The sequence below is a fragment of the Nocardiopsis terrae genome (genome assembly GCF_014651695.1).
Lineage (GTDB): Bacteria > Actinomycetota > Actinomycetes > Streptosporangiales > Streptosporangiaceae > Nocardiopsis > Nocardiopsis terrae.
Window position 1 is genome coordinate 607419 of record NZ_BMXJ01000004.1, and the last position, 57413, is coordinate 664831.

Here is a 57413-nt window from a genome sequence, read left to right on the forward strand (position 1 = left end):
TGCGGTTCCCGACAGCTCAGAACTCCCCCGGGCAGGAGGAGCCCGCCGGGGGCACCTCGCCGTACAGGAGGTAGGCGTCCACCACCCGGTCGACGCAGGACCGTCCGCCCGCGTAGGCCGTGTGGCCCCCGCCCTCGTAGGTGAACAGGGTCGCGGAGGCCAACTGGTCGGCCAGCTCGCGCGCCCACGCGTACGGGGTGGCGGGGTCGCCCCGGGTGCCCACCACCAGGATCGGCGGCGCCATCGGGGCGCTCACCCCGGTGGGGACGACCTCGGTGACGGGCCAGTGGGCGCAGGGCAGCAACGACCACACCTGATCGCCCCCGAAGAGCGGGGAGAGGTCCGCGGCGCGCCGGGCGCCCTCCCGGTACTCGCGGGGGTCGGTGGGGTTGGTGTGGTCGGCGCAGCGCACCGCCGTGAACGCGGACTCCTCCGACCCCGATTCCCCGCCCCGGGGTGCGAGGGCGCCCTCGAGGTAGCCCCGGACGAAGTCGTCCCCGGTGTCGCCCGCCGCGAGCCGGGCGAGGAGCCGGGCCGCGTTCTCCCACCTGTGTTCGGTGTACAGGGACTCGCGGAGCAGCACGAGCAGTTCGTGGCGGCCGACGCCGCCCTCCTCGAGGACGACCGGGTCGGCGGCGACCCCGGACAGGATCGCCTCCGTCTCGGCGGTGGCCTGCGCCGCGTCGGTGAACGGGCACTCCGGCGCCCGCTCCAGGCAGTAGTCGACGAAGGTCTCCCAAGCGGCCCGGACACCACCGCTCTGCTCCACCCCGTCCGCGATGACGTCACGCTCGATCTGCATCGCCCCGTCGAGGACCAGGGCCCGGGTGTTCTCGGCGAACATCTCGGCGTACAGGGCCCCGATGCGGGTGCCGTAGGAGAAACCCACGTAGTTCAGTCGGCGGTCGCCGAGGGCGTCGCGGAGGATGTCGAGGTCGCGGACCACGTTGACGGTTCCCGTGTTGGCGAGGAACTCCTCACCGACCTCCTCGACGCAGCTTCGGGCGTAGGCCTCGGCGGCCTTGTCCAGCTCGCGGAGACGCGCGTCGGTGACCTCCTGCGCTCCGAGGTTCCGGAGCGCCTCCAGGGGCGCCCGCATGGCCCGCCACCGCGGGCAGGTGAACCCCGCGCTCTCCCCCACCCCGCGCGGGTCGAAGGAGACCAGGTCGAAGGAGGCGCGTGTCTGCCTGCTCAGGGGCAGGGGGCCGCTCCTCATCCGTTCGACCCCGGGGACGCCGGGGCCGCCGAAGTCGAACACGAGGGAGCCGCGCCGCTGTTCGGCGGGCCCCTGGGCGGGGTGCCTGACCACCGCCATGTCGATGGTCCCGCCCTCGGGGTCGCCGTGGTTGACGGGGACGGTGACGGTGCCGCACTCCAGGCGCGAGGTCCAGTCGGGGTCGCCCTCGGTGTCCTCGGCGGCGGCGAGTTCCTCCGGGGTGAAGCACGGCTGCCAGTCGACGGCCTGGCCGTAGAAGGGGAGTTCGCCGTCCCACCGGTCGGCCGGGGCGAAACCCGCCGCCGCGACCAGCACGGTCGTCAGACCCACGGCCCCCAGGGCCCTTCCGCCAGCGCAGCGCACCCGCACGCCCACCTCCGCCCCGAACTGCGAACCATCGAAGCCTCCATACTCCGGGTCATCGTTCGTGCCTGCGCGGTGAACATCCCGGCGGAGGGGTAAACACTCCGTACGGGTGGCTTTCCGGTGCCTTTTACCGGTGGCCCCGTACCGGTGGTCCAGGCCCGGCCCTGCCCGCGGGGCCGCCGGTCCCGCCCGGGCGGACGGGCGGGACCGGGGCGGTCAGTACTCCTCGGGAGCGCAGAAGTGTCCGCTGCCGGGCACCACGCCCTCCAGGAGGTAGGTGTCGACCACGTCGTCCACGCAGTCGTTGTAGCCGAAACCGTAGGCCCCGTGGCCCGAGCCCTCGTAGGTGACCAGAGTGGCGCTCTCCAGCCGCTCGGCCAGGTCCTGGGACCAGGAGTAGGGGGTGGCGGGGTCGCCGACCGTGCCGACCACCACGATCGGCGGGGCGTCCGGGGCGGTGAACCCGTCCGGCGACGCCTCGGCCTCGACCCAGTGCGCGCACACCATCAGGGGCCACACCGCCACCCCGCCGAACAGCGGGGAGGCGTCGTGGGCGCGGACCATGAGGTCGCGGTGGTCGGCGGTGTCGACGGCGCCGGCGTCCACGGGGTTGTCGGCGCACTCGATCGCGGTCCGCGCGGTGTCCGCCCTGGCGTGCTCCTCCTCGAACTCGTCCGGGTGTCCGTAGGCGAACGTGTACAGGTAGGAGAGGAAGTAGGCGGCCCGCGGGTGGTCGCTCGCGGCCAGGTCGGCCAGGGCGTCACTGAGGTCGGGCCACAGGTGCTCGTGGTGGAGGGTCCGGGAGGTGACCTCCAGCATGACGTCACCGTCGATCACGACCTCCTCCGCCCCCTCCGGTTCGTACAGGACGAGGGGTTCCTCGTCCAGGTCCCCGAGGATCCGGGACATCTCCCCGGTCGCCCGGTCCGGACCGCTGAACGCGCAGTTGTTGCGGTTGTCGGCGCAGTTCTCGACGAACAGCTCCCAGGCCGTCTGGACGCTCCCGGCCCGGTCGACCAGCGCGTCCTCCGGGGCGATGTCCAGGTCCACCCCGCCGTCCAGCACCATCGCCCCGACCCGGTCCGGGTACAGCTCGGCGTACACCGAGCCGAGGTGGGTCCCGTGGGAGTAGCCCACGTAGGTGAGCTCGTCGTCGCCGAGGACCTGGCGCAGCAGGTCCATGTCACGTGCGACGTCGACGCTGCCCATGTGCGCGAGGAGGTCCGCTCCCGCCTCCTCCGCGCACGCCTCGGCGTACTCCCGTGCCGCCTCGTCCAGGTCCCGCAGGTCAGTGTCGGTGAGGTCGTCCGGTTCGAGGTCCCAGGACAACAGGTCCTCCCACCGGTCGCTCCCCCACACCTGCGCCCAGTTCTCCCTCTCAGCACCTTGGCAGGAGGCGGAGTCCCTACCGCCGACCCCGCGCGGGTCGAAGGAGACGAGGTCGTGGGCCGCACGGACCTCGGGGCTGAGGATCTCCTGGGAGAGCATCTCCATGCCTCCGGCCCCGGGGCCGGAGGGGCTGAACACCAGCGAACCCCGTCTCTGCTCGGCGGGCCCGGTGGCGGGCTGGCGGAACAGGGCGATCTGCACCCGTTCCCGCCCGGGGTCGTCGTAGTCGAGGGGAACCACCATGGCGCCGCACTCCAGGCCCTGCAGCCAGTCCGCGTCCACCTCCCAGTACTCAACGATCTCGTCGATCTCCGACTGGGCGTAGCAGGCCTGCCAGTTCACCTGCTGACCACGGAAGCGTTCGAGTTCGAGGGCCCCGCCGAACTGCTCGGTGACGCCCTCCCCGATCACCGGGATCAGGGAACAGCCGGTGGTCAGGGCCATGACGAGCGCACCGGCGGCCAGGGCCGGGGTAGATCCGTACCGCACGTGGGCGGCTCCGTTCTGGGAGGGGGACGTGTCTCTGGGTGGACGGTTGCGCGCCTCGGACGGTTTGCGACCCACCAGTAACAAATAGGACAAATAGCCCATAAGTAGTTCAGGGCGGGGATACGGCGGGTCAGATCCTGCTCACGTCCGTCGTGAGCAGGGCCGGCGGGGCCTGCGGGTCCACCTCGACGACCAGCGGCCGCAGCGGGTCCCCGAAGCGGATCGCCGGGGCCGGCCGGTCGCCTCCGCCCCCTTCACCGGGGTCGGCCTGGGAGATCCAGGCCACCAGCTCGCCCGCCCGGGCCACGTCGCGGCCCGGGCGGGTCAGGGCCAGGACCGTCCCGGCCACGTCGCAGCGCACGTTCAGGTGCAGGGTCGCCGCGAACACGCTCTGCGCCCAGGCCCCCGGGCTCACCCCGCGCAGCGGTCCGCCGGGGGTGCGCCGCCGCAGGCGCGCGGGTGCGGCCAGTCCCACGGCCCGGTCTCCGAAGGTCAGCACCAGGCCGGGCCGTTCCTGCGCGGTCAGGAACCCCTCCGGGTCGGCCAGGGTGACGTCCCACCACACCTGGCACTCCCCCGACGCGGCCGCACCGAGGGCCGCCCCCGCCGACTCCAGGAGCGCCACGTCCACCTGGTCCCCGGCCGGTCCGGTGACCAGGCCGCCCAGGGGCGCGGTCAGGGGCCGGTAGCCGGACAGCACCAGTGACCAGTCGATCCCGGCCCGCCCCTCCAGCGGTCTGCGGCCGTGGGTCAGGCAGACCAGGGCCCGTTCCCGGGCCAACTGGTAGGTGGCGCAGGCCCCGTGGAACCGGGCGGCCCCGGCCAGCCCCAGACTCATGGCCTTGGTCCCGGTGGTGATGTCCACGACCACCGGGCGGCCCTCCTCCCGTTCGCGTCCGATCCATCCCCGCGCGGCCCGGTCGACCGCCTCGGAGTCGTAGCCGTCCACCGGCTCAGCCGACAGCCGCACCCGGTCCCGGTAACCCTCGGCGCGCAGGGCGGCGGCGTCGGCCGGGGGCGCGCCCGGGCGCTCGGCGGAGCGCAGCGTGCCCGCCGCCGCCTCCCGGACCCCGGCCCGCAGGCTCTGTTTGGAGGACAGGACCAGGGTCCGGGCCGGGCGGTGGGCGTGTACGGCGGCCAGGGTGCCCAACCTGCTTCCGCCCAACGGGGTGACCAGGAGCGGGGCGTCCCGGGGGCCGGGATGGCGGGAGGGCGGCCGGAGCGGGCCGGAAGCGGGGGCGGCCGGAGCGGTCCCGGCGGTCCCCGGCGGGTGCGGGGTCGTCGCCCCCGGGGCGGATCTGCTCGGCGGCGTCCAGGCCAGGCTCGGGAAGAAGGCGTCGCGCAGCGCCGTGAAGGAGGTAAGGCGTTCCAGCAGGGCGTCCAGGTGCCACACGTGGACCTGGCGCGCGGACAGGGCCGGGTTGTACTCGGTGACCTGGTCGCGCAGGTCGGCCGCGGGCGGCCCCGAGTGGACGAAGAGGACGTGGGTGGCGCCGCCGAAGACCCTGCGCGCCTTGGCGACGGTCCAGCCCGCACGGGCGACCACGTCCTCGGCCCGGGTCTTGGCCTCCACGCACAGCACCCGGTGGCGGTGGCGGACCAGGACGTCGAAGTCGGCGACGGAACCGCCGGGGCGGAAGGGGTCGGCCACCTGTCGGGCGCCGAGGACCTCGGTCTCGGGCCGTCCGCGCAGCAGGCGGCGCAGGTGACGGAGCAGTCGGCCCTCGGCCGCGATCCCGTTGCGCTCGCCCTCGGGCAGGTGCGGGAAGGCTTCTGCCAGGGCGCTCTCCCCGCCCCGCACGAACAGGCGCACGGGTTCGGGGTCGCGGTCCGCCAGCCAGCGGGCGCCGTGGATCCCGGCCAGGGTGCGCAGGTCGACTCCGCGGCCGGTCACCGCACGGCCGGGGCGCGCGGTGTCGGCGGTGCGGAGCAGGTCGCTGTGGGAGTCCAGGTAGTAGCGCCAGGCACGGGCCCGGGGCGGCAGTGCGCGTTCGTGGTGCAGGGCGGCGACCACACTCATGACCTTGGTGCCGCCGGTGTAGTCGAGGTGCCAGGGTCGTCCGTCGAGTGCGCGCCGGACGGTCTCCAGGAGGCCGGTGACCCGATCGGGGTCGTGCGGGTCCGGTCCCACGCTGAGCACGCGCGCCGAACGGTGCGGGGCGATGCGTCCGACGGCCTCCGCGACCCGTCGGGCGACGGTCAGGGTCCCGTCGCTGGCGACCAGGACGAGCTGGTCGGCGGGCAGGGTCAGGCAGGAGAGCAGGGCGGGGGTCGGGTTCTGCCCCACGAGGACGACGGCGGCACGGGGTGCGTCCACGGTTTCCCCTCCCGGACGCACCGCCTTCGGCCGCCTCCAGACGACAGGAACGGAACCACAGTACTCACCCGCGCCCGAAAGGGGGCGGTAAGGATCAATGGAGTACTTTCTCCCCTTCGCGGTCGCGGACCGGAGCGGAGGTGAGCACGAGGGAACGGCAGCCGGTGACCACCCCCCGGTCGTCGCGGACCAGGTCGGAGGGGACCAGCAGGTCGTCCCGCTCCGGATGGGCCGAGCTCACGACGGAGGAGACGATGAACCACACCCCCTCGACGGGTTCGGGCAGGACCGCGCGGGTGCGCTCCTCCGCCATGAGCGGCACGCCCTCCACCTCCCGCAGGGGGAACCGGACGGCCTCGACCCTGGCGGGTTCGGGCGACTCGGGCCAGCTCCGGATCACGCGTGCCTGTTCGTCGACGACCGTCACCACGTGCGAGGTCAGATTGACCACGGGCATCCGGCGACCTCCCGCTCCCTCTCGCTCCATGCCGACCGTCCGCTTCGTCCGAACAGCCGCGACGCACCCCGCTCCGAGGCCCTCACCGCACTCTCTCGGACACGGGTCGGTGTCCCCTGGAGGAGAACAGCGCTGTTAATTCTGAGCCCCGTGTGAACAATGACCGATTAATTGAAAGTTTTCACCCTTAGTCGCTTTCAGTACCATGGTCGGCAATTGACATTCCAGCAACAGCGGTCCTACTTTGTTGTACGACCTCCCGTTGACGCAGGAGTGTCACCGAAGGATCACGCCTCGTTCGCGCGTTTCCCCGGAAGGGCTGGGGAAGCGTCCCAGCCCCGGAGCATCCGGGGAGAAGAGTTCGTGAGCAAGCACCACTGCTCCGCCGGTGAGCTGTTCGGTTCGGCGGCCTTCCTACGCGTGTTCACACGCGTCCTGGGCTGCGGGCCGTGCTCGGCGGACGGAACCGCGCAGGGCTGCACCAGCCACTCCGAGCAGTTCTGCGACTACGTCGACCTGTGCTTCGAGCACTGCGCGTGCGCCGGACACGGCGGCGACCCGCGCGGCGTCGTGGCCGTGCGCATGGCCCGGGCCGAGCCCGGCGCCGACGGTACCGGCGGTGTGGACCGCACCGCCGCGCACCGGCTCCGCGACGCCCTGGACGACGTCCGCCGCGACCGGTCCTACAAGAACCTGCGCCGCGTCTACCCGCAGCCCGCCCCCGACGGCAGGATCCGCTGCGCCTTCTCCGAACGCCCCCGGCGCTGGGCCCAGCGCCGCGACGTCGCCCGGATCGCCACCGACGTGGTCGAGCAGGAGGCCCTGGCCATGCTGGTACTCACCGCCGGGTGGGGGAACCCCGCCGCCGACCTGCCCGAGGACGTCCGCCCCGGCGATTCGGTGTCGTTCACCGAGGACGGCGACGCGGTCCCCGTCGCGGACCTGCACGGGCGCCCGCTCACCGCGGTCCGGGAGCCCCCGATGGTCTCCACCGCCACCGGCGACTACCTGCTGCGCAAGCTCGCCGAACTCGCCGCCGGCCGTGACGCCGACTCCGGCCGCACCCCCGACCAGCGCCGACGCCTGCTCCTGCGCCGGTTGCTGCCGGCCATGAACGGTGAGGACGTGGCGCGCAGGCTCACCGGGGTACTGGGCCGGATGGCCGTGGACATGCCCGGCCACTTCGCACTGGTCCAACAGGCCAGGGGGCGGTCCCGCAGCGCCCCCTACGCCCCCGTCCCCGACCCGCCCGCACGGCACGGGGACGCCCCCGGCGCCCCGGAGACGATCGGCCGCCGGCGCGAGGTCCTGGGCGAAAGCGAGCGGACGTGGCTGGGCCGGCTCGCCCGGGAACTGACCGCGCAGGCCCAGGCCCACCGGGCGGCCTTCGACGCCGACCCCCGGGGTTCGCTCGACGCCCTGCTGTGCCGCCTCCTGGAGGAGGGCCCCGAGCCCCCGGAGCTGTGGCGGGGCGCCCAGGACGAACCCGACCGCCGGGCCGACCTGCTGGAGGCCCTCGCCGAGACCATCAGCGGCTCACCCGTGCCGACTACCTCGCCGCCAGCGCCGTGACCAGTTCGTCCAGTCCCTCGAAGCACCAGTCGAAGGAGTCGGAGCCGGTAGGCGGATCGCCGTCCGGCCGCCGCACGTAGGCGGTCCGCATGCCCCTGGTCCGGGCGCCACGGAGGTCCCACGCGTGGGCGGCCACCATGAGCACGCGTTCGGGCGAGTGCCCGGCGGTAGCGATGGCCAGCTCGTAGAGCTCCGGCGCCGGCTTGTAGGCCAGGACGGACTCGCCGGACAGGGCCTGGTGCCAGCGCAGCCCCGCGTGCGCGCTGAGCCGTAGCAGCGCGGTGCGGCTGGCGTTGGAGAGCCCGATCACCGGCAGCGTCCGGGCGAGCCGGTCGAGCCCGGAGACGGAGTCCTCCCAGGGGGGCAGACGCTGCCCGGCCGTGGCCAACCAGGAGATGCCGTCAGGGTCGGCGAGTCCGGCCCGGTCGGCCACCCGCCGGGCGGCCTCGGCGTCGATGGTCTCGCTGGTGGCGTACGCGCGGCGTCCCCGGGCGACGCGGCCCTGTTCGAGGGCGACGTACCGCTGCCACGAGGTGGTCAACTCGTCCACGGACACGTCTTCGCACCCGGGCACGGCGTCGCGGATCGCCGCCCGGAGTCCGCCGGGTTCGTCGACCAGCGTTCCGAGGACGTCGAAAACGACCGCCTCGATATCGCGGATTCCGGCCATGCGCCCCTCGCCCTCATTTCGTCACCACCTCAACAGGTGACGATTTTGCCGTCAACGTCGTCACCGGTCAAGATGGTGACGTGAACTTCGTATTCGTGAGCGGTGATCCGGCCCTCGACCTGGCCGCGACGGTGCTGTCCCGCCGTGGCGAACGCATCGACCTCCTGTCCGAGCCCGCGGACCTGGAACGGTGGACGAGTCTCTGCGACGGCCTCCCCGACCGGGTGAGCGCCGACTCCGCGACCTTCGAGTCCGCTCTCTCCCTGCGTGAGGCGATCTACCGACTCGCCCTCGACCGTGTGCTCGAACGGCCCTTCGAACCGGAAAGCCTCAAGGCCGTCAACGACACCGCCGCCGGTCCGCTGCCCTCGGTCGAACTCACCGACGCGGGGCTGCGTGTGTCGGGGGACCTGACCTCCGCTCTCTCCCTCGTGGCCAGGAGCGCCGTCCTCCTGCTCGCGGACCCCGGCGCCCGCCTCAAGGAGTGCGGTCGCGTCGACTGCACCCGCATCTACCTCGACCGCTCACGGGGCGCCCGGCGCACCTGGTGCGGGATGGACGAGTGCGGCAACCGGGTGAAGGCCGCGGCCTACCGGGCTCGCAGGCGCGCCTCCGCCGCGGACGGGGAACGAGGGCCCAACGGCTGACGGCACCTCCTCGGGCACACCTCACGGCCGTCGGGAGCGCGGTGTCGTTCGCCGTCGGCCTGCTCATCCTGCGTCTGCTCCCCCGAACCGTTCGGTGAGCGGGGGCAGGACCGGGTACTCGGCGAACTGGCGCAGCGACATCACCGCTGTCTCCGACCACGGCAGACGGCCCCGCCACCGGCTGGCCAGGAGCACGTCCACGACCTGGTCCACCTCCCTCCAGTCCTCCGTTCCCCGGTACCCCGCCAGGGCCGCGGAGAAGGCGCCCAGGAAGGCCTCCACCCGTTCCCCGGAGGCACGGGTGACCCCTGCGGCGGGGCTCAGGGAGAGGTCGGCGGCGCGGGCGCGACGGTCGACCAGGTGGAGTTCGGGGCGCAGGTGCACGCTGCCCATGCCCAGGGACTTGCCCATGCCGATCTTGTGGGCGTGCCCGGGGTCCGCGGGGTCTCCCCCGTCGGCGGGGTTGGCCAGGAGCAGGGCCCGCATCAGGGCGCCGAGTTCGGCGTCGGTGAGGTTGGTGAAGGTGACACGGGAGCGCAGGGTGAGGCCGTCACGGAGCGGGACGATGTCGCGCTGGGTGTCCCGGGGCGGCACGGCCTCGGCTCCTCGGGGGACCACCGTGATCCCGAGTTCGGTCCGGGCCCGCTCGTCGTAGCGGACCGGCGCGCCCAGGCGTGGGTCGTGCCGGTGCAGGTAGGCCTTGTACCCGCCCAGGCGGATCCGCCCCTCGTGCGACCAGGTGACGATGTCGGGCCGCTCGCCCGCCGCCGCGTCGGGGCCCTGGGCGAGGTAGTTGGCGAAGCAGCCGCGCTGCGGGGAGAGCAGCTGCACCCGCAGCGCGGCGCCGTCGGGGTAGTCGGGGTCGGGGTCCGTACTCAGGGCGTTGCCGAAGGAGACCCGGCCCCGGAGCGCTCCGGCCTCACCCGCGAAGACGTCGGTGTCGCCGAACACCGCCCGGCACACGTCGACGGTGCGCCCGGCACGGTCGGTGCGGTCCGGGTCGCCGTGCTGGGGCCCCAGGACCCGCCCGGGTACGGCGCGGCGGATCGGGTTGTCGTCGCTGACCGCGATGCGGTACCCGCCGGAACGGCCGAAGGAGACCACCCGGCCGGAGGGGTCCACGTCGAACCAGACCGGTTCCAGGCCCCGTCGGGGCAGACCGCCGCCCCCGGTCCCGGCGACGGGGGGCCGGACCGGGTCACCGTCCCCGGTGCCCAGGGTCGGGGGGAAGGCGGCCCGCTGGTAGCCGGTGACCTGCTCCGCCGACTCGAACAGCTCCACCATGGCGTCGGGCACGGGGCGGCGGCCGGTCCGCAGGTCCGGTGGTGCGGGGAAGAGGTAGGCGTTGCGCCGCTCCTCGGCGGCGGCCCCGGTCAGCACGAGCAGTGCCGGGACCACCCCGCCGTGTCCGGGGCCCGCGCACCCGGAGTTCCCGTGCCCGCAGCCCGTGTGTTCGTGCCGCACGCCGCTCCCGGCGCGTTCGGCCAGGCGGGCGCGGGCCTGCGGTTCGGTGGGGGCGACCGCGGCGACCCCGCGCCGCCCCGGCAGGTGGACCGCGTACACCCAGCGGTACTGGAGGCGGCCGTGCTGTTCGTGCGCGGTGGGGACGTAGGTGCTGCCGCGAGGCGGGTCGGGGAAGTCGCCCACCCCGAAGTCCCAGGTGCGCAGACTCTCCCGGAGCACGGCGAAGGGCACCTTGAGCGCCCGGCCCGGTTCGGGTTCCAGTGCGGTGGCGGGGACCTCGACGGCGTACCACGCCGCCTCGCCCGGGGAGTGGTACAGGAATCCCTGCCTGGTGCGCAGCCCGGCCCGGCGCCTGCGGTAGTGGTCGTGCCGCCTGGCCGTGACGTGGCGGGCCCGGGGGGACCGGGAGCTGTCGGCGCCGTCCGGGTCGACGCGCACCGGAGCCCGGAAGAACAGCATGGGGGTGTTGACCGGACCGCTCTCACCACCGGTGAGCATGCGCAGGGTGTTGCGGACCAGCCCTCGCAGGGTGGAGCCGGGCACCGCGGGCAGGGACCGGTCCCCGTGCGGGAAGCGGGCGGAGGCGTGGACGCCGCCCCTTCCCGGGGTCCGGCCGACGAAGGTGGGGGTCAGGGTGGTCAGGGTCAGGTCGATCCAGCCCGAGTGCGTCCCCGGGACGGTGCGCTCGTGGGAGCGGAGCAGCGACCGGGTGTCGTGGCCGGGGTGCAGCGCGGCGGCGGGAACGGGCGTCTCGGCCAGCCGGACCAGCCCGTAGGGGGCTGTGGCCCGGTGGCGGCGCGACTCCCCCTCGGGCCCCGGTGCGGCGGGGTTCAGCCGGGCGGCGACGTCCCGCGGGTCCGCCATCAGTGCTCCCCCGCCCGGCCCCGGGCCTCCGCCGGGCCGCCGGTGCCCGTCTCGTCTCCGGTGCCCACCTCGAACTCCGGGCCGGTGGGCTTGGTCCCGGCGCACACCCCGGTGAGCCGGTGGAAGGCCACCCCGACCGCGCCCGTGACGGGGTCGCACGCCCAGTACTCCCGGACCGTCAGCCAGGTCCCGGTACTCTCCAGGGCACCGCGCCCCTGTTCCGGGAGCGTCCGCAGACGGCCGGAGAAACCGGTCCAGGCGACCGGCAGGACCGCCTCGGCACCGGAGGGCTCCCGGGTCACCGACAGTGGCACCTCCCCTTCCAGGGTGCGGCTGTCGGCGTCCCCGACCCAGCCCTGGAGCAGGAAGGACCTGTCGCGGGGGCGCAGCCACTCGGGGAGGTCGCCCGGGGCGTCGGCGGCGACCCACCCCGCGTCCGCCCCCTCGCCCAGGCGGATCTGCGCGTGCGGGCCGAACACCAGGACCTCCAGGACCCGCCACCGGTCGGTGCGGGGATCGAGCGGGGGCGCGGACAGGTGCGCGGTGGGCGGGGCGTCCGATCGGCGCCACCGGCCCGAGGGGCAGGACCCGGTGATCCGGCCGTCGCCGAGTTCGGCCAGCAGCCACTGGGGGCTGCCCCGGGTCCCGGGCGGTCCCGCGGCGTCGAGCATCCGGCAGCGCTCCCCCCGGACGAACACGTCGGTGAGGACCTCCTCGACCCCCTCGGGCGGCAGCGGTCCGACGTCCGCCCCCGCCGGTGCGGGCGGTTCGTGTGCGTGCACGCTCAACGCGGTTCCCCTTCCGTGTCGGAGCCGGTGATCCGGGTGTGCAGGGCGGGCAGCCACCCCCGGGCGGTCCGGGCGTCGCGACCGTCCGGGTCGTCCAGCGCCGCCACCAGGTCCACCTCCTCGGCCGGGGCCCGGCCGCCCCCGTGTGTGGTCAGAACCGCCCGGGTCGCGACGAGTCTGCCCTGGCCGCTCCCGGCCCCAGCGCCGAGCGCGTCCAGGGGGACGGTGGCCAGTTCCCGGACCAGGAGGGCGAGCATCCCCCGGACGGCGTCGTCGGGTTCGGTGACGTCCACGACGACCCGGGCCGAGCCCCCGCAGTGCAGGTCGGTGGTGAACAGGTGGCCGTCCACGGCGTCACCGAACAGGGCGTCCACGGTCAGGCGTGTGGTGGTCAGGGGTGCGCCGCCGTCGAGGGGCGGGGTGGCGCGCAGTCGGATCCGGGAGGGGGTCGGCGGGGCGCCGGGGCGGTGGTCGGTGTCGGCACCCCACCAGTGCCCGTGCCACTGCCGCCAACGGCCGCCCTCCCCCACGAGGTGTTCGCAGGCGTCCCGCACGAGCCGGCCGCCCACCCGTTTGAGCAGGGCGAACAGGGCGGTGTCACCGAGCACGGGGCGGAACAGCACCCGTTCGCCCCCGTGGTCGGCGACGAACGGCCGCCACCGGTGCCCGCGGTCGGCCTCGGCCAGGCGGCCGTCCGCGGGCGCGTCCCCGATCATGAGCAGCCCGGGGCGCAGGTCCCGGGGGGCGGGCGGACGCCCCGTGGAGACGGGGTCGGAGCGTTCGGCCACGTACAGTTCCATCCGCAGTTCGGCCCGGCGCCGCCGGTCGGTGTGCGCGGGCCGGGCCGCCAGGTGCGCGGCGGTCGCGGCCCTCCCGTGTTCGCGCAGCCGGACGTCGAGGAGGGCGGCCAGGTCCGGCTCCGCCGGGGCTGCCCCGGGCGGGGACTCCTCCGGCGGTTCCGTGAGCGCTTCGGCGCCCTCGTCCCAGCGGGTCCCCCAGTCGCGTGCGTGGTAGGCGAACCAGCCGTGTTCGTCGGTGAGGTCGTGTCGGCGCGCGGCCCAGCGGTCGGCACGGACCGCGCCGTGGCCCCGCCCCGAACGCCCGCCGATCCGGATCCCGGGGCCGTCGCCCCCCAGGCCGCGGACGGCCAGGACCAGCAGGGTGAGGAGCCTGGCCTCGTCTGCGGGGGCGGCCACCCGCAGCCGCAGGTGCGCGGTGAACACGGTGCCCGCGGGCAGGACCTCCCACCGCCACATCCGGCCGGGGCGCACGCTGCCGGTGGCCGGGTCCACCCGGGTGCCCACCCGCACCGACACCGCCGCGGAGTCCGGCAGGACGGCGTAGGCGTCGTCGACGTCCAGGGCGCTGGGCAGCGGCGAAGGGGCCCGGGCGCCGTCGGCTCCGCCGGTGTCGCCCGAGCCCAGCAGGGCGGCGGTGCCGTCGGGGTCGGCGGTGCGCGCGAGGAGTTCGTGGCGGAGCAGCCCCGCGAGGGTGGTGGCGCGCAGTCGGGGCGCCCCGGACCGCGGGTCGCGGTCCAGGTGCAGGTGGACGTCGCTCTCCGCGGCGTGCCGGGGCGTGGCGCGGGCCGCGCCGACGTGGGTGTCGGTGAGCAGGCGCAGCCGGACCGCGAACTCCCAGACCAGGCCGGCGGGTCGGGAGTCGTGTGCGTCCTCGGGCGCGGTCACCGCCGCGCACCCCCGCCCCGGTCCCGGTCGGCGCGCCCCGGTACCTGTTCGGTCCGGTCCCCTTCGGTGCGCAGGACCCGGGCCGCCTCCGCCAGCCACGAGGAGACCAGCAGCAGGCACAGCCGGGCCGAGGCCCGCTCCTCCCACTGTTCGGCGCGGGCCGAGAGGCCGCTCTCCCGGTCCCTGGACGGGAGGCCGTCGGGGGAGGCCAGGTCGACGGCGGCCAGGGCGCGGGCGTAGGCGGGGTCCCGGTCGGGCCGGGGCCGGTTGTCACGCCACCAGGGCGGTGCGCCCGCCCCCGCACGGATCCCGCCCAACCACGCGTGGACCGTGACGGGCCCGGCCGGACCGGGGCGGACCAGCCGGGCCCGTTCCAGGACGCGCACCGCGCGCCCGCCCAGGCCCCCGGACGCCTCCGGTCCCCGGCCGCCGCCCCCGGACGGCGGCCGGGAGAGCGTGCGCTCCAGCGCGGCCAACGACTCCTCGGCGCTGCGTCCGGGGTGGGTCAGCACCTCCCGCAGCCGTCCCAGCAGGCTGGGGGTGATCGGGGCGAGTGTGTCCGCGCAGGCGTGGGCCAGCGCGCGGGCGTGGTCGCGGACGGGCTGCGCGGCGGCGTTCCACAGCAGTTCGCCGTACAGGGCGTCCAGCTCCCCGTCCCGCCCCGCTTCCGGGAGGTCGGGGGCGGCCGGGGACCGGCCGTCGGGCAGGGTGACGGTGCCCCCTGCCCGGGCGGGCACGGGCGCGGACGGCGGAGGCAGCGGTTCGGGGTCGCCCGGCGGTGGGGCGAGCAGGGCGAACTGGCCATACCCGTCCACGGGGCGCTCCCCCAACGGGTGGGCCTCCAGTTCGCGGACGTGCGCGGCGGTCAGGTCCCGGCCCGGCCGCAACCGCACCACCGAACCGGGGGCCGCCGCCCAGCGCTGGGCCATGGGCCCCCGGTAACCCCGGTGGTAGGCGCCGACCAGGACGGGTTCGACGTGGGCCGCCACCACCTCCACCGGTGTGCGGGGCAGCAGCCGGGTCAGGAGATCGCGGACCGCGGGCACCAGGGCGTGCGGGCGTGCCTGCCCCTGCCCACCCACCAGCAGCGCCGGGGAGAGCAGGAGCAGGTCGACCGGGTCCCCGGCCCCGCGGGTCCGGCCCGCGTCCGGGTGCTCCACGCGGTCCGGGGACAGCAACCGGTCCGGGTCGACGGGCCCCGCCGCCACTCCGCCGTGCGCGCGGGTCCCTCCCGACCCGAGGGTGAGCGTGCCCTCGGCCCCGGCCAGGACCGCCACGATCCGCTCCGCGAGCCCCCGGAGAAAGGCGTGGTCGGGTCCGCGCAGCTGCCACCTGGCTTCGAAGACCTGCCCCGGGTCCAGGCTCGTGGTGAAGAACGGCACGCCCTGGCCCGGCCCCCCGGACCTCGAACGGCCCAGGTAGCGCTCCGAGGTGGTGCGTACGGCGGCGCGCAGCGACCGGTCCGGGGTGAGCGGGTCCCGGACCGCACGGAAGGGGACCCCCGGCCGGTCGGCTCCCTCGGCGAAGACGTCGACGAGGGTGTCGCCGTCCTTGCCCGGGACGTACAGGTGGGCGGGCGGCGGATGGGCGACCACCGGCGCCCCTGACCGGGCGTGCCGTTCCAGCCGGGGGTGGGCCGGGGCGAAGCGGACCCGTTCACCGCGCGCCACCCACTCCGTCAGTTCGTCCTCCAGTCCGGCCCGGCGCAGGGCGGCCGCGAGCATGCCGCGCTGCGCGCGCCCGCCCAGCACGGTTTCGGAGTCCACCCGCAGGGGGTCGAAGGAGGTACGCACGGCCAGGGAGTCGGTGAGCACGTACCGCAGCGGCAGGTAGGCGCTCACAGCCGGGGCGGAGCTCATGTCCGAGCCCCCTCCCACCGGGCGGGGTCCGGCGGCCGTGCCGGGGGCGCTGCCAGGGACAGCGTGGTGGCGTGGGGGTCGGGGTCCTCGCTCCGGGCCAGGCGCACGTCCACCCGACCGCGCCCGCGGGCGGCCCTGAGCCCGATCTGGTCGGTGGCCAGACAGGCCCGCGCCAGGCACCGCCAGTGCTCCTCCCCCGGAGGGGTCGCCCAGGTCAGGGTCGCGGTCAGGGTCAGCCCGGGCAGGAGCACCCGGTTGGTGCGCAACCGACCGGGTTCGGGCGCCCCGTGCGGGCCGATCTCGACCCCCGACTCCAGGGTGGTGTGGGCGTCGCTGACGGCCCGGCGCAGCGTGGAGCGCACGGGTTCGGCGCGTCCCTCCAGCGCCCGGGCCACGGCTGCGCGCACCCCGTCGCCGGGCAGCGCGTGCCCCACCCGCAGGATCCGGTCGGGGCCGTGCGAGCGCCCGCGGCCGAACAGGAGCTCCACCGCGCCGGCCAGGTCGGGGGCGACCGTCGCGGCGCTGACCGCGCCCGCGCGCAACCGGGCCGCGAGCCGGTGCCGGGGCAGGTGGGGCAGCCCGTGTGCGTCGGTGACCACGTCGGTGTCGGCGCCCGTGCCGTCCGCGCTGGCCCCGACGAACAGCGCGGGGGAGGCCAGGCGCACCACGATCCGGTCCGGGAGGTCCTCCGGGCCCTGGGCGTTCACCGGTCCCCGCCCCCGCCGGAGGCCGGAGGCCGGGGTCGGGGACCCGCGGGGCGCCGGGGGTCGAGCGCCCCGGACAGCCCCGGGTCCGTGTACAGGTCCATCACCCCGACCGCGTCCAGCAGTTCTCCGGGGGTCCACCCCTCGGGCAGGGACGCGGCACGTCCGGTGACGCGCGCGCGTCGGGCCAGTTCGGGGCCGGGGTCGGCCCCGGACTCCAGCAGCGGGACCAGGGCGGAGACCAGCCAGCCGCGGTGGCGGCTGTCGTCGTCCGCGACCAGGCCGTCCGAGGACAGGTAGCGGTCCAGGAACCGGTTGAAGGCGGTCCCGGTCATCGGCAGGGCCGTGCGCGCGGGCTCCGCCCTGCGGGCGCGTTCCATCCGGTCCAGGATTCGGCCGGCCCCGTCGAAACGGGTCGTCCAGGCCACCGAGTGTTCCCCCGCGGCGGCCGGGTCGGAGTCGGCGGCCGCAGCCCGCCGGTCCTTGGCCAGCCGGCACAGGGCCTCGCAGAGGTCGTAGCCCAGTGAGAGCGGGGCCCCCACCGGCTGCACCGCGACCCCCACCCCGACCGTGGGGACGAACGTGGTGTGCCGCCGCCCGTCCGCGGCCACCACGGTGCGTCCGTCCGGGAGGCCGCCCGCCGGCGTTCCCGGCTCGGGCGGCCCGGGGGGCCGGTCCGCGTCGTGCGCCGCGGCGAGGGCGCGGTGCAGGGCCACCCGCGGGTCCTCTGGGTCACCGACCAGTTCCGGGTCGGCGTCCAGCCAGTCCAGGGCGTACCGCACCATGCTCAGGGCCAGCCTCGCGTCGCACAGCACGGTGAGATCGTCCCCGGCCACCACGATCGGCCGCACCGGCAGCCGGGCCGGGCCGGGCGGTTCGTGGTCCAGGGTGATCGGCCCGCCCCCTCCGGTGACGGGGATGACCGGACGCCGTCCGGGTCCGGTCCGGACAGCGGCGGCCACCGCGCGCACCAGGACCCGGGCCAGCCCCTCCGTGAGCCCGGCGATCCTGGTGGACAGCGCCCGCTGTGCCATGGCGCCGGAACCGGGGACACCGGGGTCTCCCGCCCGTTCCCGGTACCCGCCGAGGATCGCCCCCAGGCCGTTGACGTCCAGGTGCACCACCGCGACCCGGCTCACCTCACCGCGGTCGCGGCCGAGCCGGTCCACCTCCATCGGCAGGGCCAGTTCGGGTGTTCCGGCGGCGGTGTCGGCGCCCGTCAGCCAGGCGTCGCCGTGCGCGCGGTGCCAGCGGCGGCCGATCCCCCGGGCCCGGGCCACGTCGGCGGCCACCCGTTCGTACACCCCGGCCCGGTCGTCCAGGGGCCTGCTGCTGTCCACCGATTCGGCCGGGGCGCCGCTGACCGAGCACACCGCCGTGATCCCGTAACCGTGCGCGGGGGTGTGCAGCGCGGACATGTGGCGTCGGGCCCGGCGCAGACGGACCGGCAGTTCGGCCAGGGCCGTGTCCACGTCGGGGAGCACGGCCTCCTCCGGGACCGGGAGGGCCCGCGGCCCGTAGGGGACGAACGCGACCACCGGGGTGAGTTCCCCGGCGCGCTCCCGCAGCCGTCGTGTGTAGCGGGCGGTGAAGTACCGGGCCGCCGAGAGGTCGGGCAGGACGACGGTCAGGGCTCCGCCCGCGTCCCGCAGGACCAGGCAGTCCTCGGGTACCAGGTCGGCCACCCCGTGGACGGGGTCGGCGGTGTCGGTGAGTTCGGCGACCAGGGCGGCCCTGCCGACGGCGTCCAGGATGCGGCGGCCGCTGTACACGTAGGCCTGGATCCCCCGCAGGTCCACCCCGACGAGCACCCCGCTGTCCGGCGGGCCCGCGGGAGTGCGGGGGCCGTCCGCACGGGGTTCGGTCGGTCGGTGCTCGGGGGCGTGGATCACCGCGGCGGACTCCTCATGGCCGGGGGCAACGGCTGGAACGGTCCGGATGCCGAACGGAATCGGGATTGCCGACCTCTCTCGGACGGCGGTGCCGTCGGCACCACCGATACCAGGTGCCTCGACCCCGCGTCATCCGGTTGACCTCTTCCGGTCACCTCGTCCGCACCCGGGCCGCCGTCTCTGTCCGAGAGACCTGGGTACACGGACCCGCCCCGCCCCCAGGCCAGGAAGGCGCCCCATGCCGACCCCGCGCAGGAACGAACAGCTCCCCCGCTGCGAACACGAACGCCCTGCCTCCGACAGCGTGGCCGGCCCGGCTCTGGCCCCGGAGGACCTGGTCCCGCACCTGCTAGGGCTGGCCCGGGCCCTGCGGCAGGGCGACGGGAGGACCGTCCCGGGGGCCCGGCCCCGGCAGAGCCCGATCTGAGCGTCCCGGAGACGGGTGCCGGCTCCCACCCCGTCCACCGGGTGGGAGCCGACGGGGCGACCGAACGGCCGCCCGGAGGGGCACCGGCCCCCGCCCGCCGTCCTCGGGCGGGAACCGGCGGTCTGTGGGTCAGTCGAACAGGGTGCCCCCGAACTCCTCGGCCTCGGCCGCCGCGTGCGCCCGTGCCTCCACCGCCCGGGGCGGGGTCCGGCGGACCCGGTGGGGCGCCCGACCGGAGCGCGGGGCGGGGACCGCGGCGGCGCTCCGGCCGCGGGTGACGGTGTCCACCCGCACCGACCCGAAGCCCTGCGCGGTGTACTTGCCGACCCCGGCCAGTTCCAGGAGCTCCAGCAGGGCGGCGAAGGCGGCGGCGTCCCGGTTCCCCCCGCCGAAGGCCTCCAGGAGAAGGCCGCCGCGCCAGCCCAGCACCGTCCGGTTCTCCGCGTGGTGGTGTTCGCACAGTCGCACCTCCTGGCCCGGCAGGGCCGAGCGCCGGACCCGGGCCAGCCCGGCCAGCGCCTGCTCCAGCCAGGGGGCGGCCAGGGCGGGCGGAGCGAAGCGGGCCACCGCGCCCAACGCGCCGCTGCCGCCGACGATCTCACCGCCGGAGCGGTGCACGGCTCCGAAGAGGCGCCGGGGGCTGGGCCAGATGTGCGGGACGCGCTCACCGGAGGTGTCCCGGGTGGTCGTCACGACGGGTGTGCGGGTGCGCACCTCTGCGGCACGCACGGCGGCGGGGGCGCTCGGCGGGGTGAGCATCTCGGTGTAGGTGCGGTCGAAGGTCCGGGTGACCGAGAGGGGTTCGAGTACGTGGTCGCCGATGCGCTGGGCCGCGCCGACCAGCTCACCGGGGTCCAGGGGCGCCGGTTCGGCGTCGTCCAACCAGGTCAGGGTCCAGTGGTGGAGCCGGTCGCCCAGGGGCCGGGGCCACCCGTTCATCGCCCAGCGCTTGGGCGCGGTGTGCTCCGACGCCGGTTGCGGCCACCAGTGGTTGAGCAGCCCGTGACAGTCCTCCGGCCGGATCGGCCGCGCAGCGTCAGCGTGGTCCCGCAGAATCACCGTCCACCGTCTGGGCACGGACACCACCCCTTCACGTGGTCGTTCCGGCGGTGCCCCCGACCGCCGTACTCAGTTCACCGCTGACTCCTCTCGGACAGTCCCCGCCACCGAGCCCGGCCCAACCGCGGTGATCTTGCTACCAGGGGCAACTTCGGCGCCGAACTTGCCCCTGGTAGCAAGATCACCGTGAAAAAGGGGGACCCGGACCCGAACCGGCAACAAACGGCCCCCAACCAGCGACGAGCCTCCGGACCACAGATGCCGACCAGCCCGAAGCAACGTCACGCCTCCTTGGTGGTGATGGCTGGTGCCGGTAGAGGCGGCCCTCAGCCACAGGGGGCCGCAGGCCCGGGACCTCGGGCCCGGGACCCCCTCACCCGCCCTCTGCCATCTCCAGCAGACGCAGGACCGTACGCCAGTTGCGTGCCGTGACGGTGCCGGAGACCCGGTTGACCAGCAGGTCGGGGTACCTGGCGTACCGGATCCCCCTCTCGTGCCGGGTGTAGGCCGCGTCCGGCCCCAGGGCCAGGTGTTCGTCCGGGTACCCGGCCGGGTCCACGTCGGCCAGCACCCGGGGGTCGATCGGCGAGGAGCTGAACAGCACCAGGAAACGGGCGGGGTCGGGCACCTCCAGGGGATTCCCGGCCACCGTCGCGCTCAGCCGGTCCCGGGTGCGCACCACGGTCGGAACGTCCAGACCGAGTTCGGCGGCGATCGCCGCGCGGACCCGGGCCGCCACCCCGTCCGGCGCGGTGGGCCCCGCCTCGGGCGCGGTGAGGACGGCGTTGCCGCTCTGGATGTAGGTGGCGACGTCGGTGTACCCGAGTCCGGTCAGCAGGGACCGAAGGTCGGCCATGGGCACCTTCCGGTGCCCGCCGACGTTGATCCCGCGCAGCAGCACGATGTATCTGGTCACGGCGCCATCCTGCCCGACGCCCGGGACAGTCCGGGCGCGCCCGCCGCGCTTGTCCCCCTGACCGCCAGGGACCACAATGGCCTGGCCACGCCGGACCACCGACCGAAGCGGAGGGGACGCATGCCCCGCCTGAGCCACACCCTGGACCTGTCCCCGGCGGACCGGGACGACCTCGCGCGCACGGTGTCCGCGGTGTACGAGGTCCTGCGCCGTGCCCGCTTCGACGGCACCGGGGAGCTGCTCCTGCCCGGTGAGCGGGAGCGGGAACGGCTCCGGAGGCGGGCCGAGGACCTGGGTCTGGTCCTGTCCGGGGAGGAACGGCGGGAAAGGGAGCGGGCGAACCGGGAACGGCTGGCCGACGTCCCGGGGCCCGACCCCGCCGAGGCACCGGAAAGCGACACGGAGCGGGAGCTGCGGGCCCGGGACCTCGCGGACGACGCCGCCTTGAACGAGGCGGTCCCCTCCCTGACACTGCTCGACGGGGAGCACCTGGCCCCGGGGAGCAGGTACCTGCTGACCGAGGTGGACGCCGAGGGGAGGCCCGTCCTGGACCAGGGCGGCGAGGGGTGGCTCGGTACCGACCTGACCGTCACCGCCTGGGACGAGACGGGCGTGTGCTCGGTCGACTTCGCGATGCGCGGGGACGTGGCGCCCGGTGGGTCCGACATTCCCCCGGCCACCCGCGGAAACGTGGTCCACGACCACGCGCGGGAGACCCTGGTGATCAGCGCGGACCTGAGCTTTCCGGTGCAGAGCGCGCTGGCCCGATGGGGATCGAACCTGCTGACGGCCCGGGTCAGCGCCCGGCTGGACCTGCGCGCCTGGTTCTCGGCGGCGTCCGGGGCCGCGGCCGACCCGCCCCTGACACTGGAGGTGGAGCACCGCCTGGTCCGCGGGCGAGCCGTGGCCGTACCCGCCCCGGCGCCGTACGGGCGGTGGTCGGTGACCGGCGAGCTGGACGTACGCGGCCGCGGGCTGTCCCGGCCGCTGGTGGCCGCGGCCGCGTGGGCCCTGCTGCGCTCGATCCGCCGGGCCGAGGGCACCTCCGTGGCGGAACACGCCGCCGCCTTCGAGCGCGACTGGGACGAGACCGTCCGGGCACTGCCCGACCTCCCGGGGTTCCTGCACGAGGTGGCCGGGTCCGTGGCCGCGGCCGAACCCGGCGGCCGTGACTGAGACCCCTCGTCCCGCCCCTCCCGGGGCGGGCTGGTCCGGCCGCTCAGCTCCGGTCGGATCCCCACCCGGTGAGGGAACGCACCCGCAGTTCGGTGAAGCGGGCGCTGTTGCGTTCGGGCGAGAGCAGACTCCCGAGAACAGCGCAGGCGAAGCCGACGGGCACGGCGACCAGTGCCGGGTTCTCCATCGGGAAGAGCTGGATGTCGACCCAGGCGGGCAGCACCGACAGGTTCTCACCGGTGACGGGGTCGGTCTTGCCGGACACCACCGGGGAGAAGAGCATCAGCAGCAGGGTCGCGGACAGGCCGCCGTAGATCCCCCACTCCACACCCCTGGTGTTGAAGCGGCGCCAGAACAGGGTGAGGACGATGACGGGCAGGTTGGCGGCGGCCGCGATGGCGAAGGCCAGCCCCACCAGGAAGGCGACGTTCTGTTCCTGGGCCTGCACGGCCAGGGCGATGGCGACCGCGCCGATCACACAGGCGGAGAGACGGGCCACACTCATCTCCTGGGACTCGCGGGGACGCCCCCACATCAGGATGTGGCCGAACAGGTCGTGCGCGATCGAGGAGGAGGAGGCCAGGGTGAGGCTGGCGATGACCGCGAGGATGGTGGCCAGGGCAACCGCGGAGATCAGTGCGAGCAGCACGGCGGCGCCCGCGGGACCGGCGGCCCGGCTGCCGAGTTCCTCGGCGAGCATCGGGACCGCGGAGTTGCCGGAGGGGTCCAGGGACATGATGCGTTCCGAGCCCACCAGGGCCGCGGCGCCGAACCCCAGGGCGAGGGTCATCAGGTAGAAGGCGCCGACCATCACGATGGTGCGGTTGACCGAGGAGCGGGCGGCCCGGCCGTCGGTCACCGTGTAGAAGCGGATGAGGATGTGCGGCAGCGCGACGGTGCCCAGGACCAGGGCCAGGCCCAGACTGATCAGGTCGATCTTGTTGAAGAAGGTCTGCGCCGCGTCACCGGGGACCTCCACCCCCAGGCGCAGCCCGGGCTCGAGGAAGGCCGCCCCGTGCCCGCTGGCCTCGGCCGCGGTGCCGAGCAGGGCCCTGGGGTCGAAGGAGAACAGGGCCAGCACCATCACGGTGAGCAGCCCGGTGGCGGTCAGCAGTGCCACGGCCTTGATGATCTGCAACCAGGTGGCGGCCTTCATCCCGCCGTACATGACGTAGACGATCATCAGCACACCGACGAGGACGATCGCGCCGGTGCGGGCCTGGTCCGCGCCCAGTCCCAGGAAGGTGCCGCCGTCGTGCAGGCCGAGCAGGACGGCGACCAGGGCTCCCGCCCCGACCATCTGGGCCACCAGGTAGAACACGCACACGGTCACCGTGGAGACGGTGCAGGCCAGGCGCACCCGCATCCGCCGCATCCGGAAGGCGGGCAGGTCGGCCATGGTGAAGCGGCCGGTGTTGCGCATCAGCTGGGCCATCGGCAGCACCAGCAGCCAGGCCACCAGGAAGCCGATGGAGTACAGGAAGCCGTCGTAGCCCTGGAGGGCGATCATCCCGGCGATGCCGAGGAAGGAGGCGGCGGAGAGGTAGTCACCGGTGAGGGCGAGGCCGTTCTGGGTGCTGGAGAAGCCGCGGCCGCCCGCATAGAAGTCGACGGCGCCCCTGGTCGTGCGCCGGGCCCGGACCGTGACGGCCAGGGTGACCAGGACGAACAGGGCGCACAGGCCGATGGTCCAGGCGTGCGCGACGCCGAACTGGCCGCTGAGCACACTGCCCGGGTCCGGTGCGGCCACCGGGTGGAGGGCGGTTCCCGGGTGCGGGATCGCGGTACCCATCAGCCGATCACCCGTCCGCTGATCGTCTCCTCGTCCCGGGCCCGGTCCCGGATCTCCTCGGCCAACGGGTCGATGGAAAGCGTGGAGAAACGGCCGAACGCCCAGGCGAGGACGAAGGTGAGCAGGAACTGTCCGACGCCCAGCACCAGGGCGACATTGACGGAGTCGACGATCTGCACACTCATGAAATCGCGCGCGTAGGCGGAAAGGAGGAGATAGGCCGTGTAACTGAACAGGAAGGCGCCCACCAACGCCCCCGCCTGAAGTGCGAACCTCCTACGGAGTTTCACGAAACGGGGATCCACGGACATGCGTTCGCAGGCGTGTGCCATATCGGCCTCGGCACGCAGGCGCGCCGATCTCCCACCCCTGGGGCGCGCCCCCTCCCCAACGCTGTCACCACGCCTTCTGGGCGCGCCTTCCATGTACTCGACCACGACCATCCCCCTGAACACGGCAAACGCACCCCGCGCACGCGGGGCCCACTTGTGCGGTACCGGATCCGCTCCCCCACGGCCTCCGGTCCTTCCCTCGGCGCGCGCCGGCAAGGGCGCCGCGGCCGGTTTCCCGGGGCGACCCGTCGGCCGCGGCCGACGGCCCCTTCCCGGGGTGGCCCTCACACTAACCACACCCCGGGCGCCGTGTTCACCAAATACACAAATCGGCTGGTACGAATATCCGCGACGGGAACAGGAAAAGGGACGAAGGACATTGTCCGCCCCGGATCGAATACCCGAACCGACGGCGACCGGGATCACAGTGCCCGCCCGGAACGGACTGCCTGGTCACCCGGGCCACACGCGGCGCTCGGCGGCGCAGCGACCCCTCCGACTTCGCTAGGCTTCGGGGCGACCCCGACCCATCACGGAAACCCGGCTCATCACCCGTTTCCGCTTTCGTACACGTGTATGATTGCGGGGTCCGCACTGTTCACGCGATATCGAAGGGAAATCCCCGCCGTGGTCACCGAGGTCTTCACGCGCAAGTACTGCGACCCCCACGCCGTCCGCGAGGAGAAGGTCGAGGCCTCTGAGGTCATCCAGTTCGCCTGGGAGGGCGCTGTCCGCGAGGTCGACGCCTGCGAGGAGTGCTTCAAGGAGCACGAGACCCGCTACGAGCCCCTCGTCGACTACTCGCGTCCGGTGAAGAAGCGTCGTGCCACCAAGAAGGCCGCGCCCGCCGCCGAGAAGCCCCAGGGCTCCGACAACGCCGCGGACGGCGACGACAACTAGGTTTCGCTTCCGCGGCCCCGCCCGGGGACGCGGGAGAACGGCCTCATCGCGTCAACCGCGAGGCGGGGGCCGGCGGCCACCGCGGTGGCTGCCGGCCCCCGCACTCGTCCGCGCCTCGGAGGGCCCGGGCCCGGCTCGAACGCACCGCGAAGCGGACGGGTTCAGCCCGGTTCCGTCAGCCGCACCACCTGGCCGCCGTTCCGGTTCCGGGCACCGATCCCGCCCTGGACCGCCTCAGCGACCGGCAGCCGGGCGTGCACGTACGCACCCTCCCGGGCCTGGACCGACGCCCCGAAACGGCGCATGATCCTCAGCATCGCGGTGTTGGCGAGCGTGGTCTCGGCACGCACCTCGGCCAGCCCCCAGTCCGCGGCGACGACCGTGAGCGCACGGGTCAGCGCGGTGCCCACCCCGCGCCCCTGCCAGGCGTCCTCCACCAGGAAGGCGATCTCGCCCACCCCCGGGTCCAGCGTGTACATCAGGTGGCCCAGCGCCACCGGTTCCTCCTGGCCGTGCGGGCGCACCGCGACGGTCAGACCGCGCTCCGCGTCGCAGAACACCCGCAGCATGTGCGCCCCCGGTTCGCTGACGCCCGCGAAGTAACGGTTGCGCAGGCTCCCCGGCGAACAGCGGCGGTGCAGGGCTCGCAGGGCCGCGGCCTCGGTCTCGTGCACCTGGCCCAGGCAGAGCCCGAGGCCCTCGGCGGTGCGGATGACGCGGTCGGCGGGCACCGGTCCGGCGGAGGGCATGACCGAACGCACCAGGGCGTCGGCCCGGCTGGCCTCGGTCCAGGTGAAGGGGTGCGATTCCCGGTTGACCAGGACCCCGCGCAACGGTCCGACGGGGACCAGCATCGAGGTGCCCCGGTCCACCTCTCCGGGTGCCAGGTTGGTCCACCGGGCGCCGTCGGCGAGCAGGAGTTCGGCCAGCGCCCCGGGGAGCCGGTTCGGGTGGGAGCGCAGCCGCGCGGTGAGCAGCAGGGCCCGGGTGACGTCGTCGCCGACCTCGCGCCGCCGGGCGGCGACGGCCGTCACGGTACCGGTGGGGCACTGTCCGGACAGTTCCCGGACCGCGGCGTCGGGGCTTCGCGGGAAGTCCACGACCAATTCGTCGACCACACCGCGGACGTCGGTGTGCACGGACAGGCCGACGATGTTCCCGCCGTGTTCGGCGAGGGTGTTGACGACCCCCGAAAGGCCGCCGGGGCGGTCCTCGACCGCCGTACGGACACGCCACAGGCTCACGGACGACCTCCTCGCGCAGCGCGGGCGGCACCCTCCGCCGCTCCACGACACTGTGCCGCGGCGGAGGTACGCGCACCGACGTGGTTCCACTGTGGCGGCCCGAGGTTTCGCGGGGGTTAGGTGCCCGTTGAGTTCGGTGTGTCCTCCGGAGAAGCCCCGTAACACCGGGTGCGCCCGGGCGCTGGTGTTCCGGGGGGCCGTGCGCTCACGTGCTGTCGACACGCCCCGGTTTCAGCACCGAGCCGGGAGGGAGCTGACCGGAGGCGAGCCGGTGGGCGATGTCGCTGAGACCGGTGTGCTGGGCGCGCGCGAAGCGGCGCAGCGCCTGGAAGGCCTGTTCCATGTCGAGCCCTCCGGCGTGCGCGAGGAGCCCCTTCGCCTGTTCGATGGTGATCCGGCTGTTGAGCGCACCCTGGAGCTGTTCGGTGAGCACCTCGCCGTGGCGGATCGTGCGCTCCTGGAGGATCCCGATCGTGGCGATGTCGGCGAGCGCCCGGGCGACCTTCGCATCTTCGGCCGACAGCGCTCCGGGACGCTGGTTGAACAGGTTCAGCGTGCCGATGACGTTGCCGCGCAGACGCAGCGGAACGGCGTGCACGGCCAGGAAGCCCTGCTCCAGGGCCTGGGGGGTGAAGACCGGCCAGCGGTCCGTGGTCGTGGACAGGTCGGCGGCCGTGACCGTGTCACCGGTTCGGAAGGACTCGATGCAGGGGCCCTCGTCGGCCTGGAGCTGGAACAGCTCCAGCAGCCGGGTCCGCTCGTTGGAGGAGGCGACCAGTTGCAGGCTGCCCCTCTGGTCGGACAGCAGCAGCCCCGCCGCGGAGATGCCGATGAGGTTGACGCAGTGCGTTGCGAGCTGGTGCAGGACCTCGGGAACGTCGTAGTCGTCGACCAGGGTGTCGGCCATCTGGACGAAGGCACCCACCAGATCCGACTCCCGCCGTGCGCCCGAAGGCGGTGCGTTGTTCATGGACTTTCCTCTGCTTTCGCTCCGGGTTCGACGGTGTCCTGCTCAGCGCCCCGCCTACTGCTCTGTGCGGTGTCCGCCGCCGTGGCCCGTGCCCGTACCGTCACTGTCACGCCCGCTCCTCAGAGTTCGATGTCGGCCGGGGCCAACCGGCCGGAGACCAGGTCGTCGGCGATCTCGTCCACCATGCGGCCGACGGAGAACGCGTGGGCCCGCAGTTTCGCCAGCGCCCGCTCCGCGGGGACGCCCAGACCCGAGATCAGTATCCCCGTCGCCTGGTGGACCTGGGCGCGTTCCAGGGGCAGGGCCACGACCCAGTCCCCGTGGAGTGAGTCCACCCGCAGCGCGAGCAGGGCCAACGTGGCGATGTCGACGATGCGCAGAGCGGTGGTCACCTCCTCGGCCGACAACCATCCCGGCTCACGGCGGTACAGGTCCAGGGCCCCGATCGTGATCGCCCCGCGTTGCAGGGGGAAGGCGAAGATCGCCCCGACCGGATACGCGCCGATCTCGGTGGCGAACACCGGCCAGCGCGTCCCCGGGTCGGCGGCGAGGTCGGGGACCAGGGTCGGCCTGCGTCTCTCGTACGCCTCGTAGGAAGGGCCCTCGCCCAGGCTTTCCTGCAACCGCTGGATCCGGTCACTCGCCTCGTCGCCGGTGTACAGCGCCTCCCGCGTCCGGACACCGCCCACCAGCGAGATCGAGGCACCGTCGACCGGCAGCAGCTGTGTGCACACCCGGCCCACCAGCGCCAGCACTTCCGTTCCGCCGGAACCGTCGCCGATGGACGCGGCGACGGCGGTCCACACCCGCTGGAGGGTCTGCTCGGGGCTCTCCGGAACACTCACTGGCTGCGCACCGCTTTCTCCTCCTGGTCGGTGGAGACGGCTGGGGCCGACATCGTTGACACTCGTGGAACGCCCGAAGGGAAGGAGCTGAGTGGCGAAGACCCTCTCACACAAGTCTCGCACGGACCGCGTGGAGTCCGGTCGCCTTGTGCGAGCGGCGCCGTACGTGCTAAGAGTTGGGAAGCTCTTCTTCGTGTCCCCCAGGCATCACGGGACCCCCGGACTCGGGTCTCGGTCACACGGGCCTCGGACACGAAGTGCGGGTGTGCTGCCCCAGAAGACCGGCGGCCGAGAGACTCATGTCCGACGGCTCAGGGGGCAACACCCATGACGACTTTCGTGCGCCATACCCCGGCGGCAGGCCTCGACGCCCTGTTGACGCGCGCGGGTTCCGGTGACGAACAGGCCTTCGCAACCCTCCACGACCGCGGCGCGGCAACCGTCCACGGCCTGGTCCTGCGCGCCCTGCGCGATCCCGAGGTGACCGAGGAGGTCACCCGAACGGTGTGGGTGCGGGTGTGGCACCGGTCCGGACAGTACACCCCCGATCAGGGTTCGGCGCTGGCCTGGGTGATGGCACTGGCACAGCGCACGGTGGTGGAGCGGATCCGCTCCACCCCGCGCGAGGCCGCGTACGCCCGGACCGAGTCCGCACCCACCAGATCTGTCAGCGTCGAACCCGACCCCGACTCCCCTCTCCCCATCGCCACGCGGCGCAGGGCCGTCCTCCGGGCCTACTACCGGGGGTGCACATCCGAGCAGATCAGCACCGTCCTCGGGGTACCGCACCGGACCGTGGCGACCATGATCCACTCCGAACGGATGCACCTGCGGGCGCATCTGCGCCTGGTGGACCACGACGTCCCCGGCAGGGCCACCGCCGCCGCCGACGCGCAGGGGTGGTGAGGGCTGCCGGTGAGCACCGATCTGACCTGGGCCGCGCCCGCCACCGAGGGCATCGACCACGGGATGGAGCTCAGCGACACCGAACACGCCCGTGAGGCGCTCTTCGCCGGCGGCCCCGCCCTTTTCGGCGGCGGCGCCGACCGCCGGGCGCTGGGGGCGGCGCTCCGCCGGCTGCCCCCGGCCGAGCGCCGCGTCGTCCGTATGCGCCTGTTCGGCCACGAGTCCGCTGACGCCATCGCCAGCGCCCTGGACCTGCCCCGACCCCGTGTCGTGCTGCTCCTGGCACGGGGCCTGTCCCGGGTCCGCCATGACCTCCTGACCTGACCACGAGGTCCCCCGCACGTGGGGCGCGCGGTGTTTCGCGGGGGCGAGCACCGCGCGCCCCACAGTTCTCTTCTCGGCCCGGCCAGGCGGGTCGGCCCGGGCGCCTCCTCATCCCGTGTGCGACGTGCGCTGTCCGCGCGCATCCGCAGGGCTCATCCGACGGAGTGACGTTGCTTCGGTTCGGTGGGCACCTGTGGTTTGTCGTTGGCCTGGAGCGCCCCGGCCCCTGACGGTTCGGGGATCCCGCCCACCAACGGCTCAAGGGGCCCCGTTTCCGACCGTGTGAGTGCGGCCGTCCTCGCTGTGCGGGTCGCCTTTTTCACGGTGATCTTGCTACCAGGGGCGATTTCGGCGCCGAAGTTGCCCCTGGTAGCAAGATCACGGCGACTGGGGGGTTCGGGAGCCGCCCGTCCCCCGCCACCCCTCATCACCGCAGAGAGCCTGGCTGCCGCTGTCGCGCAGCAGGCGAACCGAGGCAACGTCAGGAGCGCTCCCCCGTGTCGACGAGGCTGTCGAGCACGAAGTCCAGGTAGGCCGAGGCGTCCTCACCGGTCGGCAGCACCCCGGGGGCCGCGTGCACCAGCTGGGTGTGCCCCATCCAGGTGGTGAAGGCGAGCAGAGCGTGCCGCCTGGCAGGCGCCGGGGGTACACCGAGCTCCTCGTAGAGGTCGGCGACGTAGGCGATGCGCCGCTCGGTGACGCGGCCGACGGCGGGGGCCACGAGCGGGTGCGCGGCGGCGGCGAGCAGCGCGACCTCGATACGGTTCTCGACCGCCTCCGTGCCCCCCGTGGTCACGTCGAGGAACAGGCGCCGGATCCTGGCCCGGGCGTCCGGTTCCTCCTCCACCCTCGCGATGACGGCTTCGGTGTGCTGCTGTTCCCACAACCGCAGCGCCGCCTCCACGAGTGCGTCGCGGTTCGCGAAGTGCCAGTAGAAACTCCCCTTCGTCGCGCCCAGTCGCGCGGCGATCGGTTCGACGGCCACGGCCGCGATCCCGCCGTCCCCGATCGCGGTGAGGGCCGCGCGGGCCCAGTCCCCCGCGGTGAGCCGCCCACGGGTCTTCTCGTTCGCCATCCCCGTACGGTACCGTATGGAAACGAACCATACGGTTGCGTATGGTGAGTCGACGGAGGTCACCATGGGACTCGTCCGCAACACCCACGAACGCGTCGTCCCCGCGCCCGCCGAAGCGGTCGGCGAGCTGCTCGCCACGCTCGGCGGCGACGGGGACCGACTGTGGCCGAACCCGGCCTGGCCTCCGATGCGCCTGGACCGACCGCTGTCCGCCGGAGCCGACGGCGGTCACGGGCCGATCCGCTACCGGGTGAGCGCACACGACCCCGGCCGCCGGGTGCGCTTCACCTTCCACCCGGAGTCGGGGCTCCGCGGCTTCCACGAACTCGTGGTCGAACCCCTCCCCGACGGCAGGGCCCTGCTGCGCCACCGCGTCGAAGCCGCACCCCGGGGGTCCATGCGTCTGCTGTGGCCCCTCGCGGTCCGCCCCCTGCACGACGCCGTGGTCGAGGACCTGCTCGACAACGCCGAGCGCGCCTTCGCCGCCCGGCCGCCCCGCCCCGCCCGCTGGTCGGTGTGGGTGCGCCTCCTGCGGATCACCGGACGTCCGCGCACCAGACCCTGCCCGGTCCCGGAGGGCGCCCGGCTCGCGCGCGGTGCCTTCGACGGCCCCCACCACACCGGTGCCTTCACCGTGGAGCACCGCCCCGGTGCCAGCACCGATCCGCAGGAGTGGGCGGACGCGGTCTTCCGGGATCCGCCGCGCTGGGTCCTCGCCCTCCTGTACCTGCGCGAGGCGCTGGTGGGGCTGGTCGGCATCGAACGCGCGGGCCGGTCCGCCTTCGACACGCTCTCCTCCCGCCCGGAGGAGGTCCTGCTCGGAACCGACTCGGGCCATCTCGACTTCCGCGTCTCGCTCCTCGTCCGCGAACGGTCGGTCACGCTCACCACGGTGGTGCGGCTGAAGAACCGGCGCGGGCGGATGTACTGGGCCGTGGTCCGGCGACTGCACCCCGTCGTCGTGCGCGGTATGCTCCGCCGGGCCGCGCACCGGCTGGCCGACCGGGCATGGGACGGGCGGTGCGGCGCGCAGGGTCCGCGAGCGGATGGAGCGGACCCCGGGCACGAGGCCGGCCCCCGCCAGGGGTAGTTCCTGACAGGGGCCCGGGAGAGCAGGGTTCTAGGGTCGCCCGGAGACCAGTCCCCCGTCCTTCCACACAGCGGCGACCTGGGGGACGCCGGGCCGGTAGGCCAGGTAGAGGTGGTTCGGGGCGTCGAGCATCGTGAGGTCGGCGCGTGCCCCCGGGGCCAGGTGGCCCACGTCCTCGCGGCGCAGCGCCCGGGCCCCGCCCCGGGTGGCCGCCCACACGGCCTCGTCCGGGGTCAGCCCCATGTCGCGCACCGCCACCGCGACGCAGAAGGCCAGGCTCGACGTGAAACAGGAGCCCGGGTTGCAGTCGCTGGCCAGGGCGACGAGCGCACCGGCGTCCACCAGGGCGCGGGCGTTCGGATAGGGCTGTCGGGTGGAGAAGTCCACCCCGGGCAGCAGGGTGGCGACCGTGGGTTCGGGCCGCTGGGCCGCCTGGGCCAGAGCATCGACGTCCTCGGCGGTCAGGTAGGTGCAGTGGTCGACCGAGGCCGCCCCCAGTTCCACCGCCAGCCGGACCCCGGGCCCCTCGCCCAGCTGGTTGCCGTGGACGCGGGGCAGCAGGCCCCGTTCGATGCCCGCGGTGAGCACCCGGCGCGAGGCCTGCTCGTCGAAGGCGCCGCGCTCGCAGAACACGTCGACCCAGCGGGCGTGCGGCGCGCAGGCGTCGAGCATGGGCCCGGTCACCAGGTCGACGTAGGCGGCGGGGTCGTCGGCGTACTCGGGGGCCACCACGTGCGCGCCGAGGAAGGTGACCTCGTCGGTGACGCGGGAGGCGACCTCCAGGGAGCGCCGTTCGTCGGCGACGGTGAGCCCGTAGCCCGACTTGACCTCCAGGGTGGTGGTGCCCTGCCCGTGCGCCTCGCGGACGAACCTGCGGGCGCCGTCGAGGAGTTCGGCGTCGGTGGCCGCGCGGGTGGCGGCCACCGTGGTGCGGATGCCGCCCGCCGAGTAGGGCTGCCCGCTCATCCGGGCGGCGAACTCACGGCTGCGGTCCCCGGCGAAGACGATGTGGGAGTGGCTGTCGACGAAACCGGGCAGCACACAGCGCCCGGCGGCGTCCACCCGTGCGTCGGCGGCGGGCGCGCGGTCGCGGGGGCCCGCCCAGGCGACACGACCGTCCTCGATGACCAGGGCGGCGTCGGCGATCTCCCCGAGCGGGCCCCGCCCCAGGGCCGGATCGTTGGTGACCAGGGTGCCGATGGCGTCGACGAGGATCGTCCCGGGCGCCCCGGAGGCGGTTTCGTTCTCGGTCAAAGCAGCTCCTTGATCACGGAGTCGAGTTCACTGGCGGTGTCGGGCAGGCGGGTGTGGGCCCCGTCCCGGACGGTCCACTCCCCGTCCACCATCACGTGGCGCACGTCGGCGGCCGTGGCGGCGAAGACCACGGCGTCGGTGGCGCGTTCGGGGTCGGCCCCGGCCAGACGCACGCTGTCCAGGGAGACGTTGACCAGGTCCGCACGGGCGCCGGGGAGCAGGGCACCGGCGTCGTGCCAGCCGAGCCCGGCGTGTCCTGCGGTGGTGGCGGCCCGCAGCAGGGCACCGCTGCCCAGGGTTCCCCTGCGATGGGTGCGCAGGCGTTCGTGCAGCTCCACCGCTCGGGCCTCCTCGAACAGGTCCGACTGGACGTGCTGGTCGGTGCCCAGGCTCAGCGGGACCCGGTGCGGGGCGGCCACGAGGTCACCGGTGCGCGGCAGGCCGTCGGCGAGGTCGCGCTCGGTGGTCGGGCACAGGCACACCGCCGACCCGTGCTCGCGGACGGTGTCCACGTCGGCGTCGGTCAGGTGGGTGGCGTGCACCAGGGTGGTGCGTTCGGTGAGCGCCCCGGCCTCGGCCAGGACCCGCACGGGGGTGAGCCCGTGGGCGGCCAGACAGGCGGCGTTCTCGGCCGGCTGTTCGGAGACGTGCACGTGCAGGGGCAACCCCCTCCCGTCCGCGAACTCCGCCACCCGGGGCAGGTCGGCGGCGGGTACCGCGCGCACCGAGTGCGCGGCCGCACCGGTCCGGGCGTGCGCGCCCCGGGGGGTGAACGCGGCGACCCGGTCGGCCCAGGCCCCGACGGTGCCGTCGCCGAAGCGCAGCTGGGGCCCGGCCAGCGGCAGGTGCGCGCCGTCCTCGCCGAGCCCGCCGGACAGGTAGCACACGTCCAGCAGGGTGAGCCGGACCCCGGCGTCGGCGGCGGCCGCCACCAGGGCGTGGCCCATGGCGTTGGGGTCGGTGTAGCGGTGTCCGCCGGGACCGTGGTGGAGGTAGTGGAACTCACCCACGCAGACCACCCCGGCCAGGGCCATCTCCGCGAAGACGGCCCGGGCCAGACGGTGGTAGGAGTCCGGGTCGAGGCGTTCGGCCACCCGGTACATCAGCTCGCGCCAGGTCCAGAAGGATCCGCCACCGGTGTGGGTGCGTCCGCGCAGGGCCCGGTGGAAGGCGTGCGAGTGGGCGTTGGCCATGCCGGGCAGGGTCAGCCCGGTGAGGCGTTCGGCGTCGGCCGGGGGTGTGTCCGCGGCCGCGACCGAGGCCAGCCGGCCCCGCGCGTCGACGGTCAGGAGCACCCCGGGCTCGGGTGCGTCGCCGCCCAGCCACGCCCGCTCGCACCAGTACCGGCGTTCCCGGGAGCGTGCGTTCACGAGGCCCCTCCCGGAACGGAGAGCAGGTCGGCCAGAACGTCGGCCAGGGCGGTGACCCCGGCGTGGCTGTCCTCGGGGCGGGCCCACTCCTGCGGCGAGTGCGAGATCCCGGTCGGGTTGCGCACGTACAGCATCGCCGTGGGCACGTGCGCGGAGAGCACCCCGGCGTCGTGCCCTGCCCCGGTGGGCAGGATCGGGACCGGGCCGGCGGACTCGGCGGCGCGGGTCCGCACGATCGCGGCCAGGCGGTCGCGCAGGTCGTGGGAGAACTCCACCAGGGGCGTGGTGGACTCGGCCGCCATGGTGTGGGCGACCCCGTGGTCGCGGGCGGCCCGCTCGGCCGCCTCGCGCACACCGTCCACCACCGCGGCGAGGGTGGCCTGGTCGGCGGCCCGGGCGTCCAGCCAGGCGCTGACCAGTGAGGGGATGGCGTTGGTTCCGTTGGGGGCGACCAGGCTCCTGGCCACGGTGGCCCGGGCGCCGTGCTTCTCGGCCATGGCGCGGGCGGCCAGGATCGTGTGCGCGAAGGGCAGCATGGGGTCGGCGCGGTCCGTCAGCCGGGTGGTGCCCGCGTGGTCGGCGCGGCCGGTGAAGTCCATCCGCCACCGTCCGTGCGGCCAGATCGCGCTGGCCACGCCGACCGGGTGCCCGGTCTCCTCCAGGGCCCGCCCCTGTTCCACGTGCAGTTCGACGAAGACGTCCAGCCGGGCCAGGAGTTCGGGGTCCGGTCCGATCCCGTCGGGGTCCAGCCCCGCGTCCGCCATGGCCCGCGCCCAGGTGGTGCCGGAGGCGTCGGTGAGGGTTCGGGCGCGTTCCGGATCGATCTCCCCGGTGCTCAGGCGGCTGCCCAGGCAGGGCACCCCGAACCGGCCGCCCTCCTCCTCGACGAACACGCCCAGGGCCAGCGGTCGTGCGGGGGTGAACCCCCGGGAACGGAGTTCGTCCACGGCTGCCAGGGCGCTGGCCACCCCGAGCGGCCCGTCGAAGGCGCCGCCGTCGGGTACGGAGTCCAGGTGGGAACCGGTGGCCACGGCCCCGGGTCCGGGCGCGGGCCACCAGGCCCACAGGTTGCCGTTGCGGTCGGTCCGCACGTCCAGGCCGCGGGCGGCGGCCGCCTCGGTGAACCAGGCGCGGGCGTCGGTGTCGGCGCCCGCCCAGGTGTACCGGTGGTAGCCGCCGCTGTCCGCGGAGCGCCCGACGGGGGCCAGTTCGGCCCAGAGCCGGTCGAAGCTCACTCGCTCTCCTTCATGGGCACCCGGATGCCGTGGGCGCCGGCGACGCGCTCGGCCTCCTCGTACCCGGCGTCCACGTGGCGGATGACGCCCATGGCGGGGTCGTTGGTCAGGACCCGGTCGAGTTTGGCGGCGGCCAGTTCGGTGCCGTCGGCGACGCTGACCTGACCGGCGTGGATGGATCGGCCCATGCCCACGCCGCCGCCGTGGTGGATGGACACCCAGGAGGCGCCCGAGGAGGTGTTGACCAGGGCGTTGAGCAGCGGCCAGTCGGCGATGGCGTCCGAGCCGTCCTTCATGCCCTCGGTCTCGCGGTAGGGCGAGGCAACCGAACCGGTGTCCAGGTGGTCGCGGCCGATGGCCAGGGGCGCGGAGACCTCCCCGGAGGCCACCAGTTCGTTGAAGCGCTGCCCGGCGGCGGCGCGCTCGCCCTGGCCCAGCCAGCAGATGCGGGCGGGCAGGCCCTGGAAGGCGACCCGGTCCTGGGCCATCCGGATCCACCGCGTCAGGTGCTCGTTGTCGGGGAACAGGTCGAGGACGGCCTGGTCGGTGCGGGCGATGTCGGCGGGGTCGCCGGAGAGCGCGGCCCAGCGGAAGGGGCCCCTGCCCTCGCAGAACAGGGGGCGGATGTAGGCGGGTACGAACCCGGGGAAGTCGAAGGCCCTGGTGAACCCGCCCTCGCGCGCCTCGTCGCGGATGGAGTTGCCGTAGTCGAAGACCTCGGCGCCCGCGTCCAGGAAGCCGACCATCGCCTCCACGTGCGCGGCCATGGACTCGCGGGCCCGGACGGTGAACTCCTCGGGTTTGGCCGCCGCCAGGTCCTTCCAGTCTCCGAACGGCACGCCCGCGGGCAGGTAGGCGAGCGGGTCGTGGGCCGAGGTCTGGTCGGTGACGATGTCGATCGGCGCGCCCCGGGACAGGAGTTCGGGGAAGACCTCGGCGGCGTTGCCCAGGACTCCGACGGACAGCGGCCGGCGCTCGTCGCGGGCGCGCGCGGCCAGGTCGAGGGCCTCGTCCAGGCTGTCGGCGCGCACGTCCAGGTAGCGGTGCTCGATACGGCGGTCGATCCGGCTGCCGTCGCACTCGACCACGATCGCCACGCCGTCGTTCATGGTGACGGCCAGCGGCTGGGCGCCGCCCATGCCGCCGAGTCCGGCGGTGAGGGTGACGGTCCCGGCCAGCGAACCCCCGAACCTCTTAGCGGCCACGGCGGCGAAGGTCTCGTAGGTGCCCTGGAGGATGCCCTGGGTGCCGATGTAGATCCACGAACCTGCGGTCATCTGCCCGTACATGGTCAGGCCCTCGGCCTCCAGGCGGCGGAACTCGGGCCAGTTGGCCCAGTCCCCCACCAGGTTGCTGTTGGCCAGCAGTACCCGGGGGGCCCACTCGTGGGTGCGCATGATCCCCACCGGCCGTCCGGACTGCACCAGGAGGGTCTCGTCGCCCTCCAGGTCGCGCAGGGAGGCGGTGATCCGGTCGAAGCTGCGCCAGTCCCGCGCCGCCTTGCCGGTACCGCCGTAGACCACCAGGTCCTCGGGGTGCTCGGCGACCTCGGGGTCGAGGTTGTTGTGGAACATGCGCAGGGCCGCCTCCTGCTGCCAGCCCTTGGCCGACAGGGTGAGGCCGCGTGCCGCGCGGACGGTGCGTGGGTTGCTCATCGGGTTCTCCTCCGGGGGTCAGGCGAGCGGGGTGACGGACTCGGCGGCCTCGACGACCGAGCCGTCGGCGACCAGGGCGGCCACGGCGGCGATCTCCGGGGCGAGGTAGCGGTCGGGGCCGGGCCCCTGGACCCGCTCGCGTACCGTGCGCAGGACGGCGCCGGTGGCGGGACCGGGTTCCAGCGGGGAGCGCAGGTCGAGGGCGCGGGCGGCGGTGAGCAGCTCCACGGCCAGCACGTTGGTGAGCCCGTCCACGGCGCGGCGCAGCTTGCGGGCGGCCGACCAGCCCATGGACACGTGGTCCTCCTGCATGGCCGAGCTGGGGATGGAGTCGACGCTGGCGGGCACGGCCAGGCGCTTGAGCTCGGAGACGATGGCGGCCTGGGTGTACTGGGCGATCATGTGGCCCGAGTCCACACCGGGGTCGTCGGCGAGGAAGGCGGGCAGCCCGTGGGAGCGGGAGACGTCGAGCATGCGGTCGGTGCGGCGCTCGGCGATCGAGGCGGTGTCGGCGACGGCCACGGCGAGGAAGTCCAGTACGTAGGCGACCGGCGCCCCGTGGAAGTTGCCGTTGGACTCCACCCGCCCGTCGTCGAGGACGACGGGGTTGTCGATGACGCTGTCCAGTTCGCGCCCGGCCACGAGCAGGGCGTGGGACAGGGTGTCGCGGGCTGCGCCGGCGACCTGGGGGGCGCAGCGCAGGGAGTAGGCGTCCTGGACGCGGTTGCAGTCCGGACCCCGGTGGGAGGCGACGATCGGCGAGCCCGCGAGCATCGCGCGCAGGTTGGCAGCGGAGGCGGCCTGGCCGGGGTGCGGGCGCAGGCGCTGGAGCTCCTCGGCGAAGACCCGGTCGGTGCCGAGCAGGGCCTCGACGCTCATGGCGGCGGTGATGTCGGCGACCTTGAGCAGGCGCTCCAGGTCCATGCAGGCCATGGCCAGCATGCCGAGCATCCCGTCGGTGCCGTTGATGAGGGCCAGCCCCTCCTTGGCTCCGAGCTCCACCGGTCGGATGCCCGCCTCGGCCAGGGCGTCCCCGGCGTCCCTGAGCTCGCCGTCGGCGTCGCGGACCCGTCCCTCGCCCATCAGGGCCAGGGCGACGTGGGACAGGGGCGCCAGGTCACCGGAGCAGCCCAGACTGCCGTACTCGTGGACGATCGGGGTGACACCCGCGTTGAGCAGGGCGGCGAGGGTCTCGACGGTGGACGTCTGCACGCCCGTGTTGCCGGAGGCCAGGGTGCGCAGGCGCAGGAGCATCAGGGCACGGACGACCTCGGTCTCCACCTCGGGTCCGGCTCCGGCGGCGTGCGAGCGGATGAGCGAACGCTGGAGGTGGGCACGCAGGTCGGGAGCGATGTGCCGGGTGGCCAGGGCACCGAACCCGGTGCTGACCCCGTAGGCGGGTACCTCGCCCCGAGCGAGCACCTCGACCCGTTCACGGCCGTGGCGCACGGCCTTACGGGTCTCCTCGCTGAGGGTGACGGGGGCGCCGTCGCGGGCGACGGCGAGGACCTGGGCCGGGGTGAGCGGGGCACCGCCGACGGAAACGGAAGCAACTGCTGTGGACATGTCCCCATTGCACCGCTCCCGGGGTCCCGCGGGAAGTGCCAACACGTGGGTTCTGTCCGATATTTCAGACAGCTGCCCCGGTCCCCCTACCGGATCACCCGCACCTCGCATCTGAGCCCCGGCGCAGCCGCCAAGCGAGCATCACCGGTGACCAGCGCACAGTCCAGCGCCTCAGCCACCGCCACATAGGCAGCGTCATAGGCGGTGAGATCGTGCCGCAGTTCCCACACCCGATCGGCGACAGACCCCACCACCCCGACATGTGTGATGGCCTGCAAACCGTAGAGCTTACGGGCCGCCTCAGCATCAGCGAGAGAGACCTTCCGCCCAAGGACCAACCCCCGCAGTGAACTGAGGAGTTCAAGCGGTTGGTGGCTCGGCGCATACCACTCGGTGTTGGCTCCGACCACCCTTCGGGCGACGGTGGACGTGTGCCCGGGTGACCCCAGATAGAGATCGATCAGTACTGAGGTGTCGACAACGATCACGTGACTCCACTTTCGGTTTCGGGCCCGCTGTCTCCTCGCGCCTCGCGCACAGCGGCCACGATCTCGTCCATGCCGAGGTTGGCTCCCGGTAGCGGTGTCTGCGCCACGATCTCCCTGTTGCGCGCGAAACGCGCTTCCCGCTCCAGAACACCGATCAGGTAGGCCTGGAGCGACTTGCCGGACCTCTTGGCCTCCGCCGCCAGGATGTCTCTCACCTCGTCGGGCACGTCTTTGATCTGGATAGCAGCCATGGCGCCATGGTAGCCGCAGTTTCCCACAACTGCGGGAATGATTGGCGCCACTATGGCTCCATTTTGCATGCGTCGTTCCAACTGTACTCAGTCTCGTGGGATCATCGGGGCATGAGTCTCGTCCCGGCGGCCACGCGTGCGCTGCGGCTGCTGCGTTTCCTGGCCTCCCGGCCGGGCCCGGTGTCGGCCTCGGCGATCGCGAACGGGCTCGGGCTGCCCCGTTCCAGCGTCTACCAGCTCCTGGAGGCGATGGCCGAGGAGGGGTTCGTGACACACCTGCCCGAGGAGCGGCGGTGGGGGCTGGGGGTGGCGGCCTTCGAGATCGGGTCGGCGTACCTGCGCCACGACGGGATCGAGCGGCTGGCCCGCCCCCTGTTGCACCAGCTCACCGAGACCACCGGGGCCACTGCCCACCTGGGCGTGCTGCACGGCTCGGACACCCTGTACCTGCTCAAGGAACAGCCCCCGCACGCGCCCACGCTCATCACCGGGGTGGGGGTGCGCCTGCCCGCGCACCTGACCGCCTCGGGGCGGGCGATGCTCGCCCGGCTGCCGCGCGCCCAGGTGCGCGCCCTGTACCCGGACAGGGCGGCCTTCACCGACCGCACCGGCCGCGGGCCCGCCGCCCCGGGGGAGCTGCGCACCCTGCTCTCCGAGGAACGTCAGCAGGGGTGGTCGATCGAGAGCGGCCAGGTCACCGAGGGGTTCGTCTCGGTGGCGGCGGCCGCGGCCGACCACAACGGGCGTCCCGCGGCGGCGATCAGCCTGACGGTTCCCAGCGCGCGGCCGGTCACCCCGCAGGCGCTGGCCGCGCGGGTCCGGGATGCTGCGGGCGATCTCACCCGCAGGCTCAGCGGCCGGGCGGGGTCACCGGCGACGTAGCGGCGGGGTCCGCTCGACGACGGCGGGCAGGGGTGCGGTGCGCTCCACCATCCTCAGGATGTGCTCCTTCCGGTTGCGCGGCACCTGTACGTAGAACTGGGTGGCGGCGTCGGGGTCGGCGTCGAGGTCGAGGCTTTCGGCCGTCTCCGCCCAGCTGGGCAGTTCGGGAGCGGTCCGTGGCGTGTCCAGCGCGAACTCGATGAAGTAGGTGAGCCTGCGGCCGCCGGTGTGCACCTCGCGGATGCGGCGGATCTCCGGCCAGGCGATGAAGGTCCCCTCTCCGGGGAACCACCACTTGCGCTCCTGGAGGACGGTGATGCCGTCGCTGTCGGCGCTGATGCCCTGTCGGGTGATGCGCTGGGGCAGCCCCCGCACGAGGAAGACGTTGCTCCCGGGGCCGATGAAGAACATGACCAGCCCGGCGGACGCCCACAGCGCGACGGAGCCGACCGTGGTCTCCTCACGCAGCACGTGCCAGAACGTGGACCCCACCACCACGAGGAATCCCAGGGTGAGGGCCCCGGAGAAGTAGGCGGCCGTCATCCACATGCGCGTGTTGGGGCCGCGCAGACTGACGTAGCGGCGCAGGTGGGACACGCTCGCCGGTGGTTGGGTCAGGTCCGAGGGGACCCCCCGCGCGTCAGGGGGGACGTCAGGTGGTTCGGGGGAGGCCATACCCCCATTCTTCCAAGTTCTGCGGGTGCTCGGTGCGGTGGCTCACCCCGGTTCGTCGTCGATGTTCGGCCGTGTGCGGTCAATCCCGGTAAACGCCTGATGTCCGTGGGCGCACAGCGCTACAGTCCTGTCCCATGAGGCGCAGCACACGTGAGTACGAGACGGCGCTCCTGGTGGACGGTGAGGTCCTGGTCGTCGGGGGGATCGTCTACCGGGGGCGGACGATGCTCGACGAGGAGGGGGCGGAGCGGTTCGCGCCGTTGGAGCGCTGGGCCAAGGGGGTGGCGGAGAGTCTGGGGCACCCGGTGACGTGGCGGGCCAGGGCCAAGAACGAACCGGAGGCGCGGGGGACCGCTCGGCCGGGCGAGGTACTTCAGAACCGCCTGGCGCTCTGAGCTCCGCATTTGGCGCACTGGAACTTGCGGTCGTCGCCGAGGATCCAGTCGTGGTCCCCGCCGGTAGGGCACGCTGACATCGACACCAACTCCTCAGGAAGGGGGCTTCGGGGGTGTGTCGGTCATCGTAATTCCCACCAGCAACACCAGTCGCGAGAATGAGAAGATGCACCTCTCCCTCACATCCGGCGGAGTCACATGTCCGGCGGTCCCGCCCCGCACACACGTCGGGGCCCGACGCCAGCAACCGGGGTGACTGACGGCGGGCCCCGACGGGGAGACCGGGAAGCCTAGTTCTGGGAGGCCTTCATGTGGGCCTCGACCGCGGCGCGGTCGGCGCGGAGCTTGGCGAGGGCCTCATCGAGGATGAGCTTGCCCTCCTCCTCGCTGCGGCGCTCCTTCACGTACGCCAGGTGCGTCTTGTAGGGCTCGGTGCGCGGCGGCGACGGAGGGTTGGCCTTGTCCTTGCCCGCGGGGAACCCGCAGCGCGGGCAGTCCCACTCGTCGGGCACCGCCGCCTCGCTGGCGAAGCTGGGGATGACCTCGTGCAAGTTCGCACAGTAGAACGGAACCCGGACGCGGGGAGCGGCCTCGCCCCGCTCCGCCTCGCCCATAGGGCCGGCTCCGACTCGGCTGCCACGGATGGCACTGCCACTACCCACGAAAAACTCCTTCGGCGAACTCGCCGACTGACTCGGACGAGATTGACTTGGACGGGGGGCCTACGGCCGATCGGCGCGCTACATTCCCCGGTTGATCAACAGGCCGAGAACGACGATCGCCACGATCCACGTGACCGCGATGCCGACGGTCATCCGGTCGAGGTTGCGTTCGACGACGGAGGATCCGCCGAGCGAGGACGTGACACCACCGCCGAACATGTCGGACAGGCCACCGCCCTTGCCCTTGTGCATCAGCACGAGGAGGACCAGCAGCACACTGAGAAGCATCACGAAGATGGACAGACCGAGGATCACACGCTCACCCGTAGCTCGACCCCGCAGCGGGGGGATGGACACCTCGGCCCCCTTTCCCCACCCCTGACAGCGTCGGCATGAGGGCACCGACCTGAGAGCGGGTCGCGGAAGGAGGAGACCGGGGACGTTTTCGGATTTTACCGTGCCGTCGCCGGCACGGGAGGGGAAACCACGAGGCACGGGAATCCCCATAGCGAAGTCTAGCCCGAACAGGGCACCTGTCGGGCACCCCGCCCGTCACACCTGGACATCAGAGAGTGACGGGCGGGGTTTCACAAGACGTTTGGTCAGCCGTTCTCGCCGAAGCGAATCACCTTGGCGAACTCGTCGGCCTTCAGGCAGGCACCGCCGACCAGGGCGCCGTCGACGTCCTCCTTGGCCATGATGCCGGGGGCGTTGTCACCCTTGACCGAGCCGCCGTAGAGCACGCGGACCGCGCCGGAGACCTCGGAGGAGTACAGCTCGGCCAGGCGCCCGCGGATCGCGGCGCAGACCTCCTGCGCGTCCTCCGGGGTGGCGACCTCGCCGGTGCCGATCGCCCACACCGGCTCGTAGGCGATGACGATCCGCTCCGCCTGCTCGGCCGGGACCTCCTTGAGGGCGCCGTCCAGCTGGGCCAGGACGTGCTCGACCTGGTTCCCGGCCTTGCGCACCTCCAGGCCCTCGCCCACGCACAGGAGCGGGACGATGTCGTTCTTGTAGGCGGCCTTGACCTTGGCGTTGACCAGGGCGTCGTCCTCCGCGTGGTACTCGCGGCGCTCGGAGTGGCCGACCAGGACGTAGGAGCACTCCAGCTTGGCGAGCATCGCACCGGAGACCTCACCGGTGTAGGCGCCCTTGTCGTGCGCGGAGATGTCCTGCGCACCGAACCTGATCCGCAGCTTGTCCCCGTCCACCAGCGTCTGCACGCTGCGGATGTCGGTGAACGGCGGCAGGACGACGACCTCCGCGGCCTCGTAGTCCTTGTCGTTCAGGGCGAAGGCCAGCTTCTGGACGAGAGCGATGGCCTCCAGGTGGTTGTTGTTCATCTTCCAGTTGCCCGCGATGAGCGGCTGGCGCTTGGTCATCCTTGACTCACTTCGTTTCGTCGGAGAGGGCGTGCTGAACGTGGTGCCCGGCCCCGGGAGGTGTTCCTCCCCCGGGCGCCGGGGACACGGGCCCCGGGGGTGTTCGGGGGCCCTGGAGGAACACTGCTCCTAGGCGAGGGCGTCGATGCCGGGGAGGTCCTTGCCCTCCAGGTACTCCAGGCTGGCGCCGCCGCCGGTGGAGATGTGGCCGAAGGAGGCCTCGTCGAAGCCCAGGGCGCGCACGGCCGCGGCGGAGTCGCCGCCGCCGACCACGGTGAAGGCGTCGGAGTCGATGAGCGCCTGGGCCAGGGCGCGCGTGCCGCCGGCGTAGGGCTCCATCTCGAACACGCCCATGGGGCCGTTCCAGAACACGGTCCTGGCGTCGGCCAGCTTCTCGGCGAAGAGCACCCGGCTCCTGGGGCCGATGTCCAGGCCCATGCGGTCGGCCGGGATGGCGTCGACTCCGACCTCGGCGTGCGGGGCGTCGGCGGCGAACTTCTCGGCGGCCACGACGTCCACGGGCAGGACGATCTCCACGCCCTCGCGCTCGGCGCGCTCCAGGTAGCCGCGGACGGTGTCGAGCTGGTCGGCCTCCAGGAGGCTGGAGCCGACCTCGTAGCCCTGGGCCTTGAGGAAGGTGAACACCATGCCGCCGCCGATGAGCAGGCGGTCGGCGGTGCCGAGGAGGTTGTCGATGACACCGAGCTTGTCGGAGACCTTCGAACCGCCGAGGACCACGGCGTAGGGGCGCTGGGGGTCGGCGGTGAGCTTGCGGAGGACCTCGACCTCGGTCAGGACCAGGCCGCCGACGGCGTGCGGGAGCCGGCCGGGCAGGTCGTAGACGCTGGCGTGCCTGCGGTGCACCGCACCGAAGGCGTCGCCCACGTACAGGTCGGCGAGCTGGGCGAAGCGGTCGGCGAGCTCGCCGCGCTCGGCGTCGTCCTTGCTGGTCTCGCCGGGCTCGAAGCGCACGTTCTCCAGCAGCGCGACCTCCCCGTCGGCCAGGGCCGCGGAGGTGGCGCGGGCGGACTCGCCTGCGGTGTCGGTGGCGAAGGCGACCTCGGTGCCGAGCAGCTCGCCCAGACGGGCGGCGACGGGGCGCAGGGAGTACCGGGGGTCGGGCGCGCCCTTGGGGCGGCCCAGGTGCGCGGCGACGATGACGCGGGCGCCGCGCTCACGGAGCTCGGTGATGGTGGGCAGGGCTGCGCGGATGCGACCGTCGTCGGTGATGCGGTCGCCGTCCACGGGCACGTTCAGGTCGGCCCGGACGAACACGCGCTTTCCGGAGACGTCGAGGTCCTCGATCGTCCGCATGCTGGTCTCCTCGTTGGGGTGTTGGGGTCTGGGGGTCCCGGGCGGCGGTCCGGGAGGGGTGCGCACGCGACGGCACCCCCACCGCGCGCAGGCGGAGGGGGTGCCGGGTCACGCGTTCGCGACCATGGGGTCGGTGGACCGGCTACAGGTTGGAGCCGACCAGCTTGGCCAGGTCGACCAGGCGGTTGGAGTAGCCCCACTCGTTGTCGTACCAGCCCAGGATCTTGACCTGGTTGCCGGAGACCATGGTCATCCCGGCGTCCAGGGTGCAGGAGGGCGCGGTGCCGACGATGTCGGAGGAGACGATCGGGTCCTCGGTGTAGACCAGGACGTCCTTGAGCGGGCCCTCGGCCGCGGCCTTGAACGCCGCGTTGACCTCGTCCCTGGTGACCTCGCGGTCGAGGGTGACGACCAGGTCGGTGGCGGAGCCGTCCGGGACCGGGACGCGCATGGCCATGCCGTCCAGCTTGCCCGCGAGCTCGGGGATGACCAGGGCCGTGGCCTTGGCCGCACCCGTGCTGGTCGGGATGATGTTCTGCGCGGCCGCGCGGGCGCGACGCAGGTCCTTGTGCGGGAGGTCCAGGATGACCTGGTCGTTGGTGTACGCGTGCACCGTGGTCATGAAGCCCTGCTGGACACCGAAGTTGTCCAGCAGCACCTTCGCCATCGGCGCCACGCAGTTGGTGGTGCAGGAGGCGTTGGAGATGACGTCGTGGTTGGCGGCGTCGTACTTGTCGTCGTTGACGCCCATCACGACGGTGATGTCCTCGCCCTTGGCCGGGGCGGAGATGATGACCTTCTTGGCGCCGGCGGCGATGTGCTTCTTGGCGTCCTCGGCCTTGGTGAAGATACCGGTGGACTCGACCACGACGTCGACGTTCAGCTCGCCCCAGGGCAGCTGGGCGGGGTCGCGCTGGGCCAGGACCTTGATGGTCTGGTCGCCGACGCGGATGAAGTCGTCACCGACCTCGAGGTTGCCCTCGAGGGTGCCGAGCACGGTGTCGTACTTGAGCAGGTGCGCGAGCGTCTTGGTGTCGGTGAGGTCGTTGACCGCGACGATTTCGATGTCGCTGCCGCCAGCGGCGACCGCGCGCCAGAAATTGCGGCCGATCCGACCGAAGCCGTTGACGCCTACACGGATGGTCACGGAACCAATCTCCTCATTTGTCGCACATCATTTTCACCCGGGCGTCCGGCCGCTCCGGGGGTCCGGACTGGTACGGCCGGAGCCACCGGTGTTGAGCAGCGTGAACGCATAACAGGTGTTCACAGAGAGCCTAGCGGAGTGTCGGCGGGGAGCAGTTCCCACCCCGTGTCCGACAGCTCTTCGACCCCTCGCGGTTTCGCGACCATCCTGGCACCGCGAAGCGAAGAGGTCTATACCATTTTCGGAAGTTATCCCGGAGTTTTCGCAGTTAACAAAGCCGAACATCCGTGTTGCGTCCGCGTTCCGCTCCGCTCGGCCCCCGCCCGGGGTCAGGGAACGAGCATGTCCGGGGTGAGGTTCGCCTCTGTCCCCTCGATGCCCAGATCGCTGGCCCGCTTGTCGGCCATGGCCAACAGCCTGCGGATACGCCCGGCGATGGCGTCCTTGGTCAACGGCGGAACCGACAGCTGGCCCAGTTCCTCCAGGGACGCCTGCTTGTGTGCCAGACGCAGCTGGCCGGCGGCCACCAGGTGCTTGGGGGCCTCCTCGCCCAGGATCTCCAGGGCCCGCTCCACCCGCGCGCCCGCGGCGACCGCGGCGCGGGCGCTGCGGCGCAGGTTGGCGTCGTCGAAGTTGGCGAGCCGGTTCGCGGTGGCCCGCACCTCCCGGCGCATCCGGCGCTCCTCCCAGGTCAGAACGCTCTGGTGGGCGCCCAGCAGGGTCAGCAGCGCACCGATCGAGTCACCGTCGCGCACCACCACCCGGTCCACGCCGCGCACCTCGCGCGCCTTGGCGTGCACCTTCAGCCGACGGGCCGCGCCGACCAGCGCCAGCGCCGCCTCGGGACCCGGGCAGGTGACCTCCAACGACATCGAACGGCCCGGCTCGGTCAGGGAGCCGTGCGCGATGAAGGCACCGCGCCAGGCGGACTCGGAGTCGCAGGCGCCCCCCGCGACGACGTGCCGGGGAAGGCCGCGCACCGGACGCCCGTTGTTGTCCACCAGACCGGTCTGGCGGGCCAGGGACTCCCCGTCCTTGATCACCCGCACCACGTACCGGTTGCCCTTGCGCAGCCCGCTCGGGGAGAGCACCACCACTTCGGACTCGTGCCCGAAGACCTCCGAGATGTCCTTGCGCAGCCGACGGGCGGCGGCCCCCGTGTCGAGCTCCGCCTCGATCACGATCCGACCGCCCACCAGGTGGAGTCCTCCGGTGAACCGCAGGATGGTGGACACCTCCGCCTTGCGGCAGCATGGCTTGAGAATCGCCAGACGGCTCAACTCGTCCTTCACCACGCCGGTCATCGCCATCGCCGCGATCCTCCCCTTGAACTGGCAGAACTCCGACACCACACACCCGGTGCCGGGGGTGCCGCCACGGGGCCGGGCCACGGGCGGCTTTCTCGGTGCAGACTACGTGACGCGGGCTCTCACGCCGACCCCCGCACGGCGTGTTGCCGATCCCCCTTCCCTGCTCACAGGCGGCGTGTCGGTCTTCGTGGCGTTGTGCGGTCAATTGCTCCCGGGGCCGGAGGAGGACAGGAGGGACTCCAGATGCTCCCGGAGCACGACCGCGTGGTTGTGCTCGGTGTCCTTGGCCGCGTACAGCAGGGTCACCGGCCCCGAACGCGCCGCCGAGAGAATCGGGGCGAGCACCCCGGGGCGCTCCTCCAGCTCGGCGCGGTAGCGCTCGGCGAACTCCGCGAAGCGGCTCGGGTCGTGCCCGAACCAGGTGCGCAGTTCGGAACTGGGCGCGGCGTCCCTGATCCACCGGCCCTCCGCAACCGCGCTCTTGCGCACGCCGCGGGGCCAGAGGCGGTCCACGAGGAACCGGCTCCCGGGCGGGACCTCCTCCTGCCCGGGGTGCTCCTGCGCGCGCACCTCGTCGTAGACACGTTCCAGGTGGATACGGTGAGCGTCCATGGGGCCACCCTTCCCGGACGCGGGCCACGAGGAAACCACCGGGACGGAAACGACGGCCCCCGGCCCCTCAGCGGCCCTCGGTCCCCAGGATCCGCTCCAGGGCGGTGGCGAGCCGGTCGGAGTCGTGCCGGGGCGTGCCGTCGTCACGGCTCAGCTCGGCCAGCTCCAGACGGCCGCCCAGTTCACCCACCACCGACATGAGCGGAGTGACGTCCTCCACGGTCCCGGAGTCGGCCAGAACCACGTCCACCCCCAGCTTGGGCGCGTGCTCGCGCAGCACCTCCAGGTAGGTCTCGGGCCGGAAACCGTCGGTCTCCCCCCGCTGGGGCGACAGGTTCAGGGCGACCAGCCGTTTGGCCCGGGTGGTGACCAGGGCGTGCGCGAGTTCGGGTACCAGCAGGTGCGGCAGCACACTGGTGAACCAGGAACCGGGGCCGAACACCACCCAGTCGGCCTCACGCACCGCCTTGACCGCCTGCGGGCTGGCCGGAGGGTCCCCCGGGAGCAACGAGACCGAACGCACCCGGCCGCTGGTGCTCGCGCAGGCCACCTGGCCGCGCACCGTGGTGAGCTCCTCGGGCCGGGCCGGGTCGATCCCCGACACCTCCGCGGAGATCTCCAACGGAACCGACGACATCGGCAGGACCCTGCCGTGGGCGCCCAGGAGCTGACCCACCCAGTCCAGCCCGGCCACCGAGTCGCCCAGGAGCTCCCAGAGCGCGACGATCAGCAGGTTGCCCACCGCGTGGCCGTGCAGGTCGCCCTCGGAACGGAACCGGTGCTGGAGCACCTGGCTCCAGGTGTGCCCCCACTCGTCGTCCCCGCACAGCGCGGCCAGGGCCATCCTCAGGTCACCGGGCGGCAGCACGCCCAGTTCCTCCCGCAGCCGACCGCTGGAACCCCCGTCGTCGGCGACCGTCACGATCGCGGTGACGTCCGTGGTCACCCTGCGCAGCGCCGACAGCGAGGCGTGCAGGCCGTGCCCGCCCCCCAGCGCCACCACCCGGGGCGGACGCCCGAGGTCGTCCCCGTCCGACGCGGTGCTCTTCGACATGCCTCTGGCCTGCCCCCTCCGGACCGGCACCAATAATGACCGGGCCAATGTAAGGGAAGACGCCGCTCTTGGCGATTCGGTTCACCAGCGGTCCGCCTCCGGGTTACTCCCTTTCCACGTCCCGGTGGACGACGTTCACGTCCACGCCCTGTCCGCGCAGGCGCTCGGCGAACTGTTCGGCCATCGCCACGCTGCGGTGCCTTCCCCCGGTACAGCCGATCGCCAGGGTCATGTAGTGCTTGCCCTCGCGCTCGTAGCCGGCGGTGGTCAGCTTCAGGACCTCCGAGTACGCCTCCAGCATCTCCTTGGCGCCGTCCTGGGAGAGCACGTAGTCACGGACCGGCTCGTCGCGGCCGCTCATCGGCCTGAGCTCGGGCACCCAGTGCGGATTGGGGAGGAAACGGCAGTCCAGGACCAGGTCGGCGTCGACCGGCAGCCCGTGCTTGAAACCGAAGGAGACCACGTTGGCGCGGGGGCGCACCTCGTCGCTCTCCCCGAAGAACCCGATCACCCGCGCCTTGAGCTGGTGCACGTTGAGCTGGGAGGTGTCGATGACCAGGTCGGCCTCACCGCGGACCGCGAACAGGGTCTCGCGCTCACGGGAGATACCGTCGGTCACCCTGCCGTCCCCCTGGAGGGGGTGCGGACGGCGGACGCTCTCGAACCTGCGGACCAGCGCCTCGTCGGAGGCCTCCAGGTAGAGGACCCGCGCGGTGATGTCGCGCTTGCGCAGCTCCTCGACCGTGGAGAGCAGGTCCTCGGTGAAGGCGAGCGAACGCACGTCCACCACCACCGCGACCCGGGGAACCGCACCGTGGGTGCGGCCCGCCAGCTCGATCATCGTCGGCAGCAGGCCCGGGGGCAGGTTGTCCACCACGAACCAGTCCAGGTCCTCCAGGGCCCTGGCCGCCGTACTGCGACCCGCACCGGACATACCGGTGACGATGACCACCTCGGGCGGTAGCTCCCCGCCCAGTTCGACCGTCATGTGTCTCCTCCCCCGTCTGTGCTCTGCCTTGCCGTCGCCCCGGCGTCGTCCCCGCCCTGCCGACCGGGGCCGCCGGACAGGTGTGCGTGTACCGCCTCAGCCATCTTGGGGCCGATCCCGGGCACCGCAGCGATCTCCTCGGCGCTCGCCGAGGCCAGTCGTCTCACCGAACCGAACTCCTTGATCAGCGCCGTCCTGCGCGTCGGACCGAGCCCCGGCAGCTCGTCCAGGCTGCTGCCGGTGAGCGCCTTGGCCCGCTTCTGCCGGTGGTACTGGATGGCGAAGCGGTGCGCCTCGTCGCGCACCCGCTGGAGCAGGTAGAGGCCCTCCCCGGCACGCGGGAGGATCACCGGGTCCTCGTCCTCGGGCAGCCACACCTCCTCCAGGCGCTTGGCCAGGCCGCACACCGCCACGTCCTCGATCCCGAGCTCCTCCAGCGCACGCCTGGCCGCCTCGGCCTGGGGCCGGGCACCGTCCACCACCACCAGGTTAGGCGGGTAGGCGAACTTGCCGGGTGCGGGCTCGGCCCCGGGTGCGGCCCCGGGGTCGGGTTCGGGTCCGGGGCCGGTCGGCCCGCCGCCCATCCGCGCCACCTCGCCGGAGCGCGAACTCTCCTCCAGGTAGCGGCGGAAACGCCGTTTGACCACCTCGTACATGGCGGCGACGTCGTGCTGCTCGGCTCCCCCGGCGCCGCTGCCGCGGACCGAGAAGCGCCGGTACTCGGACTTGCGGGCCAGGCCGTCCTCGAAGACCACCATCGAGGCGACGACGTGCTCGCCCTGGAGGTTGGAGATGTCGAAGCACTCGATGCGCAGCGGCGCCTCGGGCAGCTCCAGCGCCTCCTGGATCTCGTTGAGGGCGCGGCCGCGGGTGCTCAGGTCGCCGGCGCGGTGTGTCTTGTGCCGGGCCAGCGCCTCACGGGCGTTCCTGTCGACGGTCTCCATCAGGGACTTCTTGTCGCCCCGCTGGGGCACCCGCAGGTCCACCGCCGACCCGCGGTGCTCGGACAGCCAGGTGGCGACGGCCTCGCGGTCGGTCGGCTCGTGGGAGACCAGGACCTCGCGCGGCACGGAGGTACCGGTGCCCGCGGTCTCCTCCGCACCGTCCAGGGCGCCGTAGATCTGGCGCAGGAAGGTCTGCATGAGCTCACCGGAGTCGGCGTCGGTGACCTTGTCCACCACGTAGCCGCGTTGGCCGCGGATCCGGCCGCCGCGCACGTGGAAGATCTGGACCGCCGCCTCCAGGGGGTCCTCGGACATGGCGATGACGTCGCAGTCGGTGGAGTCGGGCAGGACCACGGCCTGCTTCTCCAGGGCGGCGCGCAGCGCCTCGATGTCGTCACGGATCCGCGCGGCCCGCTCGTACTCCATCTCCCCGGCCGCCTCGCTCATCCGGTTCTCCAGCTCCCGGATGAAGCGCCCGGTGTCCCCGGCCAGGAAGGAGCAGAAGTCCTCCGCCAGGGCGCGGTGCTCCTGCGGCGTGGCCTTGCCCACGCACGGCGCCACGCACTTGCCGATGTAGCCGAGCAGGCAGGGGCGGCCGCTGTTGCGCGCGCCCCGGAAGACCCCGGCCGAGCAGGTGCGCACCGGGAAGACCCGCAACAGCAGGTCGACGGTCTCGCGGATGGCCCAGGCGTGCGAGTAGGGGCCGAAGTAGCGCACGCCCTTGCGCTTGGCGCCGCGCATCACCTGTACCCGCGGGAACTCCTCTTGGAGGGTCACCGCGAGGTAGGGGTAGCTCTTGTCGTCGCGGTACTTGACGTTGAACCGCGGGTTGTACTGCTTGATCCACGAGTACTCCAGCTGGAGCGCCTCGACCTCGGTGCCGACGATCGTCCAGTCCACGTCGGCGGCGGTGGAGACCATCTGCTGGGTACGGGGGTGCAGTCCGGCGAAGTCCCGGAAGTAGGAGGACAGCCTCGCTCGCAGGTTCTTGGCCTTGCCCACGTAGATGACCCGGTCGGAGGCGTCCCGGAACCGGTAGACGCCCGGTTCGGTCGGGATCGATCCGGGCGCGGGGCGCAGGTGAGGAGTCGCAGCCATGACCCCATTCTGGTGGTTCCGAGGGACGGACGGCCACCTGTACGGCTCACGTCCGCCGGTGGGGCAGCTCACCCACGAATATTCGTTCAACCAAACGTCACGATTGGATATCTGCGTAGTCTAGGTTGGGCGGGTACCGCCGCAACTTCCCGGAATAAACGATAAGGGGGCTCCACGCCGTGAGCATCACGCCCTGGATCGTGATCGGCGTCGCCGTCACGGTCTCCATGACCCTGGTCTTCGTGGTGCACTGGCTGCTCACCCACCAGCTGGGCAAGGTGTGGCCGAACGCGCGCTACGTGGTCTCGCGCTCGGCCGTGACCGCCTACACCGCAGCCGCCGTCGTGGGTGCCAACCTGGCCCTGCCCGACCGCGACGATGTGAGCTGGAACACCTACCAGGTCATCCAGCACGCGATGCAGATCCTGATGATCGGCACGCTGACGGCCCTGGGCATCAGCCTGGCCTACGCGGCCACCGACATGGTGCTGCAGCGCCTGTCGGCCAAGAACGGCGACGCCGACCGCCGCGCCCGCCGGCTGCAGACCCAGGTCCGCCTGCTGCGCCGGGTGATCACCTCCATCATCGTGGTCCTGGCGATCGCCGCCATCCTCTTCACCTTCGACGCCGTACGCGCGCTGGGTGCCGGGCTCCTGGCCTCCGCCGGTGTGATCGGTATCGTCGCCGGTGTGGCCGCCCAGTCGACCCTGAGCAACCTGTTCGCCGGGCTCCAGCTGGCCTTCAGCGACGCCCTGCGCATCGGCGACGTGGTCGTGGTCGAGGGCGAGTGGGGCCGGGTCGAGGAACTGAGCCTGGTCAACGTCACCATCAAGATCTGGGACGAGCGCCGCCTGGTCGTGCCGGTCGCCAACTTCACCACGACCAGCTTCGAGAACTGGACGAAGTCGGGCACCAACATCACCGCCAAGGTGGTGCTCCCCCTGGACTGGGAGGTGCCCATCAGCGAGCTCCGCGAGGAGGCCGGGCTCCTGATCACCGGCAGCAAGCACTGGGACGGCCGCAGCTGGTCCTGCCAGGTCGTGGACATCAGCGGAACCGGTGAGATCCAGGTCCGCGTGGTCGCCACCGCCGCTGACACCGGCGACCAGTGGAACATCGCCTGCGAGATCCGCGAACACCTCATCACCTGGCTGGCCACCAACTACCCGGAGTCGCTGCCGCGCAGCCGCACCGAGTTCGTCACCAGTGCCGGGAACGACGACCCCGACTACGCCGCGCAGTTCCCCACCTCGGCGTTCCGCCGGGCCGCCGCCCCGGCCGCCGCCCCGGGCACGGCCCACGACAGCACCAACGGGTCCGCCCAGGCGGGCAACCCGGAGGAGGTCTGAGCCCGACCGGGCCGCAGACGACGGGAGCCCCGCCGAGAAGTTCTCGGCGGGGCTCCCGTCGTCTCACGGGCATGTGCTCAGTCGAGGATGATGTCGGTTCCGTCGACCGTGACGGTGAAGGACTCCAGGGGGTCCCGGGCCGGACCGGCCAGCGGTTCCCCGGAGACGATGTCGAACTCACTGCCGTGGCACAGGCAGCGGATCACCTCGTCCTCGACCTCCTGGACCGTGCAGCCGCCGTGCGTGCAGGCGGCGCTGAAGGCCTTGTACTCGCCCTCCTCGGGCTGGGTGACCACCAGCTTGCTGTGGCTGAACACCGCCCCGCCGCCCTCCGGCACGTCCGTCGTCTGGCCGACCACGTGGCCGCGCCGGACCTCCTGCGGGCTGGGCTGCTCACCGCAGGCGCTCACGGCGGTCACGGCCGCCGCGGCCCCCGCCGAACCGAGCAGACGCCGCCTGCTCACCCCGCACCCGCACGCCCTCTTTCCGGCCACGACCGAACGCTCCTCACCTGCGCCTGAATTCCACTACGAACTGTAGTAGGCCACTCGGGGTGCCCCGTCCCGACCCCCACCGGAGCGGGTACGGCGGAGCCCGCGCCGTGCGGACGGGGCGCGGGCTCCGCGGGCGCCGTGCGGCGGGCCTCTAGAGCAGCTTGGCCAGGAACTGCCCGGTGTAGGACTCGGCGACCGCGGCGACCTCCTCGGGGGTGCCCTCGGCCACGAGCGTGCCGCCGCCGGAGCCGCCCTCGGGGCCCATGTCGATGACGTGGTCGGCGGTCTTGATCACGTCGAGGTTGTGCTCGATGACGATCACCGTGTTCCCGGTGTCGGTCAGCCGGTTGAGGACGCCCAGCAGCTTGCGGATGTCCTCGAAGTGCAGACCGGTGGTGGGCTCGTCCAGCACGTACACGGTCCGGCCGGTGGAGCGGCGCTGGAGCTCGGCGGCGAGCTTGACCCGCTGGGCCTCACCGCCCGACAGCGTGGTGGCGGGCTGGCCCAGCCGCACGTACCCCAGCCCCACGTCGGCCAGGGTCTGCAGGTGGCGGCGGATCGCGTTGACCGGCTCGAAGAACTCCAGGGCCTCCGAGATGGGCATCTCGAGCACCTCGGAGATGTTCTTGCCCTTGTACTTCACCTGGAGGGTCTCCCGGTTGTACCGGGCCCCGTGGCAGACCTCGCAGGGCACGTACACGTCGGGCAGGAACTGCATCTCGATCCGGAGCGTGCCGTCACCGGAGCAGGCCTCGCAGCGGCCGCCCTTGACGTTGAAGGAGAACCGGCCCGGCTGGTAGCCGCGCGTCTTGGCGTCGGTGGTCTGCGCGAACAGCTTGCGCACGTGGTCGAAGACACCGGAGTAGGTCGCCGGGTTGGAGCGCGGAGTACGACCGATCGGGCTCTGGTCGACGTGCACCACCTTGTCGACCTTGTTCATGCCGTTGACCCTCAGGTGGCGGCCGGGCACGCTGCGCGCACCGTTGAGCTCCTTGGCCAGGGCCTTGTACAGGATTTCGTTGACCAGCGTGGACTTCCCCGAACCGGACACACCGGTGACCGCGGTGAACACACCCAGCGGGAAGGACACGTCGATGCCGTGGAGGTTGTTCTCCCGAGCGCCCCGGACCACGAGCTCGTGCCCCCGGGTCAGCGGCCGCCGTGCCGTGGGCAGTTCGATGACCCGCCGCCCGGCGAGGTAGTCACCGGTCAGTGAGTCGGTCGAGGTGAGCAGCTCGTCGACGATGCCCGAGACCACGACGTGCCCGCCGTGCTCCCCGGCGCCGGGGCCGATGTCCACGACCCAGTCGGCGGCGCGGATGGTGTCCTCGTCGTGCTCGACCACGATGAGCATGTTGCCGATGTCACGCAGCCGCTGGAGGGTCTCCAGGAGCCGGGCGTTGTCGCGCTGGTGCAGGCCGATGGAGGGCTCGTCCAGGACGTACAGGACACCCACCAGCCCGGAACCGATCTGGGTGGCCAACCGGATGCGCTGGGCCTCACCGCCGGAGAGCGAACCGGAGGACCGGGCCAGGCTGAGGTAGTCGAGCCCGACGTCCAGCAGGAAACCGAGTCGGGCGTTGATCTCCTTGAGCACCTGCGCGGCGATGACCATGTCGCGGTCGGAGAGCTTGAGGTCGGCCAGGAAGGCCGCGCTCTCGCTGAGCGCCATCGAGGCCACATCGGCGATGGACCTGCCGCCCACCGTCACCGCGAGCACCACCGGCTTGAGGCGGGTGCCGTCACAGGTCGGGCAGGGCACCGAGCGCATGTAGCCCTCGAGCCGTTCCCGGGTGTGGTCGCTCTCCACCTCGGAGTGGCGGCGCTTGACCCAGGGCACCACGCCCTCGAACTCGGTGTAGTAGGAGCGGCTGCGCCCGTACCGGTTGCGGTAGCTGACGTGGACCTGGGTGTCGTGCCCCTCCAGGATCGCCTTGCGCGCGCGGCGCGGCAGCCGCTCCCAGGGGGTGTCGGTGTCGAAGCCCACGGCCTCGCCCAGGGCCTTGAGGATGCGCTCCCAGTAGCCGCCGTTGGGCCCGCTCGACCAGGGGGCGATGGCCCCCTCGGCCAGGGTCCTCTCGGGGTCGGGGACCAGCAGTTCGGCGTCGACCTCCATCCGGGTGCCCAGGCCCGAGCAGTCGTCGCAGGCGCCGTAGGGGGCGTTGAAGGAGAAGGAGCGCGGTTCGAGCTGTTCGAAGGAGAGGTCGTCGTAGGGGCAGTACAGGTGCTCGGAGAAGACCTTCTCGCGCTCGGGGTCGTCGGCGGCCAGGTCCACGAAGTCCAGCACGATGGTGCCGCCGGCGAGCTTGAGAGCGGTCTCGACCGAGTCGGTGAGCCGCCCGTGGGAGCCGGGCTTGACGCTGAGCCGGTCGACGACCACGGCGATGTCGTGCTTGTCGTAGCGGCCGAGCTTGGGCGCCTCGTCCAAACGGACCGCCTGCCCGTCGACGACGGCGCGGGTGTAGCCCTTGGACTGCAGGTCCTTGAAGAGTTCGACGTACTCGCCCTTACGGCCGCGCACGACGGGCGCGAGCACCTGGAAGCGGGTGCCCCCGGTCATCTCCATGACCCGGTCGACGATCTGCTGCGGCGTCTGCCGGGCGATCTCGCGGTGGCACTCCGGACAGTGCGGAACACCCACGCGGGCCCAGAGCAGGCGCAGGTAGTCGTAGACCTCGGTGATGGTGCCGACCGTGGACCTGGGGTTGCGGCTGGTCGACTTCTGGTCGATGGACACCGCGGGCGAGAGCCCCTCGATGAAGTCGACCTCGGGTTTGTCCATCTGTCCGAGGAACTGGCGGGCGTACGCCGACAGGGACTCGACGTAGCGGCGCTGCCCCTCGGCGAAGATCGTGTCGAAGGCGAGCGACGACTTGCCCGAACCGGACAGGCCGGTGAACACGATCATGGAGTCGCGCGGCAGGTCCAGGGACACGTCCTTGAGGTTGTGCTCCCGTGCTCCACGGACCACGAGTTGTTCGACCATCGAGTGAGACATCCTTCGGCTCTGAAGCACAGGACGTGGACCACGTCGCGTGACGTCGGCTGACCCGTGTGCGGATTCGCGGTACGGCGGTCGCTGGCCCCCGGGGCCGCGGCGGCCCCGGAACCGGGCCGCTGAGGGGACGGGGGAGGACGACGTGCCTCCCCACCCGACAAGACTAACGACCGCCCGTGACGGTTTCTTCCACCACGCAGAAGTGGTGGTGCCCATGGCGCTCACGCACCAGGACACCACCACTATAGGCGAACAGACGTTCGAAGGGGGTTGGTTTCCACAATCCCCGCGGACCCGTCCTGCCCGTACCGCGAGCCGGTCGGGTCGGGTTCAGGAGCGGTCGGCCGTCGCGTCCCGCTCGTCCCGCTCGCCGCCGGATCCCGGGCGCCCCGGACCGGCGGAACGGGACTTGAGCAGGCTGCCGATGATGGTGACGGTCATGATGCCGAGGATGACGGTCAGCGAGGCGCCGATGCCGATGTCCACGACGTGCACCCCGTTCTCGTGCAGGGCGTGCAGGATCATCTTCACGCCGATGAACACCATGATCGCCGACAGGCCCCAGCTGATGTAGGCCAGGCGGTCCATCAGACCGGCCAGCAGGAAGTACAGCTGGCGCAGCCCCATCAGGGCGAAGGCGTTGGCGGTGAAGACGATGTAGGCGTCCTGGGTCAGACCGAAGATGGCCGGGATGGAGTCGACGGCGAAGACCAGGTCGATGACGCCGATCGCGACGATCACCAGCAGCATCGGGGTCACGTGGCGGCGGCCGTCGAGCTTCACGGTCAGATGGGCGCCGTGGTAGTCGTCGGTCACCGGCCAGAACCGCTTGACCATGCGCACGACCGGTGTCTG

At 72.9% G+C, this 57413-nt stretch carries 52 protein-coding genes (2 of these 52 cut by a window edge); 12 read left to right on the plus strand and 40 right to left on the minus strand.

Going from position 1 to position 57413, the window contains the following annotated elements; translation table 11 throughout:
• A protein-coding gene (locus IE195_RS14065) for an MFS transporter (protein ID WP_191271422.1) crosses the window boundary here: on the plus strand, positions 1-74 show its final stretch. Its footprint begins 1240 nt before the window's first position; the window shows 74 of its 1314 coding nt (coding positions 1241-1314); the start codon falls outside the window, past its left edge; its stop codon occupies positions 72-74.
• Here the strand turns inward: IE195_RS14065 and IE195_RS14070 are convergent.
• The 4 genes from IE195_RS14070 to IE195_RS14085 form a co-directional block, all read right to left on the minus strand.
• The gene (locus IE195_RS14070; protein ID WP_191271424.1) at positions 17-1546 is read right to left on the minus strand and encodes an alpha/beta fold hydrolase; all 1530 of its coding nucleotides are present in this window, start codon (positions 1544-1546) and stop codon (positions 17-19) included. The genes IE195_RS14065 and IE195_RS14070 overlap by 58 nt on opposite strands.
• Positions 1547-1798: 252 nt before the next feature.
• Positions 1799-3460, minus strand: a complete 1662-nt coding sequence (locus IE195_RS14075) for an alpha/beta hydrolase (RefSeq protein WP_229826209.1) — start codon at positions 3458-3460, stop codon at positions 1799-1801.
• Between the two features lie 130 nt (positions 3461-3590).
• Positions 3591-5777, minus strand: a complete 2187-nt coding sequence (locus tag IE195_RS14080) for a CRISPR-associated protein (RefSeq protein WP_191271426.1) — start codon at positions 5775-5777, stop codon at positions 3591-3593.
• 94 nt (positions 5778-5871) lie between these two features.
• Positions 5872-6234: a hypothetical protein gene (locus IE195_RS14085; protein WP_191271428.1), complete on the minus strand. Its 363-nt coding sequence runs from the start codon at positions 6232-6234 to the stop codon at positions 5872-5874.
• Between the two features lie 363 nt (positions 6235-6597).
• Here IE195_RS14085 and IE195_RS14090 point away from each other — a divergent pair, with 363 nt between their 5' ends.
• The gene (locus tag IE195_RS14090) at positions 6598-7806 is read left to right on the plus strand and encodes a hypothetical protein (protein ID WP_191271430.1); all 1209 of its coding nucleotides are present in this window, start codon (positions 6598-6600) and stop codon (positions 7804-7806) included.
• Here IE195_RS14090 and IE195_RS14095 read toward each other — a convergent pair.
• Positions 7784-8476: a haloacid dehalogenase type II gene (locus tag IE195_RS14095; RefSeq protein ID WP_191271432.1), complete on the minus strand. Its 693-nt coding sequence runs from the start codon at positions 8474-8476 to the stop codon at positions 7784-7786. The two genes, IE195_RS14090 and IE195_RS14095, sit on opposite strands and share 23 nt — an antisense overlap.
• Positions 8477-8556: 80 nt before the next feature.
• On the opposite strand from IE195_RS14095, the gene IE195_RS14100 reads away from it, so the two are divergent.
• Positions 8557-9123, plus strand: a complete 567-nt coding sequence (locus IE195_RS14100; protein WP_191271435.1) for a CGNR zinc finger domain-containing protein — start codon at positions 8557-8559, stop codon at positions 9121-9123.
• 63 nt (positions 9124-9186) lie between these two features.
• Here the strand turns inward: IE195_RS14100 and IE195_RS14105 are convergent, their stop codons facing one another.
• Genes IE195_RS14105 through IE195_RS14130 form a run of 6 tightly spaced genes read right to left on the minus strand, consistent with a single transcriptional unit; the run spans position 9187 to position 18379 of the window.
• The gene (locus IE195_RS14105) at positions 9187-11451 is read right to left on the minus strand and encodes a TIGR03986 family type III CRISPR-associated RAMP protein (protein WP_191271437.1); all 2265 of its coding nucleotides are present in this window, start codon (positions 11449-11451) and stop codon (positions 9187-9189) included.
• Positions 11451-12239, minus strand: a complete 789-nt coding sequence (locus IE195_RS14110; RefSeq protein WP_191271439.1) for a hypothetical protein — start codon at positions 12237-12239, stop codon at positions 11451-11453. Before IE195_RS14110 ends, IE195_RS14105 begins: the two co-directional genes overlap by 1 nt.
• A complete protein-coding gene (locus IE195_RS14115) occupies positions 12236-13924 on the minus strand; it encodes an RAMP superfamily CRISPR-associated protein (protein WP_191271440.1) in 1689 nt (562 codons plus the stop codon). The genes IE195_RS14110 and IE195_RS14115 overlap by 4 nt, the downstream gene beginning before the upstream one ends.
• A complete protein-coding gene (locus IE195_RS14120) occupies positions 13921-15783 on the minus strand; it encodes a hypothetical protein (protein WP_191271441.1) in 1863 nt (620 codons plus the stop codon). The genes IE195_RS14115 and IE195_RS14120 overlap by 4 nt, the downstream gene beginning before the upstream one ends.
• Positions 15780-16490 (minus strand): hypothetical protein, encoded by a 711-nt coding sequence (locus IE195_RS14125; protein WP_191271442.1) that lies wholly within the window; start codon positions 16488-16490, stop codon positions 15780-15782. The genes IE195_RS14120 and IE195_RS14125 overlap by 4 nt, the downstream gene beginning before the upstream one ends.
• Complete coding sequence (locus IE195_RS14130) at positions 16487-18379, minus strand: hypothetical protein (protein WP_373295659.1); 1893 nt, start codon at positions 18377-18379, stop codon at positions 16487-16489. The genes IE195_RS14125 and IE195_RS14130 overlap by 4 nt, the downstream gene beginning before the upstream one ends.
• 238 nt (positions 18380-18617) lie before the next feature.
• On the opposite strand from IE195_RS14130, the gene IE195_RS14135 reads away from it, so the two are divergent.
• Positions 18618-18806, plus strand: a complete 189-nt coding sequence (locus IE195_RS14135) for a hypothetical protein (RefSeq protein WP_191271443.1) — start codon at positions 18618-18620, stop codon at positions 18804-18806.
• A 129-nt stretch (positions 18807-18935) separates the two neighbouring features.
• Here the strand turns inward: IE195_RS14135 and IE195_RS14140 are convergent, their stop codons facing one another.
• The gene (locus tag IE195_RS14140; protein WP_191271444.1) at positions 18936-19883 is read right to left on the minus strand and encodes a CRISPR system precrRNA processing endoribonuclease RAMP protein Cas6; all 948 of its coding nucleotides are present in this window, start codon (positions 19881-19883) and stop codon (positions 18936-18938) included.
• A gap of 355 nt (positions 19884-20238) precedes the next feature.
• Positions 20239-20781 (minus strand): DUF1697 domain-containing protein, encoded by a 543-nt coding sequence (locus IE195_RS14145; RefSeq protein WP_191271446.1) that lies wholly within the window; start codon positions 20779-20781, stop codon positions 20239-20241.
• A 120-nt stretch (positions 20782-20901) separates the two neighbouring features.
• Between IE195_RS14145 and IE195_RS14150 the strand changes: the two genes are divergently transcribed.
• Entirely contained in the window at positions 20902-21957 is a 1056-nt protein-coding gene (locus tag IE195_RS14150) for a hypothetical protein (RefSeq protein ID WP_191271448.1), read from the plus strand.
• 43 nt (positions 21958-22000) lie between these two features.
• On the opposite strand, the gene IE195_RS14155 is transcribed toward IE195_RS14150, so the two are convergent.
• Both IE195_RS14155 and IE195_RS14160 read right to left on the minus strand, forming a co-directional pair.
• Positions 22001-23749 (minus strand): monocarboxylic acid transporter, encoded by a 1749-nt coding sequence (locus IE195_RS14155; RefSeq protein WP_225942386.1) that lies wholly within the window; start codon positions 23747-23749, stop codon positions 22001-22003.
• A complete protein-coding gene (locus IE195_RS14160; protein ID WP_229826226.1) occupies positions 23749-24186 on the minus strand; it encodes a DUF485 domain-containing protein in 438 nt (145 codons plus the stop codon). Before IE195_RS14160 ends, IE195_RS14155 begins: the two co-directional genes overlap by 1 nt.
• A gap of 522 nt (positions 24187-24708) precedes the next feature.
• Between IE195_RS14160 and IE195_RS14165 the strand changes: the two genes are divergently transcribed.
• The gene (locus tag IE195_RS14165) at positions 24709-24981 is read left to right on the plus strand and encodes a hypothetical protein (RefSeq protein ID WP_191271450.1); all 273 of its coding nucleotides are present in this window, start codon (positions 24709-24711) and stop codon (positions 24979-24981) included.
• A 161-nt stretch (positions 24982-25142) separates the two neighbouring features.
• On the opposite strand, the gene IE195_RS14170 is transcribed toward IE195_RS14165, so the two are convergent.
• The 3 genes from IE195_RS14170 to IE195_RS14180 form a co-directional block, all read right to left on the minus strand.
• Positions 25143-26225, minus strand: coding sequence for a GNAT family N-acetyltransferase (locus IE195_RS14170; protein ID WP_191271452.1), 1083 nt, complete (start codon positions 26223-26225; stop codon positions 25143-25145).
• Positions 26226-26430: 205 nt separating this feature from the next.
• Positions 26431-27195 carry a GAF and ANTAR domain-containing protein gene (locus tag IE195_RS14175; RefSeq protein WP_191271454.1) on the minus strand — a complete coding sequence of 255 codons (765 nt, stop codon included), beginning with the start codon at positions 27193-27195 and terminating at the stop codon, positions 26431-26433.
• A gap of 119 nt (positions 27196-27314) precedes the next feature.
• On the minus strand, positions 27315-28040 hold the full coding sequence (locus tag IE195_RS14180; protein WP_191271456.1) for a GAF and ANTAR domain-containing protein: 726 nt from the start codon (positions 28038-28040) through the stop codon (positions 27315-27317).
• A gap of 327 nt (positions 28041-28367) precedes the next feature.
• On the opposite strand from IE195_RS14180, the gene IE195_RS14185 reads away from it, so the two are divergent.
• Both IE195_RS14185 and IE195_RS14190 read left to right on the plus strand, forming a co-directional pair.
• Positions 28368-28946 carry a sigma factor gene (locus IE195_RS14185; RefSeq protein WP_191271458.1) on the plus strand — a complete coding sequence of 193 codons (579 nt, stop codon included), beginning with the start codon at positions 28368-28370 and terminating at the stop codon, positions 28944-28946.
• A gap of 9 nt (positions 28947-28955) precedes the next feature.
• Positions 28956-29270, plus strand: coding sequence for a sigma factor-like helix-turn-helix DNA-binding protein (locus IE195_RS14190; protein ID WP_191271460.1), 315 nt, complete (start codon positions 28956-28958; stop codon positions 29268-29270).
• 481 nt (positions 29271-29751) lie between these two features.
• Here the strand turns inward: IE195_RS14190 and IE195_RS14195 are convergent, their stop codons facing one another.
• A complete protein-coding gene (locus IE195_RS14195; protein WP_191271463.1) occupies positions 29752-30345 on the minus strand; it encodes a TetR/AcrR family transcriptional regulator in 594 nt (197 codons plus the stop codon).
• Between the two features lie 64 nt (positions 30346-30409).
• Here IE195_RS14195 and IE195_RS14200 point away from each other — a divergent pair, with 64 nt between their 5' ends.
• A complete protein-coding gene (locus tag IE195_RS14200; protein ID WP_191271465.1) occupies positions 30410-31435 on the plus strand; it encodes a DUF2867 domain-containing protein in 1026 nt (341 codons plus the stop codon).
• A 30-nt stretch (positions 31436-31465) separates the two neighbouring features.
• On the opposite strand, the gene hutI is transcribed toward IE195_RS14200, so the two are convergent.
• The 7 genes from hutI to IE195_RS14235 all read right to left on the minus strand — a co-directional run bounded on the left by hutI (position 31466) and on the right by IE195_RS14235 (position 39254).
• Positions 31466-32689, minus strand: a complete 1224-nt coding sequence (gene hutI / locus IE195_RS14205; protein ID WP_191271467.1) for an imidazolonepropionase — start codon at positions 32687-32689, stop codon at positions 31466-31468.
• A complete protein-coding gene (locus IE195_RS14210; protein WP_191271469.1) occupies positions 32686-34059 on the minus strand; it encodes a formimidoylglutamate deiminase in 1374 nt (457 codons plus the stop codon). Before IE195_RS14210 ends, hutI begins: the two co-directional genes overlap by 4 nt.
• On the minus strand, positions 34056-35294 hold the full coding sequence (locus IE195_RS14215; protein ID WP_191271472.1) for an allantoate amidohydrolase: 1239 nt from the start codon (positions 35292-35294) through the stop codon (positions 34056-34058). Before IE195_RS14215 ends, IE195_RS14210 begins: the two co-directional genes overlap by 4 nt.
• Positions 35291-36949 (minus strand): urocanate hydratase, encoded by a 1659-nt coding sequence (hutU, locus tag IE195_RS14220; protein WP_191271474.1) that lies wholly within the window; start codon positions 36947-36949, stop codon positions 35291-35293. The genes IE195_RS14215 and hutU overlap by 4 nt, the downstream gene beginning before the upstream one ends.
• A gap of 18 nt (positions 36950-36967) precedes the next feature.
• On the minus strand, positions 36968-38515 hold the full coding sequence (hutH, locus tag IE195_RS14225) for a histidine ammonia-lyase (RefSeq protein WP_191271477.1): 1548 nt from the start codon (positions 38513-38515) through the stop codon (positions 36968-36970).
• An 86-nt stretch (positions 38516-38601) separates the two neighbouring features.
• Complete coding sequence (locus IE195_RS14230; RefSeq protein WP_191271479.1) at positions 38602-39003, minus strand: type II toxin-antitoxin system VapC family toxin; 402 nt, start codon at positions 39001-39003, stop codon at positions 38602-38604.
• Entirely contained in the window at positions 39000-39254 is a 255-nt protein-coding gene (locus IE195_RS14235) for a FitA-like ribbon-helix-helix domain-containing protein (RefSeq protein ID WP_191271481.1), read from the minus strand. The genes IE195_RS14230 and IE195_RS14235 overlap by 4 nt, the downstream gene beginning before the upstream one ends.
• Before the next feature lie 111 nt (positions 39255-39365).
• Here IE195_RS14235 and IE195_RS14240 point away from each other — a divergent pair, with 111 nt between their 5' ends.
• Positions 39366-40136, plus strand: coding sequence for an IclR family transcriptional regulator (locus IE195_RS14240; RefSeq protein WP_191271483.1), 771 nt, complete (start codon positions 39366-39368; stop codon positions 40134-40136).
• Here the strand turns inward: IE195_RS14240 and IE195_RS14245 are convergent.
• Complete coding sequence (locus IE195_RS14245; RefSeq protein ID WP_191271485.1) at positions 40122-40811, minus strand: hypothetical protein; 690 nt, start codon at positions 40809-40811, stop codon at positions 40122-40124. The two genes, IE195_RS14240 and IE195_RS14245, sit on opposite strands and share 15 nt — an antisense overlap.
• A gap of 134 nt (positions 40812-40945) precedes the next feature.
• On the opposite strand from IE195_RS14245, the gene IE195_RS14250 reads away from it, so the two are divergent.
• Positions 40946-41206, plus strand: coding sequence for a hypothetical protein (locus IE195_RS14250; protein WP_191271487.1), 261 nt, complete (start codon positions 40946-40948; stop codon positions 41204-41206).
• Positions 41207-41496: 290 nt separating this feature from the next.
• Here the strand turns inward: IE195_RS14250 and IE195_RS14255 are convergent, their stop codons facing one another.
• The 10 genes from IE195_RS14255 to uvrC all read right to left on the minus strand — a co-directional run bounded on the left by IE195_RS14255 (position 41497) and on the right by uvrC (position 51717).
• Positions 41497-41868 carry an RNA polymerase-binding protein RbpA gene (locus IE195_RS14255; protein ID WP_083927594.1) on the minus strand — a complete coding sequence of 124 codons (372 nt, stop codon included), beginning with the start codon at positions 41866-41868 and terminating at the stop codon, positions 41497-41499.
• A 78-nt stretch (positions 41869-41946) separates the two neighbouring features.
• On the minus strand, positions 41947-42183 hold the full coding sequence (gene secG, locus IE195_RS14260) for a preprotein translocase subunit SecG (RefSeq protein ID WP_191271489.1): 237 nt from the start codon (positions 42181-42183) through the stop codon (positions 41947-41949).
• A gap of 287 nt (positions 42184-42470) precedes the next feature.
• Positions 42471-43250 carry a triose-phosphate isomerase gene (tpiA, locus tag IE195_RS14265; RefSeq protein WP_191271491.1) on the minus strand — a complete coding sequence of 260 codons (780 nt, stop codon included), beginning with the start codon at positions 43248-43250 and terminating at the stop codon, positions 42471-42473.
• Between the two features lie 129 nt (positions 43251-43379).
• A complete protein-coding gene (locus IE195_RS14270; RefSeq protein ID WP_191271493.1) occupies positions 43380-44564 on the minus strand; it encodes a phosphoglycerate kinase in 1185 nt (394 codons plus the stop codon).
• A 142-nt stretch (positions 44565-44706) separates the two neighbouring features.
• Entirely contained in the window at positions 44707-45711 is a 1005-nt protein-coding gene (gene gap / locus IE195_RS14275) for a type I glyceraldehyde-3-phosphate dehydrogenase (protein ID WP_191271495.1), read from the minus strand.
• A gap of 329 nt (positions 45712-46040) precedes the next feature.
• Positions 46041-47021 carry a DNA-binding protein WhiA gene (gene whiA, locus IE195_RS14280; RefSeq protein WP_191271631.1) on the minus strand — a complete coding sequence of 327 codons (981 nt, stop codon included), beginning with the start codon at positions 47019-47021 and terminating at the stop codon, positions 46041-46043.
• 201 nt (positions 47022-47222) lie between these two features.
• Positions 47223-47633 carry a DUF488 domain-containing protein gene (locus IE195_RS14285; RefSeq protein WP_191271497.1) on the minus strand — a complete coding sequence of 137 codons (411 nt, stop codon included), beginning with the start codon at positions 47631-47633 and terminating at the stop codon, positions 47223-47225.
• A 67-nt stretch (positions 47634-47700) separates the two neighbouring features.
• Entirely contained in the window at positions 47701-48687 is a 987-nt protein-coding gene (locus IE195_RS14290) for a gluconeogenesis factor YvcK family protein (RefSeq protein WP_191271500.1), read from the minus strand.
• A gap of 103 nt (positions 48688-48790) precedes the next feature.
• Positions 48791-49675: an RNase adapter RapZ gene (gene rapZ / locus IE195_RS14295; RefSeq protein WP_191271502.1), complete on the minus strand. Its 885-nt coding sequence runs from the start codon at positions 49673-49675 to the stop codon at positions 48791-48793.
• Positions 49672-51717 carry an excinuclease ABC subunit UvrC gene (gene uvrC / locus IE195_RS14300; protein ID WP_191271504.1) on the minus strand — a complete coding sequence of 682 codons (2046 nt, stop codon included), beginning with the start codon at positions 51715-51717 and terminating at the stop codon, positions 49672-49674. The genes rapZ and uvrC overlap by 4 nt, the downstream gene beginning before the upstream one ends.
• 179 nt (positions 51718-51896) lie before the next feature.
• Here uvrC and IE195_RS14305 point away from each other — a divergent pair, with 179 nt between their 5' ends.
• Positions 51897-53066: a mechanosensitive ion channel family protein gene (locus IE195_RS14305; RefSeq protein ID WP_191271506.1), complete on the plus strand. Its 1170-nt coding sequence runs from the start codon at positions 51897-51899 to the stop codon at positions 53064-53066.
• Between the two features lie 77 nt (positions 53067-53143).
• Here IE195_RS14305 and IE195_RS14310 read toward each other — a convergent pair whose 3' ends face one another.
• The 3 genes from IE195_RS14310 to IE195_RS14320 all read right to left on the minus strand — a co-directional run.
• Complete coding sequence (locus IE195_RS14310; protein ID WP_191271508.1) at positions 53144-53530, minus strand: Rieske (2Fe-2S) protein; 387 nt, start codon at positions 53528-53530, stop codon at positions 53144-53146.
• A gap of 181 nt (positions 53531-53711) precedes the next feature.
• Entirely contained in the window at positions 53712-56546 is a 2835-nt protein-coding gene (gene uvrA, locus IE195_RS14315) for an excinuclease ABC subunit UvrA (protein WP_191271510.1), read from the minus strand.
• Between the two features lie 342 nt (positions 56547-56888).
• Positions 56889-57413, minus strand: partial view of a TerC family protein gene (locus tag IE195_RS14320; RefSeq protein WP_191271512.1) — the 3' portion only. 504 nt of this gene lie beyond the right edge of the window; only the last 525 of its 1029 coding nucleotides appear in the window; its start codon lies beyond the right edge, outside the window — the gene reads right to left on this strand; its stop codon occupies positions 56889-56891.

Excerpts from the sequence above, each read along its gene's own strand:
- IE195_RS14085 (WP_191271428.1), bottom strand. The coding sequence starts at position 6,234 with ATGCCCGTGGTCAATCTGACCTCGCACGTGGTGACGGTCGTCGACGAA.
- IE195_RS14095 (WP_191271432.1), bottom strand. The coding sequence starts at position 8,476 with ATGGCCGGAATCCGCGATATCGAGGCGGTCGTTTTCGACGTCCTCGGA.
- IE195_RS14105 (WP_191271437.1), bottom strand. The coding sequence starts at position 11,451 with ATGGCGGACCCGCGGGACGTCGCCGCCCGGCTGAACCCCGCCGCACCG.
- IE195_RS14120 (WP_191271441.1), bottom strand. The coding sequence starts at position 15,783 with ATGAGCTCCGCCCCGGCTGTGAGCGCCTACCTGCCGCTGCGGTACGTG.
- IE195_RS14135 (WP_191271443.1), top strand. The coding sequence starts at position 18,618 with ATGCCGACCCCGCGCAGGAACGAACAGCTCCCCCGCTGCGAACACGAA.
- IE195_RS14150 (WP_191271448.1), top strand. The coding sequence starts at position 20,902 with ATGCCCCGCCTGAGCCACACCCTGGACCTGTCCCCGGCGGACCGGGAC.
- IE195_RS14155 (WP_225942386.1), bottom strand. The coding sequence starts at position 23,749 with ATGGGTACCGCGATCCCGCACCCGGGAACCGCCCTCCACCCGGTGGCC.
- IE195_RS14175 (WP_191271454.1), bottom strand. The coding sequence starts at position 27,195 with ATGAACAACGCACCGCCTTCGGGCGCACGGCGGGAGTCGGATCTGGTG.
- IE195_RS14185 (WP_191271458.1), top strand. The coding sequence starts at position 28,368 with ATGACGACTTTCGTGCGCCATACCCCGGCGGCAGGCCTCGACGCCCTG.
- IE195_RS14195 (WP_191271463.1), bottom strand. The coding sequence starts at position 30,345 with ATGGCGAACGAGAAGACCCGTGGGCGGCTCACCGCGGGGGACTGGGCC.
- IE195_RS14200 (WP_191271465.1), top strand. The coding sequence starts at position 30,410 with ATGGGACTCGTCCGCAACACCCACGAACGCGTCGTCCCCGCGCCCGCC.
- hutU (WP_191271474.1), bottom strand. The coding sequence starts at position 36,949 with ATGAGCAACCCACGCACCGTCCGCGCGGCACGCGGCCTCACCCTGTCG.
- hutH (WP_191271477.1), bottom strand. The coding sequence starts at position 38,515 with ATGTCCACAGCAGTTGCTTCCGTTTCCGTCGGCGGTGCCCCGCTCACC.
- IE195_RS14235 (WP_191271481.1), bottom strand. The coding sequence starts at position 39,254 with ATGGCTGCTATCCAGATCAAAGACGTGCCCGACGAGGTGAGAGACATC.
- IE195_RS14240 (WP_191271483.1), top strand. The coding sequence starts at position 39,366 with ATGAGTCTCGTCCCGGCGGCCACGCGTGCGCTGCGGCTGCTGCGTTTC.
- IE195_RS14245 (WP_191271485.1), bottom strand. The coding sequence starts at position 40,811 with ATGGCCTCCCCCGAACCACCTGACGTCCCCCCTGACGCGCGGGGGGTC.
- IE195_RS14250 (WP_191271487.1), top strand. The coding sequence starts at position 40,946 with ATGAGGCGCAGCACACGTGAGTACGAGACGGCGCTCCTGGTGGACGGT.
- tpiA (WP_191271491.1), bottom strand. The coding sequence starts at position 43,250 with ATGACCAAGCGCCAGCCGCTCATCGCGGGCAACTGGAAGATGAACAAC.
- IE195_RS14270 (WP_191271493.1), bottom strand. The coding sequence starts at position 44,564 with ATGCGGACGATCGAGGACCTCGACGTCTCCGGAAAGCGCGTGTTCGTC.
- whiA (WP_191271631.1), bottom strand. The coding sequence starts at position 47,021 with ATGGCGATGACCGGCGTGGTGAAGGACGAGTTGAGCCGTCTGGCGATT.
- IE195_RS14285 (WP_191271497.1), bottom strand. The coding sequence starts at position 47,633 with ATGGACGCTCACCGTATCCACCTGGAACGTGTCTACGACGAGGTGCGC.
- IE195_RS14290 (WP_191271500.1), bottom strand. The coding sequence starts at position 48,687 with ATGTCGAAGAGCACCGCGTCGGACGGGGACGACCTCGGGCGTCCGCCC.
- rapZ (WP_191271502.1), bottom strand. The coding sequence starts at position 49,675 with ATGACGGTCGAACTGGGCGGGGAGCTACCGCCCGAGGTGGTCATCGTC.
- uvrC (WP_191271504.1), bottom strand. The coding sequence starts at position 51,717 with ATGGCTGCGACTCCTCACCTGCGCCCCGCGCCCGGATCGATCCCGACC.
- uvrA (WP_191271510.1), bottom strand. The coding sequence starts at position 56,546 with ATGGTCGAACAACTCGTGGTCCGTGGAGCACGGGAGCACAACCTCAAG.